This is a genomic window from Nocardiopsis terrae (genome assembly GCF_014651695.1).
GTDB classification, from domain to species: Bacteria; Actinomycetota; Actinomycetes; order Streptosporangiales; family Streptosporangiaceae; genus Nocardiopsis; species Nocardiopsis terrae.
This window is the reverse complement of record NZ_BMXJ01000001.1, coordinates 326024-382474: the sequence shown is the minus strand read 5'-3', so window position 1 is coordinate 382474 and position 56451 is coordinate 326024. Positions and strand designations below refer to the sequence as shown.

54 protein-coding genes (1 of these 54 running past the window's edge) are annotated in these 56451 nt (G+C 70.8%); 18 read left to right on the top strand and 36 right to left on the bottom strand.

The genetic code is table 11. The features are described from left to right. Window positions 1-103 precede the first annotated feature (103 nt). The 4 genes from IE195_RS01800 to IE195_RS01785 all read right to left on the bottom strand — a co-directional run bounded on the left by IE195_RS01800 (window position 104) and on the right by IE195_RS01785 (window position 3708). A complete protein-coding gene (locus tag IE195_RS01800; RefSeq protein ID WP_191267290.1) occupies window positions 104-409 on the bottom strand; it encodes a type II toxin-antitoxin system TacA family antitoxin in 306 nt (101 codons plus the stop codon). 261 nt (window positions 410-670) lie between these two features. Next, window positions 671-1684 carry a zinc-binding dehydrogenase gene (locus IE195_RS01795; RefSeq protein WP_191267287.1) on the bottom strand — a complete coding sequence of 338 codons (1014 nt, stop codon included), beginning with the start codon at window positions 1682-1684 and terminating at the stop codon, window positions 671-673. 153 nt (window positions 1685-1837) lie between these two features. After that, window positions 1838-2488 carry a response regulator gene (locus IE195_RS01790; RefSeq protein WP_191267284.1) on the bottom strand — a complete coding sequence of 217 codons (651 nt, stop codon included), beginning with the start codon at window positions 2486-2488 and terminating at the stop codon, window positions 1838-1840. Continuing rightward, window positions 2485-3708 (bottom strand): sensor histidine kinase, encoded by a 1224-nt coding sequence (locus IE195_RS01785; protein WP_191267282.1) that lies wholly within the window; start codon window positions 3706-3708, stop codon window positions 2485-2487. Before IE195_RS01785 ends, IE195_RS01790 begins: the two co-directional genes overlap by 4 nt. A gap of 243 nt (window positions 3709-3951) precedes the next feature. Between IE195_RS01785 and IE195_RS01780 the strand changes: the two genes are divergently transcribed. Continuing rightward, on the top strand, window positions 3952-5205 hold the full coding sequence (locus tag IE195_RS01780) for a DUF418 domain-containing protein (RefSeq protein ID WP_229826046.1): 1254 nt from the start codon (window positions 3952-3954) through the stop codon (window positions 5203-5205). 70 nt (window positions 5206-5275) lie between these two features. On the opposite strand, the gene IE195_RS01775 is transcribed toward IE195_RS01780, so the two are convergent. After that, on the bottom strand, window positions 5276-5560 hold the full coding sequence (locus IE195_RS01775) for a MoaD/ThiS family protein (RefSeq protein ID WP_191267279.1): 285 nt from the start codon (window positions 5558-5560) through the stop codon (window positions 5276-5278). 1 nt (window position 5561) lies between these two features. Continuing rightward, the gene (locus tag IE195_RS01770; protein ID WP_191267277.1) at window positions 5562-6665 is read right to left on the bottom strand and encodes a WD40/YVTN/BNR-like repeat-containing protein; all 1104 of its coding nucleotides are present in this window, start codon (window positions 6663-6665) and stop codon (window positions 5562-5564) included. Between the two features lie 478 nt (window positions 6666-7143). On the opposite strand from IE195_RS01770, the gene IE195_RS01765 reads away from it, so the two are divergent. After that, window positions 7144-7737 (top strand): TetR/AcrR family transcriptional regulator, encoded by a 594-nt coding sequence (locus tag IE195_RS01765; RefSeq protein WP_191267273.1) that lies wholly within the window; start codon window positions 7144-7146, stop codon window positions 7735-7737. A gap of 196 nt (window positions 7738-7933) precedes the next feature. Here the strand turns inward: IE195_RS01765 and IE195_RS01760 are convergent, their stop codons facing one another. Next, window positions 7934-8821 (bottom strand): hypothetical protein, encoded by an 888-nt coding sequence (locus IE195_RS01760; protein WP_191267270.1) that lies wholly within the window; start codon window positions 8819-8821, stop codon window positions 7934-7936. Between the two features lie 241 nt (window positions 8822-9062). Between IE195_RS01760 and IE195_RS01755 the strand changes: the two genes are divergently transcribed. The 3 genes from IE195_RS01755 to IE195_RS01745 all read left to right on the top strand — a co-directional run bounded on the left by IE195_RS01755 (window position 9063) and on the right by IE195_RS01745 (window position 11153). Next, a complete protein-coding gene (locus IE195_RS01755) occupies window positions 9063-10163 on the top strand; it encodes an enoyl-CoA hydratase/isomerase family protein (protein WP_191267266.1) in 1101 nt (366 codons plus the stop codon). Between the two features lie 118 nt (window positions 10164-10281). After that, window positions 10282-10719: a hypothetical protein gene (locus IE195_RS01750; protein ID WP_191267264.1), complete on the top strand. Its 438-nt coding sequence runs from the start codon at window positions 10282-10284 to the stop codon at window positions 10717-10719. Between the two features lie 194 nt (window positions 10720-10913). Then, on the top strand, window positions 10914-11153 hold the full coding sequence (locus tag IE195_RS01745) for a hypothetical protein (protein WP_191267260.1): 240 nt from the start codon (window positions 10914-10916) through the stop codon (window positions 11151-11153). A 122-nt stretch (window positions 11154-11275) separates the two neighbouring features. Here IE195_RS01745 and IE195_RS01740 read toward each other — a convergent pair whose 3' ends face one another. Further along, window positions 11276-12301, bottom strand: a complete 1026-nt coding sequence (locus IE195_RS01740) for a methyltransferase (protein WP_191267258.1) — start codon at window positions 12299-12301, stop codon at window positions 11276-11278. A gap of 200 nt (window positions 12302-12501) precedes the next feature. Here IE195_RS01740 and IE195_RS01735 point away from each other — a divergent pair, with 200 nt between their 5' ends. Then, window positions 12502-13242 (top strand): dienelactone hydrolase family protein, encoded by a 741-nt coding sequence (locus tag IE195_RS01735; protein ID WP_191267253.1) that lies wholly within the window; start codon window positions 12502-12504, stop codon window positions 13240-13242. Here IE195_RS01735 and IE195_RS01730 read toward each other — a convergent pair. The 9 genes from IE195_RS01730 to IE195_RS01690 all read right to left on the bottom strand — a co-directional run bounded on the left by IE195_RS01730 (window position 13239) and on the right by IE195_RS01690 (window position 22807). Next, window positions 13239-13889, bottom strand: a complete 651-nt coding sequence (locus IE195_RS01730; protein WP_191267249.1) for a hypothetical protein — start codon at window positions 13887-13889, stop codon at window positions 13239-13241. The two genes, IE195_RS01735 and IE195_RS01730, sit on opposite strands and share 4 nt — an antisense overlap. A gap of 123 nt (window positions 13890-14012) precedes the next feature. Beyond that, window positions 14013-14942, bottom strand: coding sequence for a hypothetical protein (locus tag IE195_RS01725; RefSeq protein WP_191267245.1), 930 nt, complete (start codon window positions 14940-14942; stop codon window positions 14013-14015). A gap of 247 nt (window positions 14943-15189) precedes the next feature. Further along, window positions 15190-15864, bottom strand: coding sequence for a hypothetical protein (locus IE195_RS01720; protein ID WP_191267243.1), 675 nt, complete (start codon window positions 15862-15864; stop codon window positions 15190-15192). A gap of 163 nt (window positions 15865-16027) precedes the next feature. Further along, entirely contained in the window at window positions 16028-16438 is a 411-nt protein-coding gene (gene mnhG, locus IE195_RS01715; RefSeq protein ID WP_191267240.1) for a monovalent cation/H(+) antiporter subunit G, read from the bottom strand. Beyond that, the gene (locus IE195_RS01710) at window positions 16431-16754 is read right to left on the bottom strand and encodes a monovalent cation/H+ antiporter complex subunit F (RefSeq protein WP_191267237.1); all 324 of its coding nucleotides are present in this window, start codon (window positions 16752-16754) and stop codon (window positions 16431-16433) included. The genes mnhG and IE195_RS01710 overlap by 8 nt, the downstream gene beginning before the upstream one ends. Continuing rightward, complete coding sequence (locus IE195_RS01705; protein ID WP_191267234.1) at window positions 16751-17362, bottom strand: Na+/H+ antiporter subunit E; 612 nt, start codon at window positions 17360-17362, stop codon at window positions 16751-16753. The genes IE195_RS01710 and IE195_RS01705 overlap by 4 nt, the downstream gene beginning before the upstream one ends. Continuing rightward, window positions 17359-19020, bottom strand: coding sequence for a Na+/H+ antiporter subunit D (locus IE195_RS01700; protein WP_191267232.1), 1662 nt, complete (start codon window positions 19018-19020; stop codon window positions 17359-17361). The genes IE195_RS01705 and IE195_RS01700 overlap by 4 nt, the downstream gene beginning before the upstream one ends. A gap of 2 nt (window positions 19021-19022) precedes the next feature. Further along, the gene (locus IE195_RS01695; protein WP_191267230.1) at window positions 19023-19853 is read right to left on the bottom strand and encodes a Na(+)/H(+) antiporter subunit C; all 831 of its coding nucleotides are present in this window, start codon (window positions 19851-19853) and stop codon (window positions 19023-19025) included. Then, complete coding sequence (locus tag IE195_RS01690; RefSeq protein WP_191268039.1) at window positions 19850-22807, bottom strand: Na+/H+ antiporter subunit A; 2958 nt, start codon at window positions 22805-22807, stop codon at window positions 19850-19852. The genes IE195_RS01695 and IE195_RS01690 overlap by 4 nt, the downstream gene beginning before the upstream one ends. A 249-nt stretch (window positions 22808-23056) precedes the next feature. Here IE195_RS01690 and IE195_RS01685 point away from each other — a divergent pair, with 249 nt between their 5' ends. From IE195_RS01685 to IE195_RS01675, 3 genes are all read left to right on the top strand, one after another. Next, the gene (locus IE195_RS01685) at window positions 23057-23551 is read left to right on the top strand and encodes a MarR family winged helix-turn-helix transcriptional regulator (RefSeq protein WP_191267228.1); all 495 of its coding nucleotides are present in this window, start codon (window positions 23057-23059) and stop codon (window positions 23549-23551) included. A gap of 159 nt (window positions 23552-23710) precedes the next feature. Beyond that, window positions 23711-24367 (top strand): ClpP family protease, encoded by a 657-nt coding sequence (locus IE195_RS01680; protein ID WP_191267226.1) that lies wholly within the window; start codon window positions 23711-23713, stop codon window positions 24365-24367. Beyond that, on the top strand, window positions 24364-24975 hold the full coding sequence (locus IE195_RS01675; RefSeq protein ID WP_191267224.1) for an ATP-dependent Clp protease proteolytic subunit: 612 nt from the start codon (window positions 24364-24366) through the stop codon (window positions 24973-24975). Before IE195_RS01680 ends, IE195_RS01675 begins: the two co-directional genes overlap by 4 nt. Before the next feature lie 37 nt (window positions 24976-25012). On the opposite strand, the gene IE195_RS01670 is transcribed toward IE195_RS01675, so the two are convergent. Beyond that, entirely contained in the window at window positions 25013-25414 is a 402-nt protein-coding gene (locus IE195_RS01670) for a helix-turn-helix domain-containing protein (RefSeq protein ID WP_191267220.1), read from the bottom strand. Between the two features lie 263 nt (window positions 25415-25677). Here IE195_RS01670 and IE195_RS01665 point away from each other — a divergent pair, with 263 nt between their 5' ends. Further along, window positions 25678-25938 (top strand): GlsB/YeaQ/YmgE family stress response membrane protein, encoded by a 261-nt coding sequence (locus IE195_RS01665; RefSeq protein WP_191267216.1) that lies wholly within the window; start codon window positions 25678-25680, stop codon window positions 25936-25938. Between the two features lie 57 nt (window positions 25939-25995). Here IE195_RS01665 and IE195_RS01660 read toward each other — a convergent pair whose 3' ends face one another. Beyond that, complete coding sequence (locus IE195_RS01660) at window positions 25996-26931, bottom strand: Gfo/Idh/MocA family protein (protein WP_191267212.1); 936 nt, start codon at window positions 26929-26931, stop codon at window positions 25996-25998. A gap of 379 nt (window positions 26932-27310) precedes the next feature. Here IE195_RS01660 and IE195_RS01655 point away from each other — a divergent pair, with 379 nt between their 5' ends. Then, entirely contained in the window at window positions 27311-28306 is a 996-nt protein-coding gene (locus tag IE195_RS01655; RefSeq protein WP_191267209.1) for a tetratricopeptide repeat protein, read from the top strand. Between the two features lie 30 nt (window positions 28307-28336). Here the strand turns inward: IE195_RS01655 and galK are convergent, their stop codons facing one another. The 4 genes from galK to IE195_RS01635 are packed head-to-tail and all read right to left on the bottom strand — an operon-like array spanning window position 28337 to window position 32251. Continuing rightward, window positions 28337-29479 carry a galactokinase gene (gene galK, locus IE195_RS01650; protein WP_191267205.1) on the bottom strand — a complete coding sequence of 381 codons (1143 nt, stop codon included), beginning with the start codon at window positions 29477-29479 and terminating at the stop codon, window positions 28337-28339. Next, complete coding sequence (galE, locus tag IE195_RS01645) at window positions 29476-30438, bottom strand: UDP-glucose 4-epimerase GalE (protein WP_191267201.1); 963 nt, start codon at window positions 30436-30438, stop codon at window positions 29476-29478. The genes galK and galE overlap by 4 nt, the downstream gene beginning before the upstream one ends. Before the next feature lie 2 nt (window positions 30439-30440). After that, a complete protein-coding gene (galT, locus tag IE195_RS01640) occupies window positions 30441-31466 on the bottom strand; it encodes a galactose-1-phosphate uridylyltransferase (protein WP_191267187.1) in 1026 nt (341 codons plus the stop codon). Next, a complete protein-coding gene (locus IE195_RS01635) occupies window positions 31463-32251 on the bottom strand; it encodes a DeoR/GlpR family DNA-binding transcription regulator (protein WP_191267183.1) in 789 nt (262 codons plus the stop codon). Before IE195_RS01635 ends, galT begins: the two co-directional genes overlap by 4 nt. A 258-nt stretch (window positions 32252-32509) precedes the next feature. On the opposite strand from IE195_RS01635, the gene IE195_RS01630 reads away from it, so the two are divergent. Further along, window positions 32510-35551, top strand: coding sequence for a glycoside hydrolase family 2 TIM barrel-domain containing protein (locus IE195_RS01630; protein ID WP_191267180.1), 3042 nt, complete (start codon window positions 32510-32512; stop codon window positions 35549-35551). 63 nt (window positions 35552-35614) lie between these two features. On the opposite strand, the gene IE195_RS01625 is transcribed toward IE195_RS01630, so the two are convergent. Together IE195_RS01625 and IE195_RS01620 are read right to left on the bottom strand one after the other, a co-directional pair. Beyond that, window positions 35615-36592, bottom strand: coding sequence for an EamA family transporter (locus tag IE195_RS01625; RefSeq protein ID WP_191267178.1), 978 nt, complete (start codon window positions 36590-36592; stop codon window positions 35615-35617). Further along, the gene (locus IE195_RS01620) at window positions 36589-37236 is read right to left on the bottom strand and encodes a nitroreductase family protein (RefSeq protein ID WP_191267174.1); all 648 of its coding nucleotides are present in this window, start codon (window positions 37234-37236) and stop codon (window positions 36589-36591) included. Before IE195_RS01620 ends, IE195_RS01625 begins: the two co-directional genes overlap by 4 nt. Before the next feature lie 89 nt (window positions 37237-37325). Between IE195_RS01620 and IE195_RS01615 the strand changes: the two genes are divergently transcribed. Then, complete coding sequence (locus tag IE195_RS01615) at window positions 37326-37838, top strand: MarR family winged helix-turn-helix transcriptional regulator (protein WP_191267172.1); 513 nt, start codon at window positions 37326-37328, stop codon at window positions 37836-37838. 130 nt (window positions 37839-37968) lie between these two features. Here the strand turns inward: IE195_RS01615 and IE195_RS01610 are convergent, their stop codons facing one another. The 3 genes from IE195_RS01610 to IE195_RS01600 form a co-directional block, all read right to left on the bottom strand. Continuing rightward, window positions 37969-38169 (bottom strand): CsbD family protein, encoded by a 201-nt coding sequence (locus IE195_RS01610; RefSeq protein ID WP_191267170.1) that lies wholly within the window; start codon window positions 38167-38169, stop codon window positions 37969-37971. Window positions 38170-38304: 135 nt separating this feature from the next. Next, a complete protein-coding gene (thiD, locus tag IE195_RS01605; RefSeq protein WP_191267168.1) occupies window positions 38305-39108 on the bottom strand; it encodes a bifunctional hydroxymethylpyrimidine kinase/phosphomethylpyrimidine kinase in 804 nt (267 codons plus the stop codon). Window positions 39109-39282: 174 nt separating this feature from the next. Next, window positions 39283-40590: a flavin monoamine oxidase family protein gene (locus IE195_RS01600; protein WP_191267159.1), complete on the bottom strand. Its 1308-nt coding sequence runs from the start codon at window positions 40588-40590 to the stop codon at window positions 39283-39285. Between the two features lie 174 nt (window positions 40591-40764). Between IE195_RS01600 and IE195_RS01595 the strand changes: the two genes are divergently transcribed. Both IE195_RS01595 and IE195_RS01590 read left to right on the top strand, forming a co-directional pair. After that, window positions 40765-40956 carry a hypothetical protein gene (locus IE195_RS01595; protein WP_225942559.1) on the top strand — a complete coding sequence of 64 codons (192 nt, stop codon included), beginning with the start codon at window positions 40765-40767 and terminating at the stop codon, window positions 40954-40956. Window positions 40957-41074: 118 nt separating this feature from the next. Next, the gene (locus IE195_RS01590; protein WP_191267154.1) at window positions 41075-42217 is read left to right on the top strand and encodes a hypothetical protein; all 1143 of its coding nucleotides are present in this window, start codon (window positions 41075-41077) and stop codon (window positions 42215-42217) included. Between the two features lie 160 nt (window positions 42218-42377). Here the strand turns inward: IE195_RS01590 and IE195_RS01585 are convergent, their stop codons facing one another. Further along, complete coding sequence (locus IE195_RS01585; protein ID WP_191267152.1) at window positions 42378-43193, bottom strand: TIGR03084 family metal-binding protein; 816 nt, start codon at window positions 43191-43193, stop codon at window positions 42378-42380. Window positions 43194-43372: 179 nt separating this feature from the next. Here IE195_RS01585 and IE195_RS01580 point away from each other — a divergent pair, with 179 nt between their 5' ends. Together IE195_RS01580 and IE195_RS01575 are read left to right on the top strand one after the other, a co-directional pair. Beyond that, on the top strand, window positions 43373-44536 hold the full coding sequence (locus IE195_RS01580; RefSeq protein ID WP_191267150.1) for an acyl-CoA dehydrogenase family protein: 1164 nt from the start codon (window positions 43373-43375) through the stop codon (window positions 44534-44536). Between the two features lie 18 nt (window positions 44537-44554). Further along, window positions 44555-45217: a TetR/AcrR family transcriptional regulator gene (locus IE195_RS01575; RefSeq protein WP_191267140.1), complete on the top strand. Its 663-nt coding sequence runs from the start codon at window positions 44555-44557 to the stop codon at window positions 45215-45217. An 18-nt stretch (window positions 45218-45235) separates the two neighbouring features. On the opposite strand, the gene IE195_RS01570 is transcribed toward IE195_RS01575, so the two are convergent. The 5 genes from IE195_RS01570 to IE195_RS01550 form a co-directional block, all read right to left on the bottom strand. Continuing rightward, a complete protein-coding gene (locus IE195_RS01570; RefSeq protein WP_191267134.1) occupies window positions 45236-45616 on the bottom strand; it encodes an immunity protein YezG family protein in 381 nt (126 codons plus the stop codon). Between the two features lie 582 nt (window positions 45617-46198). Next, entirely contained in the window at window positions 46199-46639 is a 441-nt protein-coding gene (locus IE195_RS01565) for a hypothetical protein (RefSeq protein WP_225942558.1), read from the bottom strand. A 15-nt stretch (window positions 46640-46654) separates the two neighbouring features. Continuing rightward, entirely contained in the window at window positions 46655-49660 is a 3006-nt protein-coding gene (locus tag IE195_RS01560; RefSeq protein ID WP_191267128.1) for a DNA/RNA non-specific endonuclease, read from the bottom strand. 105 nt (window positions 49661-49765) lie between these two features. Next, complete coding sequence (locus IE195_RS01555; protein ID WP_191267123.1) at window positions 49766-50140, bottom strand: DUF6507 family protein; 375 nt, start codon at window positions 50138-50140, stop codon at window positions 49766-49768. Next, window positions 50133-50423 (bottom strand): hypothetical protein, encoded by a 291-nt coding sequence (locus IE195_RS01550; protein WP_191267120.1) that lies wholly within the window; start codon window positions 50421-50423, stop codon window positions 50133-50135. The genes IE195_RS01555 and IE195_RS01550 overlap by 8 nt, the downstream gene beginning before the upstream one ends. Before the next feature lie 310 nt (window positions 50424-50733). Here IE195_RS01550 and IE195_RS01545 point away from each other — a divergent pair, with 310 nt between their 5' ends. Continuing rightward, the gene (locus IE195_RS01545; RefSeq protein WP_225942557.1) at window positions 50734-51180 is read left to right on the top strand and encodes a DUF2000 domain-containing protein; all 447 of its coding nucleotides are present in this window, start codon (window positions 50734-50736) and stop codon (window positions 51178-51180) included. Here the strand turns inward: IE195_RS01545 and IE195_RS01540 are convergent. Both IE195_RS01540 and IE195_RS01535 read right to left on the bottom strand, forming a co-directional pair. Continuing rightward, the gene (locus IE195_RS01540; RefSeq protein ID WP_191267113.1) at window positions 51155-51973 is read right to left on the bottom strand and encodes a helix-turn-helix domain-containing protein; all 819 of its coding nucleotides are present in this window, start codon (window positions 51971-51973) and stop codon (window positions 51155-51157) included. The two genes, IE195_RS01545 and IE195_RS01540, sit on opposite strands and share 26 nt — an antisense overlap. A gap of 152 nt (window positions 51974-52125) precedes the next feature. Next, window positions 52126-56451: the 3' portion of a hypothetical protein gene (locus tag IE195_RS01535; RefSeq protein WP_191267110.1), read on the bottom strand. It continues 414 nt past the right edge of the window; only the last 4326 of its 4740 coding nucleotides appear in the window; the start codon falls outside the window, past its right edge; it ends in the stop codon at window positions 52126-52128.

Here is a 56451-nt window from a genome sequence, read left to right as displayed (position 1 = left end):
AGCGCATGTTCGGTCAACCAGTCGGATTGAGCACGTGATCCGCAGTCGAAGCCAGCTGCACGGTGTTGTGCGGTAAGCGGCTCGACCGGTCCGAACCTCGGTTTCACGTGTCGCCCTCATCAGTCTGCGGGCTGTTCGCGTCGAGCACCGTGGGACCGGCCAGCAGCTCCCGCAGTCCGGGGACGTCCCGTGCGGGGCGCTCCAATGCCGAGTCGAAGGCAGCCCAATCCTGCTCGTCCAACGTGAAGGTACGCCGGTCCGCCAGTACGTTCGCCGCTGCTTCGGTCGCTGCACTGAGGACGAAGGCTGAGACCGTGTCTCCCGAGACGGTGCTCGCGGCCTCAAGCAGAGCCTTCTGCTGGTCATCGACTCTCAGGTGGATTCTCTCGGCCTTCATGACGGTAGTCATACCCCAAATCGTACGCACAATGTGTGTACGCGCGGGTGTGTTTTCGTCGAACAGCGGTGCACCCCTGGCAACTACGGGGCGTGAGGGCCTGCCTGGGAGGCGGCTCCGAGCGGGCGGGTGCGGCTGGTCCGATAGCGGGAATCGGGCCGAGCGCGGGGAACTCGGCGAGGACCTGCACGGCTGCTTCCTCAAGGACTACCGGCCCGCGAACTGGTGACCACCGCCCCGCCCCGGCCCCGCGACCCGCCCGGGCCGGGCAGGTCAGGGCAGCAGGACCAGGCGGACCGGGGAACCGATCCGCTTCTCCAACTGCTCCACGGCCTCGGGGGCCTCCTCCAGGGTGAACGTGCCGCTGATGGAGCGGCTGAACTCCAGGCGGCCCGCCCGGACCAGGTCCACCAGCTGGGTCACGTGCTCGGGCTCCGAACCGTAGTGGCCGAGGATCTGCTGGCGCAGGTAGCTGAACCGGGTGCCGTCCTCGACCTCCAGCGGTTTGGCGGTCAGGCCGACCAGCACCAGGCGGCCGTGCTCGCCGAGCACCTGGATCGCCTGCTCGCGCACGACCGGCACCCCCGCGAAGTCGAAGGCGGCGTCGAGGCCGCGGCCGTGGGTGAGTTGCCCGACCCGGGTGAGGAAGTCCGGTGCCGTGGAGTCCAGGGCGACGTCCGCCCCGTAGTCCAGGGCGCGGTCCCGGGCCTGTTCGTCGGGGTCGGCGGCGATGATCGGCGCGGCACCCACCATCCTCAGGAGCTGGACGGCGTGCGCGCCGAGGCCGCCCACACCCCACACGCACACGGCCTCGGCCGGGCGCACGTCACCGGTGGCGGTCACCGCGGCCCAGGGTGTGGAGACGGCGTCCGGGATGATCGCGGCCTGCTCGAAGGGGAGGTCGTCCGGGATCGGGACGAGTGTCTCCTCGGCGGCCAGCGCGTACTCGGCCCACCCGCCGTCGTAGTCCACACCCCGGGTGAGCAGGCGCCCGCGCCGGTCGTACTCGCCTGCCTGGAGCGCCACCCGGTCGCCGGCTCCGACGTCAAACACCTCCGGGCCCAGCTCCTCGACGACCCCGGCCACCTCGTGCCCCAGGGTGACAGTGTCGCCTTCGAGGTGGAGCGGGCTCAGCGAGCCGTCGATGAGGTGGATGTCGGACAGGCACACACCGGCGGCCCGGACCCGGACGAGGACCTGGCCCCGGCCCGGAACGGGCCTGGGGACGTCGGTGACCCCGAAGGACCGGTCGGTGGTGTTCAGTCGGGCCGCGCGCATGGTGGCCATAGGTCATTCCTCGCAGTCGTGTCGTTGACACTCATTCCCCCACCGATCATCACGCTTCGTGCAGGGGTGTCTACAAGGACGACACGGGCGAAAAGGGTCAGAAGCCGCTTACTTTTTCGTCAAGCGGACAGCGCCGCGGCCCTCCGCGGCTGCTCAGGACATGAGTCCGCCCCGGTACGCCCAAGCGGCGATCTCCACCCGGTTGCGGGCGCCCAGCTTTTCCTGGACCCGGGCCAGGTGCGTTTTGACCGTGCTCACGGTGACGTGCAGCTCCGCCGCCACCTCGGTGTTGGTCAGCCCGCGCGCCACGGTGCGCACGATGTCCAGTTCGCGCGCGGTCAGTCCGGCCCCGGCCGGGTCCCGCCGGGGGGCGGGGGCGCTCGCGAAGTGCCGGAGCAGACGCACCGTGATCCGGGGCGAGACCAGCGCGTCGCCCCGGGCCGCGGCCCGCACCGCCTCGATCAGCAGTGCGGGCCCCGCGTCCTTGAGCAGGAAGCCGACCGCGCCGCCGGTCAGCGCCGCGTGCACGTACTCGTCCAGGTCGAAGGTGGTCACCACGACCACCCGCAGGGGGTCGGCCACGTCCGGACCGGCCAACCGCCGGGTCGCCTCCAGACCGTCGATCCCGGGCATCCGGATGTCCATGAGGACCACGTCCGGCCGCAGCTCCCCGGCGAGCCGGACCGCCTCGATCCCGTCACCGGCCTCCCCGACCACCGAGATCCCGTCCTCGGCGTCGAGCATGTAGCGAAAACCCGTCCGGACCATCTGCTGGTCGTCGGCGAGCAGTACCCGAACCGTCACTCCCGGCCGTCCCCTCCGTTTCGGGCGGGGATGGTCCCCCGCACCGTCCAACCCTGCCCCACCCCGTCGGGGCCCGCCGTCAGCTCACCGTTGAGGAGGCGGGCGCGTTCGGCCATCCCCACCAGCCCGTGGCCGCCGCCCACCGGCCTCCCGGCGCCCCGGCCGTCGTCGTCGACCCGGATCAGGACCTCCCCGTCATCTGCTGTCACCACCACACTCACCCGGGTGGCGCCCCGGGCGTACCGCAGCGCGTTGGTCACTGACTCCTGGGCGATCCGCAGCACCGCCGTGCCCACCTCCGGGGGCAGCTCCCCGATCGGGCCGGACACGTGCACCGTCACCTCGGGCCGCCCGGGCGCGGCGGGGGCAGCGAGCGCGGTCAGCCCCTCGGCGGGGTTGGAAGCCAGCGGTGCCTCACCCGGCTCCCGCAGCCGGGAGACCATCCCCCGCATGGACTCCAGGGCCCGGGTGCCCGACGCCTCGATCTCGGGCAGTGCCGCCCGGATCGCCGCGGGGTTGCGGTCCGCGATGTGCCGCAGCGCCTGTGCCTGCACCACGATCCCGGTGACCTCGTGGGCCACCACGTCGTGCAGGTCGCGGGCGATGGCCAGCCGCTCCGCCGACCGGACCCGTTCCACGTGCCCTCGGCGTTCGGCCGCGTGCCAGCGCAGGTACAGGCCCGGGGCCAGCCCCGTCGCGACCATCAGCAGCGTGCTGGAGAGGTAGAGGCCGGTGGGTTCGCGCAGGTAGTCGGAGAAGAAGGCGGCCAAAGCCAGTACCGACACCACGGCGATCTGCCAGGCTCGGCAGCGCAGTCCGGCCAGGGCCAGGACCACGATCACTCCGGCGGTCTCGGCCATGGTGATCGGGAAGCCGAACATCCCCTTGGGCAGCGGCCACAGCAGTACCGACACGGTCAGGACGGACAGGGGTACCGCGATCCCGGCCGCCAGCGTCGCCCGGGGACCCGACCGGGGCACGGACACCAGGACCACGGCCAGGACACAGACCGCCCCGGAGACCGCACCGGCGAAGTCCATCGGGCCCGTGGGCGGGCCGGGCCAGTCCTCGACGGTCGGGATCTGCAGCGCGGCCCGCAGGTCCAGCACCCACAGCAGGATCATCATCGCGGACAGGCCGGGTGCCGCGAAGTGCCGCAGTGTCCGGGACCTCTGGTCGAACGCGGCGAAGAACCTGCTCAGGACGGTGGTGCGGCTCATGGTGTTCAGGTTAGGCCGATGCCCCGGAGCGGGCATCGGTCAAAGGGACGAACCGCGGAGCACGTTCACCGGCGGGGCGGGGAGTCCCGCCGGGCCCCTCCGGCGTGAGCGGTGCGCCGTCGGTCGCCGGGCGTCGTCGATCGGCCGAAAGGCTGACCCGGCGGGGAGGCGTTTCGGCTGTTCGGGTGATGTGCGGCGGGTACCGGGCGGGTGATGCTGGGGGCCGTCTCACAAGGAGGACCCGTGACCGCAGAGCCGACCCCGGCCGCAGCGCCGCCCGAAGCAGACCCGCGCACACCCGCGGACGGGGGAGCGCCCGCGCCCCGCAGGAGGGTCGCCTTCCTGGACGCGGCCCGCGCCCTGGCGATGATCGGTGTGGTGGCGATGAACGCGCCCACCGTCGTCTTCGCCGCGGAACGGCTCGGAGAGCGTGAACAGAGCACCCTGGCCTCGGTCGTGGACGGCGGGCTGAGCGTGCTGATGTCCGGCAAGGCCCGTGCGCTGCTCATGCTGCTGCTGGGCGTGGGCGCCGTCCTCGCCTGGCGGGCAGCGGCCCGGCGCGGGGGACGGCCGATGGTGCTCATGCTGCGCCGCTACGTGGTCCTGGGCCTGCTCTTCGGGGCGCCGCACCTGATGGTGTTCTCCGGGGACATCCTCACCCACTACTCGCTCACCGTACTGCTGCTCGCCCCGTTGATGCCGTTCCTGCTGTCCGGCTCGCGGGCCCGGCCGTTCTGGTCCGCGGTGGCCCTGTTCGCCGCGGCGCCGTTCCTCGCGTACGGGGCGGGCGAGCTGCTCCCGGGCGGCCCGGGCGGCCTGGTCATGCTGATCCCGCAGACCCTCGGGTTCTTCTGCGTGGGCGTGTGGCTCGCACGCAGGCCCGAACTCTCGCCGGAGCGCGTCGGCGGACCCGCTCGTCTCCCGCTGCGCCTGCTGTGGGCGGGACTGGTCGGGCAGGTGCTCGGCATGGTTACCATGTTCGGCTCCGACCTGTTCTTCCCCATGGAGTTCGACGCTCAGGGCATCCCGGCGCTGGGACCCGACGGCATGCCGGTGGTCCACCCCGGCGCGGACATGATGATGTCCCTCGGAGGCAGCCTCTCCGGCCTGGGCGGAGGCCTGTTCTTCCTTGGCCTGGTGTGGTGGCTGTTCACTCGTGACCGGACCGCTGCCAGGGCCCTGGGCGCCCTGGCCCCGCTGGGGAGGATGACGCTCACCGTCTACCTGGGCAGCACCGCGGTGTTCCTGTTGACCATGAAGCCGTTCGAAGGGGTGATCCCGATCCTGGCGCAGTACGGGATCGCCGCCGCCTACTTCATGGTGATGGCCCTCTTCGCCCGCTGGTGGCTGGGCAGCTTCAGGCTCGGCCCCCTGGAGTGGGTCTGGCGGAGCCTCACCTACCTGCGTCCCATGCCGATGCGCGGGGTGCGGGACGAGGGGGAGCCGCGGCGTCCGGAGAGCGCCGTGCTGCCCGGGCACGGCGGTCACGCCGGATAGCCGCACCTCCGGCACGTCGCACGAGGGGTCCGGGCCCGGAAACGTTCGTTTCGGTCCCGGGTCCCCCGGTTCAACCCCCGGCCACCGAGGGGAGCAGGCGTACGTCCGCCCCCTCGTGGACGGGGGCGTCCAGCCCGCCGACGGACCGGCACTCGTCCTGGTCCACGAACACGTTCACGTACCGGCGCAGTTCGCCCCGCTCGTCCCGGATCCGCCGGTCCAGGCCCGGATGGCGGGCGGCCAGTTCGTCCAGTACCCCGCCCAACGCGGCGCCGTCGACGACCTCCAGCGGGACGTGGGCGGCCCCCTCGGCGTCGGCCCGCAGCACGCTGGTCAGGTGCACGGTCACCCGCATCTCACACCTGCCCCGCCCGGACGCACAGCACATCGGGCAGGTGTGCGGCCACCTGGTGCCAGCGCTCGCCGTCGTCGGTGATGGCGTAGACGTCCCCGGAGCGGGTGCCGAAGTAGAAACCGGGTACGTCGGCGCCGTCGGTGCAGGCGGCGTCGCGCAGCACGATCCCGAAGTACGGGTCCTCGGGCAGGCCCCGGTTGACCGGCCGCCAGGAGTCGCCGCCGTCGTCGGTGCGGTAGGCACTCAGCCTGTGGTCCGGCGGGAAGTGCACCTCCTGGCTGACCACGGGGAAGTTCAGCGCGGTCCCTGGCCGGTGCGGGTGGGTGACCATCGCGAAGCCGAAGTCCGTGGGCAGGCCCTCCTCGATCCGGGTCCAGCCGTCGTCGGCGGGGGCCGCGCTCCGGTAGACCCCGTGGTGGTTCTGCGCGTAGAACGAACCGTCGGAGGCGGCGGCGACCTTGTGCACGCACTGGCCGTACTCGGGCTCCTCGTCCGGCAGGAACCCCGCGGAGATACCGCGGTTGGCCGGCGCCCAACTGGCTCCGCCGTCCTCGGTCTGGTAGACACCACCGGTGGACATCGCCACGGTGAGCGCCTCGGGGGAGCGGCGTCCCGCGCCGAGGACGCCGGGCAGGACGGTGTGGATCGCGGCGCCCCCGGCCCCGGGGAACCAGTTGCTCCGGTGCGGGTGGTCCCACAGGGCGCGGACGAGGTCGAAGCTGTCGCCGCCGTCGGAGGAACGGAACAGGGCGTGCGGCTCCACCCCGGCGTAGACGGTGTCCGGGTCCGGGCCGAAGGCGAACTGCCAGGCGCGGGTGAGTGAGGCCCCGGTGTCCTCGGGGAAGGCGATCGGCGGCGTCCCCGGTTCGCTCCAGGTGTCGCCGCGGTCGTCGCTGTGCCAGACGCTCGGTCCGAAGTGCCAGCTCTCCGTTCCGGCGAGCAGGCGCCCGGTGTACGGGTTGATCCCGACGGTGTAGACGGGGCTCATCCCGGCGTCGTTGGCCTCGTCGAGGCGGTGCGGTCCGTTCACCTCCCACGCACGCCGATCCTCGCTCCGGGCCGTGAACAGGCCCTTACGTGTACCGATGACCAGGAGATATGCCATGAAGAACCCCCGAGTGTGAGTCAGGTCTCCACTCTGGCACAGGGGTGTGACATTCGGGGGGACCGGCGGGGAGGGGTGCGGGGGGCGCCGAGGCGACCTTGCCCAAGGGGTTGCGGACGTCTCGGTAAGTTAATAGTTAGGAACCCGAACGATTTGCCGTGGTGACTAATTCGCCTTGAGTGAAAATGGTGACCCTCCCAGAGGGATAACTTCTGTGAGGAGGGAACCTTTTCCGGGCAAGGGTTCCGCGGCGAGGGGAAGGCGGTTGTCAGTACCAGATCTCTTTGCAATAAACTCCCGGGCCAACCGGTGTTCGCATCCGAGGCCCTCCCAGGCCTCGGACGGCCGGTGACAGCCCGTCATCCAGCCCGGAAGACTTCCCGCTCCCTCGGTCTCCCGGTCCGTTTCGGGACCACCGTCCCTATGGCCGGTCCCGCGTACCAAAGAGAACCGAGTTCCCACTCGATAGGGTCGCCCCATGCACCACCCCCCGGACACACTCCACGCTCGCAAACGTCGTAAGGCGAGGGCCACGATCGTGTCAGCAGCCTTCCAACTCTTCGCCGAGCACGGATTCGACAACGTCACGGTTGCCGCCATCGCGGAACGCGCCGAGGTCGGCCGCACCACCTTCTTCCGGTACTTCGGTGACAAACAACAGGTGCTGTTCGCCGACGACGGTGCCGAGGTGGACCGCATGTGCGCCTACGTGCTCGACAAGGCGGACCGGCCGCTGGGCGGCGACCTCGGGGCCGCGCTCACCCTGCTTCGCGAGGCCGCCGTCGCCACCAGGCCCTACGCCGCACTGTCCCCCGCCCACTCCGCGGTCCTGGTCCGCCTGCTCAGAGAGAGCGTCGACCTCAGATCCCGCTACCTGCTCACCCGACAGCAGCGGGCGTTCCGTCTCGCCGGGGCCCTGACCGAGGCGGGGGCGGACGAGAACACCGCCGTCCTGGCCGGCCACGCCGCGATGGCCTGCGAACTCACCGCGATGCGGCTGGCCGAGGGGCCGGAGCTCTTCCCCACGCACGTGGACGAGGCCTACGGGATGCTGCACACCCTCGGGAACTGACACCGTCCAGGCGACGGGGCCGAGACCGCCCGGAACCCCGACCGGCCCCGCCGGGAGCCGGAAGGGGGCACGGGCGGGGGCTCAGGCGTCGTGCCCGCGTACCAGGCCGCCGGAGCACGGCGCCAGGCTGGGTCGCGGTCGGGGGCACGCGGCGAGCGGGGCCGGACGCGGCGCGCCCGGCCCCGTGTCCGGCGGGTCAGTCGAAGAGCTCGTCGGTGTGTTTCACCCCGACGGCCCTGGTGATCCAGGTGTCGAGCCGGTCGGAGTCGGCGCACTCCTCGATCCGCCTGCGCGCGTCTGGTCCGACCGAAACGGGGAGTACGTCCAGAAGGCGGAGGAGCGCCTCTCGTTTGCCCTGGACCAGGCCCGCTTCTCGGCCTTCCTCAAGGCCCTCTTCGCGTCCCTGACCGACGTACTTGCGGGCGAAGTCGCTCTGCCACTCGTAGGTGCCGGTTGCCATGAGTTCCTCCCACATCAGTCGAGCCGCCGCGCTGAGCTTGGACTCGATGAAGTCATAATAAACGAGACGGGTGTGTTCGGGCAGGCCGTCCAGGGCCGATTCGGCGGCCTTGAGCACCGCCGGGTTGTCTCCATGGGCGGCAGCCGAGAGGACGGCGAGCTTGGGGAGGCGCTTCGCCCGGTCGATGTCGTCAACGACCGGGGTGTTGCTCGGTCCCAGGACCGCTGGCCTGAGGACCGCCCCTCCGGTCTCCAACTCGATGGGGGTGCGGGCCCACCGCTCCGTGCGGTTGTCCGGGCACACCACCATCAGCCGTACGGGGCAGCGGAGTTCCTCTCTGACGGTGGCGAGGTACAGGGGCCAGGTGTAGGGCTTGTCCTCGTCCACCTTCTGCTGGACCTCGGTGATGATGGCCAGCACCTTGGTGCAGTCGTGGTCGTACAACACGACCACCTTGTCCGATTTGAAGGACTGGGGCGTGAGCTTGGTGTGGTCGCCGCAGCCGAGCTCCGCGCGGGCGAAGTCGGGTACGGGGAAGCCGATCGTGTCACGCAGCATGAGCGGGGCCAGGGCGGGCTGTTTCTGGAACAGCCTTACCTGCAGTTCGTGGTCGAATCCGGGCATGGCATGAAACTACAGAGAGTAGTCGCGCGATGCTGGTGGAATCCGGAAATCAGTCGGTGCCGACCGTGAAGAGGACGGCGGAGGCCCGCCGACCGGGACCTCCGGCTCCCCGGGGGCACCGCTACCGAGCCGAGGACGGTCTTGAGAGGATCGTGTGCGGCCTTCGGGCGCCCCGAATCCTGGAAGGAACCACCGAGACCATGAGCCCCATCATCGCTCGCCGGACCACCGGAGCCGCCGGATGACCAGTGACGGGACCCCCGACGAAGCCACGGTGCTGCTGCGCGTCCACGGCTCGCTCGCCCGCGCCACGCTCAACCGGCCGCGCACCATCAACGCCCTCGACCACGGCATGGTCCGTGTGCTCGCGGACGCCCTCACCGCCTGGGAGAAGGACGAGAGGATCTCGGCGGTGCTGCTCGACGGTGCCGGTGAACGCGGTCTGTGCGCGGGCGGCGACATCCGCGCCATCCGCGCCAGCGCCGTGACCGGGGACCGGCGGGCAGCCGACTTCTGGCGGGACGAGTACCGCCTCAACGCCCAGATCGCTCGCTATCCCAAGCCGTATGTCGCTCTCATGGACGGTGTGGTCATGGGCGGCGGGGTCGGTGTCTCCGCGCACGGCGGGGTCCGTGTGGTCACCGAGCGTTCCAGGGTGGGCATGCCGGAGACCACCATCGGGTTCGTGCCTGACGTCGGCGGCACCTATCTGCTGTCACGGGCCCCGGGCGAAACCGGGACCCACCTGGCGCTCACCGGTGCCGCTGTCGGTGCCGCGGACGCCGTGTACACCGGCATGGCCGACCACTACGTGCCCTCCGAACACCTGCCCGAACTGGTCCGCGCGCTCGCGGAAACGGTCACGGAGGCCGACGTCGTCGAGGTTGTGGGCCGCTTCGCGCAGACCGCACCAGCCGGGGACCTGGCGTCCCGGCGGGCCTGGATCGACACCTGTTACGCGGCCGACACCGCCGAGGAGATCGTGGCGCGGCTGCGCGCCCACGGCGACCCGGAGGCGGCGAAGGCGGCCGAGACCGTCGGGGGCAAGTCGCCGACCTCGGTGAAGACCGCCCTGGCGGCGCTGCGCCGGGCCCGTGCGCTGGCCACCCTGGAGGAGGTCCTGGAACAGGAGTACCGGGTCTCCACGGCCGCGCTGGCCTGGCCGGACCTGGCGGAGGGCATCCGGGCCCAGGTGGTCGACAAGGACCGTCGGCCCAGGTGGTCCCCGGCCGCGCTGGCGGAGGTCGCCGACACCGACGTCGCCCGGGCCTTCGACCCCGCACCGGACGGGCCGCTCGGTCTCGCCGAGCCCGGGGCGGGCACCACGCGGACGGGGCCGTAGCCGCCTGTCGGCAGGACGAGCCGACAGGACGAACCGAACGGAACCGGGTGTTGCGTGAGGTGCCCGGGTGGTACATCTGTTGGACACACCACCCCCCACGACTGTGCCAGGAGCCCCCGTGTCGTATCACCACCCGCTGCCCCAGACCCTGTCCGTCGCGCGGATCCTGCTTTTTGTCAGGTTCGCGCTCGGAGTCCTGTCCTACGTCCTCACCCTGGCGCTCCTGGACGGCATGAGCCGGTCCGAGGCCGATCTCGACTACGGGATGACCAAGGGCGTGCTGGCGTTCCTGCTGCTGCTCGGGACCGCGATGGCCGTCTTCGACTACTACGTCGCGGCCACCGTGAAACGGGGCGGGCGGCGGGCGCAGACGTTCGCCCGGACGGCCGCCGGTCTCGGCTTCGCCGGTGTGCTGCTCAACCTGGTGCTGGGGCGGTGGCTCAACGCCGTCGTCGCACTGGCACTGGCCGTCGCGGTCGTCCTGCTCGTGGAGAGGGCTCCCTCCCGCGAGTGGTTCGAGGTGACGCAGCGGGGCGCGAAGTACACCGGCGGCTGACGGTCCGGGGCCGTCGGGCCCGCTGGAGAAAGGGGCCGGAGGAGCAGAACCCGATACCTCGACCGTGTGTCTCACAGAGACCGTGCCCGAGGCGGAAAGCGCCGGGCGTGTCAGTGAGAACGAGGAGTCCCCATGTCCCCCAGACCCGGAGCGGTCACAGCGATCCAGGCTTCCTCCTGGTGATCGGTGTCGGTATGACCCTCTTCGAGTGCTACGTCGCCGCGGCCATCGGGCGGGGCGGCGAGCGCACCCGGACACTCGTCCGCACGGTGGTGGGTATCGGCGTCGCGAGTCTGGCGCTCAATCTGTTGATGGGTGACTTCAACGTCATCGGGCTGGTCATCGTTGTCGTCGTCCTCGTCCTCAACGAGGGCGCCACCGCCAGGCACTGGTACGAGGAGACCGAGGCCCCGGCCGCCCACCGGAGCCGCTGATCCCGCCACGGAGCGGCTTCCGTCCCGCCCGGCGGTGAGATCCGGGCGGCGTGCGCGTCGACGGGGGAGCGGATGCGGAGGGGCGCGTCACCCGTGGTGACGGGCGCGAGCGGCGCCCCGGGTCACTCGGGGCGGCCGACGGTGAACTCCTGGAGCCTGATCCCGTGTGATTCGTGGTCCCCGGCCAGGCTCAGCCCCGCCTCCGCCGCCAGCGCCGCCAACTCCTCGCCGTCCCGCTCCCGTCCGTTGAAGTACGCCAGCATCCGCACGTCGAGTTCGCTCATCGCCTCCCCGCCGCCGTACTCGGCGACCAGCACGGTCCCGCTCGGTCCGGCCGCCTCGGCGCAGCGGCGCAGGATCGCGCGGGCCGAGGCGTCGTCCCAGTCGTGCAGGATCCAGCACAGCAGGTAGGCGTCGCCGCCTTCGGGCAACGGGTCGAAGAAGCTGCCCTCGACCGCCGTGGCACGGTCCGCCAGCCCGGCGTGCCGGAAGGCCTCCCGGGCGGCCGCCGCCGGTCCGGGCAGGTCCACGACGGTTCCGCGCGGCCGGGGGAAGCGCTCCAGCAGCACCTGCAGCAGGGAACCGTCCCCGCCGCCCACGTCCACGAGGTGCTCCAGCGCCTCCCACTCGTACATCCCGGCCAGGGTCCGGGCCTGGGCGGCCATGCGCGCCCCCATGATGTTGTCGAAGGACGCGGACAGCTCCGGGTCGGCGGACAGGTCCTCCCAGAACGAGGAACCTCCGAAGTGCAGCCCGTAAGCGGGTTGCCCGGTGCGCAGCGCCTCGGTCAGCTCCGCCAGGCACAGGTCCGCCCGCCCGTGCGCGCTGTCGGCGGCGAACCAGTCCAGCCGCGAGTACGGGTGGTCCGAGCACAGCGAGGCGCCGGTCCCGGTGAGGGCGTACCGCTCGCCCTCCCGGGTGAACAGGCCCTCGCCCGCCAGGTGCCGCAACACCCGGGCCAGGGCCTCGGGCCGTGCCCCGACCGCCTCGCCCAGTTCCCGGGCGGTTCGCGGACCGTCGGCCAGGTGGTCGGCCACCCGCAGGGTCGCCACCGCCCGGATCGCCATCGGGGTGACCAGGCTGGCCTTGGCCCAGAGCCGTGCGGCCGCGTCCCTGGCCGCCCGGGTGCTCTCGGATTCCACGCCCATCGAACGCCCCCTCAGTCTCGCCTCTCTTCGGGAGGTTATCCGCGGGCCCGGGCGTCCGGGGGGCAGCGTGCCGTAACGGCCGCTTCCGGTCACACCGTGCGCGGCGGGGCCGGGCCCGGCGAGCCCTCCGGCGGGCCCCTGCCCTAGGGTCGGCGGGGCGGGGAGCGGCCCGGGGGGCCACCGACACACGGGAGAGAGCCATGCCGGAGATCGATCTCAGCGACCTGGCCCGGGACGGCGGCGGTTCGCCGAACCTGCGCGCCTACCTGGCCCGGCCCGAGGGCGAGGGGCCCTGGCCAGGGGTGGTGGTGGCGCACGAGGTCTTCGGGGCCGACGAACAGATGCGCCGGCACGCCGACCGGATGGCCCGGGCCGGTTACCTCACGGTCCTTCCGGACCTCTACAGCGACGGCGGCGGGCTGCGCTGTGTCCGGGGGGTCGTCAGCGCGCTCGGTGCCGGACACGGGCGGGCCTTCACCGACCTGCTCGCCGGGCGGGACTGGCTCCGCGCCCGGAACGACTGCACCGGGAGGGTGGGGGTGCTCGGTTTCTGCCTGGGCGGCGGTTTCGCGATCGCCTCGGCTCCCGACTTCGACGCCTCCGCACCCAACTACGGGTACCTGCCCGGGGACCTCCAGGCGGTCGCGGCCCGTTCCTGCCCGGTGGTCGCCAGCTACGCCGGCAGGGACCGCACCCTGGTCGGGGCCGCCGACCGGTTGCGGGGCGCTCTTCGGGAGGCGGGCGTGCCCAACGACGTCAAGGAGTACCCCGACGCCGGGCACTCCTTCCTCAACGAGGCCCCCAACGGCCCGAAGCCGCTGCGTGTGGTGCTGCGCGCGATGGGCACCGGACCGCACCCGGAGTCCGCGGCCGACGCCTGGGAGCGGATCGGGTCCTTCTTCGCCGAGCACCTGGGCGGGGAACGGGAAGCGGAGTCCTAGCCGGTCGCCGGCCCGTGGAAGCCCTGACGGCGTTCGACGAGCAGACGCCGCCTGTGCCGGTTGCGCCGGACCGCCGTGGTGATGAGGACCGGCAGCCCGAGCAGCAGGCCCAGGAACGACGGGACGAAGGCCCACAGCAACGTGCCCGCCACACCCCGGACGAACTCGGCGCCGCCGTCACCGACGTCGGCCACCGCGAACTCCGCGCCGCCGGAGGTGCCGGGGCAGGAGAGCGTGTACTCCCCGGTCCCCGGCGCCTCCTGGGCCCCGACCAACGACCAGCTCTCCGAACCGGTGTCCACGTCGTGGCTGTACCCCGGTAGGCCGAACCCGGATTCGGTGCCGTCGGGCCGCACCAGGACGCACGTGTCCGCGTCCCCGCCGGAGGAGTACAGGCCCAGGAGGGTGTCGGTCTCCGTCACGGTGAAGACGGTCTCCTGACCGGAGGACACCCTGGCCTCGAACTCCGGCAGGGCCACCGTGGAGAGAACGGAGACGAGGAATCCGACGAGGGCCGTAACGAGCCCGCCGACCAGGACCAGGGCGCCCACGGCGTACCAGGACCGGCCGGGACGCAGTTCACGCGGGTCGACGCGGATCGGTGCCGGGCCGGGGCGGCCGTGCGGTGGCGGGTGGGGGAAACTCATGGCTGCACCTTCGTGCCGGGTACGGGCGGGGTCCACCGGCGGGCGCCCGCCGGTGTCCGGTGTGACGCACGGAGGACGCGCTCCGGTTCCGTGCTCCTCCCTGACGGTTTCCTGCCGGGGACGTCAGCCGTGCCGCCGGCCCTGCCCGTTGGCCCAGGCGTGGTACGCGCGGGCCTGGTACTCGCGGACCAGCCGCTGGCGGTGGTTGCCGCGCCTGATCGCGACCGCGACCGGCAGGGCCACGGACAGGAGCGCGCCCAGGGCGACCGACAGCATCAGTGTCCCGAACCCGGTGAGCATGGCCTGGTCGTACTCGACCGCGATGTCGGTGTCGGCGATCACGTACTCGGTGTCGGAGGAGCCGGAGCATTCCAGCGTGTACTGGCCCGGGGAGCTGACCGAGACCGAGTGGGCCAGCCGCCACTCGCCGTGGCTGTAGCTGACGACCCTCTCCACGAGCCGGGGGCCGCCCCAGCCGGACAGGCGGCAGGAGTCGGGGTCCCCGTCGCGGGGCGCCACGTACAGGCCCAGTGAGCCCGTCTGCCCCTCCTCCACCTGGAACACGGTGCTGCCGCCGCCCGGCACGACCTCGGAGGCGAACTCGGGCGGGTCCTGGGGGGCGTTGCTGCCGAACAGCCAGAAGGCGGACGCGCCCAGCGCGACGCAGAGCACCAGACCGACGGGCCCGAGCAGCATCCAGCGGAGTCTGGGCCGGACGTCCTGCGCGGGGACGTGCACCGGGGGAGGGACCACGACGTATCCGGGGGACGTGGCGTAACCGGGGGGAGGGGCGTACCCCGGGGGAGGGGCGTGGGCGGCCACGGCCGAGTACCGGCGCTGTGCGCGCCGGCTGGACAGCCTGCTGGTGCGCATGACCAGTACGGTCACGCACACGACCAGCGACACCAGGAAGGTGAGCATCGGGGACAGGATGCCGCCGACGATCAGGGCCGGGGAGGCTTCGGGGTTGTCACTGAGCAGCAGGACGCTGATCAGCAGGTTCACCGGGAAGATCGCTCCGCCCACCCAGTACCAGAACCGAGCGGGCTTCACGTCGGGGAGCGGTTCCCCGGTGCCCGGTCGTGCGGGTGCGACGGGCGGATCGGGGGGACCGGCGTGCTGCGGGGGCCCGGCGGGTGGGTGCTGCGGTCGCAGGTACTGCGTGGGCGGCGGGGCGCCCTGCGGCGCCTTCGGCAGCCGTAGGTCCTGCGGAGGTGGAGGAGAAGCGGAGGGCGGCTGGTGCCCGCCGGGCGGCGGGCCTTCCTCGGGGATCGGCATAGGGGGTCTGCTGCTTTCGGTGTCAGCTCTGCTGGGGGGTTCGTTGGTGATGTGGGGCGTCTGGTGCGGGCTCCCGGATGGCAAGGGCCAGCTTGCGCGCTGAACTCCGGCGGAGCGCCGTGAACACCCCGACCACGATCGCCGCGAGTAGCAGGGGCGGAGCCACGAAGACGGTGATGGCGGCGGTGACGAAGATCTGGCTGTCCACAGCCTGGAGGGGGCTCGCGGAGGCGAGAGCGTACTTGCTCGCCGAGTCCGTACAGGCAATCCTGTAGAGGCCTGGTTCCGAGGTGTCCAGGGGCCCCAGAGCGTCCCATTCCCCGTAGCCTTCCGCGTGCTGGTAGCGCGTCTCAGGGGAACGGAAGGAGCCCTCCGGCGGGTAGTAGACACAGCTTCCCCTTTCGGGACCGGAGCTGAAGAGCGCCCAGGCGTCGGCCTCGCCTTCACCGACGTCGAATTCGACCGTCTCGTCTGGGGTGAACTGCTCGATGGCGTTCGGAGAACCCTTGATCGGGTTGCCGTTCAACAGGAGAGACAGCCCGAACAGCAGCACCGCTGTGAGAGCGAGCCCGCCTGACCACCGGTAGCCGCGCTTGCCCGGTGTCTTCTGTGCTGTGGGAGCTTGGGGCGCCCGGGCCGTCGGAGCGGCCGTGGGGGGAACCGGGTACGGTTTCGGATGCTCAGGGAGATGGGTCATGCGCACAGTGTTGCAGAATCAGGTGACACTGGAGAAAAGGGCCTTAGTGGACTTTGTGGTGTGTTCCACGCTCTTTGCGTCCAGCCACTCACCGCGGGGCACCGACCTGCCCGAGCCACCGGTTGAGGACCGGTGCGGACCCCTCAGAGAGGTCCGCACCCCGCTAGGAGGTGCCTTCGCCGGGCGGCCGGTCCCGTACCGCTCGGCGCTTGGCCTCCAGCCGCTCCTCCAGTTCGTCGGTGACCACCAGGTCGTGGCGGATCCGGCCGGTCCGGTATCCCACCCGGGCCGCGATATGGCCCGCGACCGGGACGGTGACGATCTGGAAGAGGCCGACCAGGACCAGGGTGCCGAAGTCGAACACCCCGGTCTCCTCCACCGGCATGATGCGCAGCCCGATACCGAGCAGTACCAGCAGCATGCCCAGCACCTGCGGCTTGGCCGCGGTGTGCATCCGGGAGAGCAGGTCGGGAAAGCGGATCAGGCCCACCGCGGCGACGAAGGACAGCAGGGCCCCGGCCAGGATGCACAGGATCGCGACCCAGTCCAGGACGCTGACGAACTGTTCACTCACGGCTTTCCCCCTGTTCGGTGGTCGCCGGGTACACGGTGTCCTCCGGACGGGCGTGCTCCTCGGGACGCCTGGCGACGAACTTGGAGATACTGATCGATCCGACGAAACCCAGCAGTGACAGCACCAGCAGGGTGGGCAGGATCGTGGGATCACGGTTGAAGGCCGCGTAGGCGCCGAGCCCCGTCAGCGCGGAGGCCAACAGCACGTCCACGGACAGCGCCCGGTCCAGGATGCTCGGCCCCAGCAGGAGCCGGGCGGTACCGAGCAGCGAGGCAACACCGAGCAGGACGGCGATGACGACCCACAGCGCGTTCACGCGTTCTCCTTCCCGGCCGCCGTCGCGGCCTCCAGATCGGTGATGTCCTTCCGGGTGCCGAGCGCCCGGACGATCCGCTCCTCCAGGGTGAGGATGATCTGTTTGGACTCCTGAGCCTCGGCATCGCTCTCCGCGCCCAGCATGTGCACGTACAGGATGTGCTCGGGCTGGGCGACCTCGACGATCACGCTGCCGGGGATCACCGAGGCGGCGATCGCGGTGCACACGAGCATCAGGTCGGAGTCGGTGCGCATCTGCACGGCCACCACCGAACTCCGCACCGGGGGGCCGGGGCGGAACACCTGAGCCGTCACCTGGAAGCTGGCGACGACCATCTTCCCCAGGACGTGGCAGAACAGGCGGACGCACTGCACCGGCCAGAAGCGGAAACCGGGCACGATGGGCGGCAGCGGGAAGACCATCATGATCGCCGCTGACACCAGGAACCCCAGGAGTGCGATCCCCAGGGACTCCGGGCGGGGTTCGAACCCCTTGAACAGCAGCATCCACACCAGGGTCATCCCGAGCGCGACCGGGATCTGCACCTTGCCGAGCCGGCGCCGGAGCGCGTTCAGGCCCCTGCCCCTCCTGGTCTTCAGGTCGTTCATCGGGAACCTCCCAGGACCGCTTCGATGTAGGGCCGTTGGGCCTGGAGGTCGACCGCCGCGTCGGAGGCGTAGCCGATGAGCGGTCCGGCGAACACGGTCATGGCCAGGCCGAACGCGACCAGTGCGACCGTGGCGCCCACCATGCTCTTCGGCAGGACCACCGAGGTCACCACCGGGGTGGCCGCGGTGGTGGTGTCGCTCAGCCGCGATGACGGGCCGACCGCCTCCTCCGAGGGGCCGAGCGCCGCGGTCGAGGTGTCGTCGGCTTCGGAGTCCTCCAGGACGGTGCCGGGTTCGGCCACCATGCCCTCGGCCGGAGTGCGCCAGAACGCGTAGTTCCACACCCGTGCGATGACGTACAGGGTCAGCAGACTGGTCATCACCGAGGTGCCGACCAGTGTGTAGGAGAGCGGCGTGCCCGCGTCCACCCCGGCCTGCAGCAGCCCGACCTTGCCCAGGAAACCGGACAGCGGCGGGATGCCTCCCAGGTTCATCGCGGGGATGAAGAACAGGACCGCGAGCACCGGGGCGATCTTGGCCAGACCGCCCAGGCGGTCCAGGGAGGTGGACCCGCCCCTGCGTTCGATCAGACCCGTGACCAGGAACAGTGTGGTCTGCACGGTGATGTGGTGCGCGATGTAGAACACCGCCCCCGCCATGCCCTGCTCGGTGCCCAGCGCCACCCCGAAGACCATGTAGCCGATGTGGCTGACCAGGGTGAACGACAGCAGACGTTTGATGTCGGTCTGCGCCACGGCGCCCAGGATGCCCATGAGCATGGTCGCCAGGGCCACCCACATCAGTGCGTCGTTGAGCTGGGTCCCCGGAAAGAGGAGGGTCTGCGTGCGGATGATCGCGTACACGCCGACCTTGGTCAGCAGACCCGCGAACACCGCGGTGACCGGGGCGGGCGCGGTCGGATAGGAGTCCGGCAGCCAGGCGGCCAGCGGGAACACCGCGGCCTTGATACCGAACGCGATCAGCAGGATCACCTGCAGGACCAGGGCCAGGTCGGAGGAGAGTTCGGGGATGCGCTCGCCCAGCTGGGCCATGTTCACCGTGCCGGTCGCGCCGAACACCAGCGCGATGGCGATGAGGAACAGCACCGAGGAGACCAGCGAGACCACCACGTAGATGGCGCCCGCCCGCATCCGCGACTGCGTGCCGCCCAGGGTCAGCAGCACGTAGCTGGCGGTCAGCAGGATCTCGAACCCGACGTACAGGTTGAAGAGGTCACCGGCGAGGAAGGCGTTGGAGACGCCGGCGACCAGGATCAGGTAGGTCGGCTGGTACACCGACAGCGGCGCCACCTCGGCCTTGCCCGCCATCCCCTGGCCGATGGAGTACACCAGCACGGCCAGCGTGATCGCCGCCGACACCGTCACCATCAGCGCGGACAGCCGGTCGGCCACCAGGTTGATGCCGACCGGGGCCTCCCAGCCGCCCACGTGGACCACCTGGGGGCCGAACACGTCGGCGCCCACCATCAGCGCGGCCCCGATCACCAGCACCAGCGCCAGCGAGATGACGCTCAGCCACTGCTGGACCCGCGGCCAGCGGATGCCCATGGCCAGTTTGACCCCGGCCGCGAAGAGCGGCAGCACCACCGGCAGGGGGATGAGGTAGTGGAGGATACCGGCGAAGTAGTCCCATCCCATGGTCAGTCGTTCCCTTGCAGTTCGCTGTCCTCGGCGCGTGCCAGGCGTTCCCGCTCCGCCCTCATGGTCTGGCGCGCCTGGCGCCGCTGCGAGCGGATGCGGCGGCGCAGTTCACGCCACAGCTCGCGCTCGGCGGCGCGGTCGGCGCGCCGGTGCTCACGCAGTCGTTTGCGGCCCAGCCGGATGCGGCCGCGCAGCTCCGTCACCTGGTTGACCATGTTCTGCTGGCGGTCGGTCAGGCGGCGGACGGTCTCCTCGGAGTGCTCGTCGGAGCGGCCGTCCTCGGCCTCGACCTCGAATCTGGCCAGCTCGGCCTGGGCTGCCGCGATCTCCGCCTTGATACGGGCCTGTTCGGCCAGTTCCTGGGCGTCGGCCGCCGCGATGGTGGCCTGGAGTTCGGCGCGCTGGCGGCGGATGTCCGCCCGCAGCCTGCGGCGTTCCTTGAGGAAGCGCTGCCGCACGGCGCGGCGCCCCTCGCCCTGCAGGATGCGCAGGTCCTCCGCGTCGTCCTGGACCTCGTCGTTGCCTTCGAGCTGCCAGCTCCGGTAGGCGAGGGCCAACAGGAACGCCGTGATGCCGAGGGTGATGACGATGGCCGTCAGGATCATCGCCTGCGGCAGGGGGTCGGTCATCTCGTCCGCGTCGTTGAACCACAGGAGCGGCGGCCCGCCCCCCTGACCGGCCATGGCCATGATCATCAGGTTGACGCCGTTGCTCATCACGATGAAGCCCAGCAGCACCCGGGTCAGGCTGCGCTCCAGCAGGAGCACGACACCGACCGCCACCAGGACGCCGATGACGAGGACGAGGGTCAGGCTTGGTGACTCGTTCACGAGGTGACCTCCTCGGCGCGTGCCCGGCCCTCGGCCCCGGCGGTCTCCCCCACGTGTACGGCGTCCCGTTCGATCTGTTCGTCGATGCGCGCGCCCAGGCTCCGCAGGATGTCCAGGATCAGTCCGATCACCAGCAGGTACACGCCGATGTCGAAGATCAGGGAGACCGTTAGGTGGGCCTCGCCGAGGAAGCCGAAGCTGATGTGGGCGTCGCCGCCGGCGAGGACGTCCCCGCCGAAGACCGCCCCGCCCAGGGCGGTGCCGGTGGCCAGGGCCAGGCCGGCGCCGATCAGCGCGCCCGGCTGTACCCACGCGGTGGCGTACAGCTCGAACCTGCCGCCCGCCAGGTAGCGGACGATGAACGCCAGGCCCGCCACGATACCGCCGGCGAACCCGCCGCCGATGTCGGTGTGACCGGTGAGGAGCAGGTACACCGAGAGGACCATGACCACCGGGAAGAGGAAGCGGGACACCACCTCGAAGATGATCGACCGGCGTTCGGTGGGCAGGTTTCCGGCCCCGGGCAGCCAGGTGCGCTCCCACCGGGGTTTGACGTGCAGGTTCCGCGGTGCGATCCGGAGGTCTCCCAGGTCCGGGCGGGTGTGTCCGGCGGCGGGCTCCGGAGCCGGTGTGACGGACAGGGCCATCACCCCGCCGGGCGCCTTGCGGGGCTGGGCCCGGCGGCGGACGAACATCAGGCTGGCGACACCGGCGGCCGCGGCGGCGAGCACCGAGATCTCACCCATGGTGTCCCAGGCGCGGACGTCGACCAGCAGCACGGAGACGATGTTGTAGCCGCCAGCCTCGTCGGCCGCGGCCTCGTAGCCCTCGGAGATCGAGGGCTCCTGCCGTCCCGCCAGGGCGAACCAGGTCATCGACGCCATCACCAGGCCGGTGGCCAGGCCGATGGCCATGTTCCAGATGCGGCGGCCGCGCAGGGCGGGGACCGAGAAGTGGGTCGGGAAGCGGCGCAGCACCAGGACGAAGACCACCAGGCTGACGGTCTCCACGAGGAACTGGGTGAGGGCGATGTCCGGTGCGCCCTGGAGGTAGTACAGGGCCGCCACGCCGTACCCGCCGATGCCGACGAGGATCACCGCGAACAGGCGCCGTCGCACGAACAGGATCAGCAGGCAGGTGATCACGATGATCAGGGCCGGGATGACCTGGACCGGGGTGTCCCAGAGGCGGAGGTCGGGGCTGGGGCCCTCCCAGAGCCGGCCGGTGACCATCGGGACTCCGGCCGCCACCACCAGGGCGATCAGGATGGTGCCGAGGTAGACCGGCAGCGAACCGCGCTGGGTGCTGCCGGTGACCTGGAGGGCCAGGTTCTCCAGCCCGGCGAGCATCCGCCGGTAGTTGCGCTCCGGGTTGACGAAGGACAGGCGGTTGCCGAGCCACACCACCCGGTGCCGGAAGCGGAAGAGCACCAGGCCGCCGACCACGCAGGCTGCGGACAGCAGGAGCGGTGGTTCCCAGCCGTGCCACAGCGCGAGATGGGTCGTGTACTCCTCGTGCGGCCCCGGCGGGACCGTGTCGGCGTAGACCGCGAGGAACGGGTCGGCCCAGCCGGAGGCGGGGCCGCCGAACAGGCCCAGTCCGGCCAGGACGGCCGCGGGTGTCAGGAACAGGGCCCCGGGGGCGTGGACCGGGGTCGGCCGCACGCCCTCCTTGTCGAGGAAGGCGCCCCAGAGGAAGCGGAGGCTGTAGGCGACCGTGAGGGCTGAGCCCGCGACCAGACCTGCCAGGACCAGGGTGTCGAGTGTGCCGCCGTGGGTGTAGGCGCCGAAGGCGAGCTCCTTGGCCGCGAAACCCGCTGTGGGCGGCAGACCGGCCATGGAGGCCAGCGCCAGGACCGTGGTCCAGAAGGTGGCTGGCATGGATCTGCGCAGGCCGGAGAGCTCGCGCAGGTCCCTGGTGCCGGTGCTGTGGTCGATGATGCCGACCACGAGGAACAGGGGGGCCTTGAACAGCGAGTGCGCGATGAGCATCGCGATACCGGCGAGGGCGGCGGCCCGGGTGCCGGTGCCCAGCAGGGCGATGAGGAAACCGAGCTGGCTGATGGTGCCGTAGGCCAGGACGAGCTTGAGGTCGAACTGGCGCAGCGCCTTCCAACCGCCGAGGAGCATGGTGCCCACACCGAAGAGCAGGGCCATGCCCTGCCAGACGACGGTGTCGCCGAAGGCCGGGGTGAGGCGGGCGACCAGGTAGACGCCGGCCTTGACCATCGCCGCGGCGTGCAGGTACCCGGAGACCGGTGTGGGCGCCTGCATGGCGGCGGGCAGCCAGAGGCTGAACGGGAACAGCGCCGACTTGGACATCGCCCCGACCATGATCAGCACGAGGGCCGTGTTGACCGCGGCGCCGGCCGCGGGCGGGTCGGCGACGATGTCGGAGATCACGTAGGTTCCGGCGGCCTCGCCGAGCGTGATCATGCCGACCAGCATCGCCAGGCCGCCGAAGGTGGTGACGGTCAGGGCCGTCATCGCCGCGCGGCGGCTCTCCTTCGCCTCGGCCTTGTGTCCGATGAGGAGGTAGGAGAAGACCGTGGTCAGCTCCCAGTAGACGAAGAGCTGGATGAGGTCGTCGGCCAGGACCAGGCCGAGCATGGCGCCGGCGAAGGCGACGAACACGCCGGCGAAACGCCCGAGGCCGGGTTCGGAGTCCTCGAAGTAACGCGCGCAGTAGACCAGGATCAGGGTGCCCACGCCGGCGGCGATCAGTGTCATCACCAGGCCGAGGGCGTCCATGTGGAGGCCGAGTCGGAGCGAGAACTCGGGCGCCCACTCGGTGCTTTCGGACCGGGTGCCGCCGCGGAGCACGTCCGGGAGCTGGAGGAGGGCCCACACGGTGGCCAGGCCGGGGACGACCGCGAGCGCGTAGAAGCCGTTACGGCCCCACAGACGCACCAGTAACGGTGCGACCGCAGCGGTGATGAAATGCGCGACCAGCACTGTTGTCAATGCGCCCCTCCCGGACCGGTCCGGGCCCACCCGGGTGTTCGGGCGGACGTCCACCGCCCCCGCGGCGGATCGCTTCGCCCGCAACCGGATCAGTGGGCGGGGTGTCGCCAGCGTTTCGAGGGGGCATGGATCTACTTGAATTTGCGTACTTAAGCTATCTAATAGCTAGACTACACAAACGTCAAACCACCGCGCGGGTCGAGTACCCGCGTCACACGCCCAGCCTGCGAGGACTGTTTCGTGCCCGACGAGACCCCCGAGCCCTGTTCCGACCAGCAGGAACCCGCCGAGTCCGAGGCGGCGGAGCTCGAAGAGTTCCAACGTGTGTGGACCGAGCTGATCAACGCGGCGCTCCACGCCCGCTCCCGGGGCGGACACGGCCACCGCGGCACGGGGGACCTCACACTGACACAGTCGCTGCTGATGGAGGCGGTGCGCGGAATGGACGGCCCGAGTGTCGGTGCGGTCGCCCACATCGTCGGCGTGTCCTCACCCTCGGCCACCCGCATGATCCAGCAGCTCGAACGCAAGGGGATGGTGGTCCGGCGCCGCTCCGAACGTGACGAACGCAGCACCGTGGTCACCATCACGGCGGAGGGCGAGCGGGCCCTCGCCGAACGCCGCAGCTACATGGAGTGCAAACAGCGCCAGGTCTTCGACGCGATAAGGCCCTCGCTGCGCCCCGTCGTCCTCGACGTCCTGCGCGATCTGCGACAGGCCATAGAGGACACCTGATCCGCCCCCGGGCCTGAGCGGCCCCGGGCGGGTCTGCCGTGGGCAGATCTGCCCCGGGCCGAAAAGGTGGAGGTCGCAGACCTGCGCGGCACAGGCTGGGTGCACCGGCGGGAACGGACGAGTGGTCCGCTCCGCGAGGCGCCGGGACAGGGAGAGCTCATGCCGATCCACCACCGGCTCGCCGCGGAGTACGCGCCGAGCGGGACCTTCGACGACCAGCTCGCCGCGCGCCTGCTGCGCAGCCGCGTCGTGATGCTGGGCACACAGGTCGACGAGGACAGCGCCAACCGCGTCTGCGCCCAGATCCTCCTGCTCGCCGACGAGGACCCCCACAAGGACATCACCCTGGCGATCAACAGCCCCGGCGGGGTCGTCTCCGCGGGGCTGGCCATCTACGACACGATGAACTTCGTACCCAACGACGTCTCCACCCTGGTCATGGGGTTCGCCGCGAGCATGGGCCAGTTCCTGGCCTGCACGGGCACCCCGGGTAAGCGCTACAGCCTGCCGCACGCCCGCATCATGATGCACCAGCCCTCCGGCGGACTGGGCGGGACCGCCGCCGACATCGCCATCCAGGCCGAGAACCTGGCCCACACCAAGCGGACCATGGTCGGACTCATCGCCAGGCACACCGGCCAGAGCGAGGAGACCATCGCCGGGGACCAGCACAGGGACGCATGGTTCACCGCCGAGGAGGCCCGTGACTACGGGTTCGTCGACCACGTGGTCGACTCGGTCGGCCAGATGGCGGTCGGGATGCGCCTGGGCGGCACCTCGCCCGGGTTCGCGACGCGGACGGGAGGCGACAGGTGAGCGGGCGTTACACGGTACCGATGGTGGTCGAGCGGACCCCGCACGGAGAGCGTTCGTTCGACGTGTTCAGCCGTCTGCTGTCCGAGCGGATCGTCTTCCTGGGCACCCCGATCGACGACGACGTCGCCAACGTCGTCATGGCGCAGATGCTCCACCTGGACTACGAGAGCCCGGACATGGACATCCAGCTCTACATCAACTCGCCGGGCGGCTCGAACACCGCGCTGACCGCCGTCTACGACACGATGCGCTTCGTCCGCGCGGACGTGGCCACGGTCTGCATGGGACAGGCCGCCTCCGCCGCGGCAGTGCTGCTCGCCGCCGGGACCCCGGGCAAGCGGGCGGCCCTGGAACACGCCCGGGTGCTCCTCCACCAGCCCTCCGCCGAGGGCCGGGGAGAGGCCGCCGACCTGGAGATCCAGGCCGCCGAGATCCTGCGGGTCCGCTCCCAGGTGGAGGAGATCCTGTCCCGGCACACGGGTCAGAGCCAGGAACGGCTGCGGGCCGACACCGACCGGGACAAGATCTTCACCGCCCACCAGGCCAGGGAGTACGGCCTGGTGGACGGGATCATCACCACCCGCGAGCCCGGTCCGGCCGTCGGTTGAGGACTGTCCGGGCCCCGGGTTCCGGGGCCCGGACGGGTCAGGCCGCCAGGGACATGACCAGGGCCTGCCCGGAACGGGAGGGCGCGGTGGTACCGGCGCGCGACAGGTGCGCCCGGCGCTGCCCGACCCGCTCGAAGCGGGCGGGGGAGGTGCGCCGGTGGAGCTCGCCGAGGACGTCGGCGATGCCCAGCCCCAGGGACCGGTAGACCGCGGCGAGGACCTCGGAGGAGGCCTCCTTGCGGCCGCGTTCGATCTCCGACAGGTAGGGGAGGGACACCTGGGCTGCCTCGGCCACCTCGCGCAGGGTCCGGGCCTGTTCCGTGCGTGTGCGGCGCAGCAGGTCACCGATGAGGTCGCGCATCAGGGGTTCGGCCGCGCCCTCCCCGGCGCGGTCGCCCCCGCGGGCCCCGTCCAGGGAGCGTAGGACGCTTTCGGACATCGGTGCCTCCCGGTCGTTCTGGGTCCAGGCCTTCGAGCCTATGCCGGGGGCAGCCGTAGCGGTAGGGGATCCGGTGGCCTTCTGCGGGCGGCAGAACGCCGTGCCGGGCGGGGTTCGGCACGGCGCCTTCCGCCGCGCGGACGCACGCGGAGTACGTGAAGTCGCCAAGCACGGGCAAAACCTTCGGGTCGGGTGGTGCCAGGCGGTGTTCCGAGCGCCCCCAGTGGGAACGGGGTGAGGGCGTCTACCTTGGGGGAGGACCCGTGGAGATCTCCGGCATCATCAGCGCGCTCATCATCGGTTTGATCATCGGTGCGCTGGGGCGGCTCGTCGTTCCCGGCAAGCAGCACCTGCCCATCTGGCTGACCCTGCTCCTGGGCATCGTGGCCGCCTTCATCGGTGGGTGGATCGGCGGCATGATCTGGGACGCCTTCCTGTTCGTGCTGATCGTTCAGGTCCTCGTGGCGGCGGGGATCGTCTACCTCGCGGACGGCATGTACTCCAAGAACGCGAACACGGCCTGACCGCGGCCGAAGTACACGGAACCGCCTGACAGGCCGTCGCACCGACGACCCACCGCGTCAGCCCGAGGCCGTCGGACCGGATCCGGCGGCCTCGGGTACGCGCACCGTCCGGCCGGTTCCGGCGGAGGCCTCCGCCGCGGCCAGCACCGCGACGACCTCGCGGCCGAACCGCACGTCGCAGGGGTCGCCGGGGCCACCGCGAACCTGGTCCGACAGGCGGTCGACAGCCGTACCGAAGGCCTCGACCGCGCTTCGGTCCCCGGCCGGGACCGGCCGCCACCCGTGTTCCCCGTACAGGTCGACCGCGAAGGTGTTCGCCTCCGGCGCGGCGTCCAGCGTCACCGAGAGCGAACCCACCGCCCCGTCCCGGTGCCGGGTCAGTACGTGGGTGCTGTCCCGTGGCCCCCTGACCGCCGTGACCTCCTCGACCGGGCCCAGTACGGGCAGTACCACCGAGAGCACGTGCGGGCCCACGTCCCACAGCCCGCCCTTCGCACGGCGCCAGGGTGAGGCCCCGTACGGGTTGCCCGGTTGGAAGATGGACGCGAACAGGGTCGCCCGCACCCCGTGCCATCCGCCGTCGGCGGCGGCCCCGGCGAGGAAGTCGTTCACCGTGTCGGAGAAGCGGCTGGTGAAGAAGACCACCGAGGCCAGCCCGCGCGCCTCGGTCTCGGCGACGATCGCGTCGGCGGCTTCGGTGGCCAGGGCGACCGGTTTGTCCAGCAGCAGGTGCCTGCCGGCTCGGGCGGCGCGCAGGGCCAGCTCGCCCTGGACGTCGGGTGGCAGGGCGATCGCGACGGCGTCCACATCGGCGATGAGGGCGTCCACGTCCTCGTAGGGCCGGGTGCCGAGTCGGGCGGCCAGCGCCGCCGCCTTGGCGGGATCGCGCCCCCACACCCCGGTCAGGGCGGCCTCCGGGTGGGCGGCCAGTGCCGCACCCTGTGTCTCGCGGGCCCAGTGGCCGGTGCCCAGCAGGCCGAATCGCAGTCCCATGCGTCCCTCCAAGGTCAGAAATCCACCATGTGCACCCTGGCCTATGGGAACGCTCCCATCAAGGGGCGGGCAGAGGGGACGGGCAACGGACGCCCCCCCGACGGGCTTCGGACAGGGGTCGCCCGCCCCGGCTGACGTGGCCGGATGCGGACGCCGGCCCCGGGGCCGTTCCGGCAAAAGCACAGGTGGGCCGGGCTTTGCCCGAGGATTACGTGAACGGTGTCGCGCCCAGCCTCGGAAAACTCCTGGTGATCTCTTCGGGGTTCCCCCATCATGGTCACCTGCGGGCGCAGGTCAGAGCACTGACGGAAACCTCGGCGGATCCCGCCTGACCCCCCGCTCCACGGACGCCAGTACTCCGGACGAAGGGGCCGAACCGGTGAGTCCCGAACCGATGGACGACGAGCCGACCATCCACCACTTGGCCGAGACCGCTGTCCGGGCCGCGGCCCTCATCACCCGCAGCCGGCCCCTGGCCCGGCCGGATGGGAGCACCGGCCCGCGTCCGCCCTACGACGAGGCCGAGGTCGAGGCCAGGGAGTGGATGCGGACCAACGGCGAGGCCCTGGCCTCCTGCGTGCGCTGGGCCGGAACCGAGGAGCGCCACACCACCGTCCTGTGGGTCGTGGAGGCGGTCGAAAGCCACCTGCGGGACAGCGGACTCCCCACCGAACGCCTGGAGATGGTCGAGACCGGTGTGCGCGCCGCGCTGGCCCTCGGCGACACCTCGTGGGAGGCGCGCATGCGCAACTTCCTGGCGCTCGCCCTGCTCGACATCGGCGAACTCGAACGTGCCGGGCAGGAGTCCGCCGCCGCCCACGCACTGGCCGAGGCGGACCGGGACGACCGGGCTCGCGCGGCCGCCCTGGAGTGCATGGGGGCCGTCGCCCAGCACGACCGCAGGGACGAGGCCGCGCTGGCGCTGTTCGAGAGCGCCCGCCCCCTCAGGGAGGCCATGGGCGGACCACGGGAAATCGCGGTCCTGGACCTGCTCAGCGGGCGTTCGCTGGTCAGTCTGGGCCGGTTCGACCACGCCCTGGAACGGTTGGACGCGGCACTGGAGGTCTTCACCGCGCCGCGGGACGGCCGGGACGCGGACGGGATGAACGTCGCCAGAGTGCGCCTGGAACGCGGGCGCGCGCTCAACGGCAAACGCCGGACCGCGCAGGCCCGACGGGAGCTGGAACGGGCGCTGTCCGGTTTCGAGTCCGGGGGCCACACCTACCAGACGGCCAAGGTCCGCGAGGTGCTCGCCGGGGTGGACCAGCTCTCCGGGGCGCAGGACTGGCGCGAACACCTGGTCGTGGCGGTACGGCTGTACCGGGGTATCGGACACGGAGCCGAGGCCGAGCGGGTGGGCGCGCACCTGCGCTGAGGCCGTCCGCGGTCGGACGGCGGTCCCCGCTCAGCTCAGGCGGCGGGCCCCGGCGGACGGCAGGGCGGTGAACACCACGGGCTCACCGAACCCGCGTTCGGCGAAGGCGGCACGCACCGCCCTGCCGCACTCGGCCACGAGACCGGATTCCACCAGCGCGATCACACAGCCGCCGAACCCGCCCCCGGTGATCCGCGCGCCCAGGGCCCCCGCCGACAGGGCGGCCTCCACCGCCGTGTCCACCTCGGGCACGCTCACCTCGAAGTCGTCGCGCAGGGAGGCGTGCGAGGCGGTGAACAGCGGCCCCGCCGCACGCGGCCGCCCCTCCCGGAACAGGTCGACGGTCTCCAGCACCCGCGCGTTCTCGGTGACCACGTGCCGCACCCGGCGGCGGACGAGGTCGTCCGGGAGCGCGGCCAGCGCGCCGGGCAACTCCTCGGGGGAGACGTCCCGTAGCGCCCGCACCCCCAGGATCCGGGCGGCCTCCTCGCAGGAGCGCCGCCGCTGCGCGTAGGCGCCCTCCACCAGGCGCCGCGGTGCCCGGGTGTCCACCACCAGAAGCGACATCCCGTGCGCGGCCGGGTCGAACGGCACCTGCTCGGCCGCCAGCGAACGGCAGTCCAGGAACAGTGCCCGCCCCCGGTCGGACAGCATCACCGCGGACTGGTCCATGATCCCGCAGGGCATCCCCACGAAGTCGTTCTCCGAGCGCTGCGCCAGCCGCGCCACCTCGGCCGGAGCCGGTGCGCAGCCGTGCAGGCCGGTCGCGGCGAGCACCGTCGCGCAGCACACGGCCGCCGACGTCGAGAGCCCGGTACCCGTCGGGATCGCACTGTCCACCAGCAGGTCCATCCCGCTGACCGGGTACCCCTCGTCGAGCAGGGCCCACAGCGTCCCGGCCTGGTAGGCGGCCCAGCCGGGCACCGAAGCCGGGACCAGGTCGGCCAGGGGCGCCTCGAAGACGTCCGGGAACTGCCGCGAGCTCAGCCGGACCACCCCGTCCGGGCGGCGTGCGGCAGCGACGTCCAGTGAGTGGGGCAGGGCGATCGGAAGCGCGAAACCGTCGTTGTAGTCCGTGTGCTCGCCGATGAGGTTGATCCGTCCCGGTGCGGTCCACACCCCTTCGGGCTCCCGGCCGAACAGCCTCCGGAACTCCGCCGCGACGCCGCTCACGCGTCGGCCTCCCGACCGCGGGCGAAGGCCCACGCGTCCGCCACGGTCTGGTCCAGCGTGCGCACGGGCTTCCAGCCCAGCTCCCGGCGGGCGAGGGCGTTGGCGGCCACCAGTACCGCGGGGTCGCCCGCGCGCCGCGGCCCGTCGACCGCCGGAACGGGGTGCCCGGTGACGCGCCGGACGGCGGCCAGGACCTCCCGGACGCTGTACCCGCCGCCGCTGCCGAGGTTGTACACCCGGTGGCTCCCCGGTTCCGCGCGCTCCAGCGCCCGGAGGTGGGCCTCGGCGAGGTCGGCCACGTGCAGGTAGTCGCGGACCGCGGTGCCGTCCCCGGTGGGGTAGTCGGTACCGAGGACCGAGGCGTGCGGGGCCCGCCCGGCGGCCACCCGGAGCAGGTTGGGGACGAGGTGGGTCTCCGGGTCGTGCCGCTCGCCGAACCCCAGGTGCGCCCCGGCGACGTTGAAGTAGCGCAGGCTCACCGCGCCCAGCCCGTGCGCCTGCGCCCAGCCGGACAGCAGGTGGTCCACGGCGAGTTTGCTCGCGCCGTAGGGGTTGGCGGGAACGGCCGGGTCGGACTCGCGCAGCGGCGCCTCGGAGAGCGGGTCGCCGTAGGTGGCGGCGGTGGAGGAGAACACCAGGCGGTTCACCCCGTGGCTGCGCATCGCCTCCAGCAGCGCCAGCGTGCCGCCGACGTTGTTGGCCCAGTACGGGCCCGGGTCCTGGACGGACTCGCCGACCAGGGACTTCGCGGCGAAGTGCAGGACCGCGTCGAAGGACGGGTCGAGCACGTCGGCGGCCCCGTGGACGTCCCCCTCGACCAGGGCGGCGCCCGGGGGTACGGCGTCGCGGTGCCCGGTGGAGAGGGAGTCGAGCACGGTGACCCCGTGCCCGGCCTCCAGCAGGAGCGCGGTGACGACGCTGCCGATGTAGCCGGCACCGCCGGTGACGAGGAGCTTCACGGTCAGGCCTCCCTGAGTCGTCGGGCCGTGGTCTCGGGGGCCACGTCGTTGCTGAACACACCCGCGCCGGACTCGGTCCCGGCCAGGTACTTGAGCTTGCCCGGGGCGCGCCGCACGGAGAACAGTTCGAGGCGCAGCCGGGCGAGCCCGCGCAGCCCGGGGTCGTCGACGGGCGCCTGGTGCCAGGCGGAGACGTAGGGCAGCGGACCGTCGAACAGCCGGTCCGCCCGTCCGAGGAGGTCGCCGTAGAGCTCGGCCAGCGCGGTGCGCTCGGCCCCGTCCAGGGCGGGCAGGTCGGGCACGGCCCGGTGCGGGTACACGTGCACCTCCACCGGCCAGCGGGCCGCCTCGGGCACGAAGGCCGTCCAGTGCTCGTTGGCCAGTACCACCCGGGGCCCCGCGGCCTCGGTCGCCAGGATGTCGGCGAACAGGTCGCGCCCGGTCTCCGCCCGGTGCAGGCGGGCCGAGTCCAGGTCGCGCTCGGTCCGGGGGGTGACGAACGGGAGCGCGTAGATCTGCCCGTGCGGGTGGTGCAGGGTCACCCCGATCTCCGGGCCCCGGTTCTCGAAGACGTACACCTGCTTCACTCCGGGCCGGGCGGACAACTCCTCGGTACGGTCGGCCCAGGCGTCCACGATGGTGCGCAGGCGCCGGGGGCCGAGCCCGGCGAGGGAGGTGTCGTGGTCGGAGGAGAAGCAGAGCACCTCGCACCGGCCCTCGGTGCCGCTGAGGGCGGGGAAGCGGTTCTCGAAGGCCACCACGTCGTAGGAGGACGAGGGCACCTCGGTGAGCCGGTCGCCTCCGGAGGGGCACAGCGGGCACTCGTCGCTGGGCGGCAGGTGGGTGCGGCCCTGGCGGTGGGCGGCGAGGATCACCTGTTCGCGTCTGAGCGGGTCCCAGCGCAGTTCGGAGCCCGGGGCGGCGGGCGGCAGCTCCCGCAGGTCCGGGGCCTGCACCCGGGTGCCGCCGTCCTCGTCGTAGTAGATGATCTCCCGGCCGTCGGCCAGGTGCGCGGAGGTCTTCCTCATCGGTCCTCCCGGGGGACTTCGGCGACCACGAGGCGGCCCACGCGGTCCTGGAGGGTGTCGCGTGCGGCGGGGGAGAGCCCCTCGTCGGTGACGAGTACGTCGCAGCGGTCCAGCGGGGCGATGGTGCTGATGCCGACCGTGCCCCACTTGGTGTGGTCGGCGGCGACCACCAGGCTGTCGGCCGACTCGACCAGGGCCCGGTTGGTCTCGGACTCCATCAGGTTGGGTGTGGTGAACCCGGCCCGTTCGTGCATGCCGTGTACGCCCAGGACGAGGGCGTCCAGGTTGAGCCCTCGCACGGAGGCCAGGGCGATCGGCCCCACGAGGGCGTCCGAGGGGGTGCGGAAACCGCCGGTGAGGGCCACGGTCTGGTCGGTGCGCTCGGAGCGGTAGAACACCTCGGCCACGTGGACCGAGTTGGTGATGACGGTCAGCCCGGGGGTCTGGTGCAGGTACTCGGCGACCAGGGCGGTGGTGGTTCCGGCGGACAGCCCCACGGCGCTGTGCGGTCGGATCAGACCGGCGACGGCGCGGGCGATCGCGTGCTTCTCCCCGGACTGCCGCGTCGACTTCGCCTCGAACCCGGGCTCCTCGGTGCGCGCCCCCTCGGGGGCTACGGCGCCGCCGTGGACCTTGCGCAGCTCACCGCGGCCCTCCAGGGTGTCGAGGTCGCGCCGGATGGTCATGTCCGACACGGCGAAGGCCTCGACGAGCTCGGTGACGCGCACGCCCCCGTCCCGCCGGACCTGTTCGAGGATCAGCTCCTGCCGTTGTGCGGCCAGCATCCGTCTCCCAAGGCGGTTGGCTCTGTTGGTTCTTGTTCGAAAGTAGTGTCCTGATGTTTGTTTGTGTTGTCAATGCTGGATCTTGACTGGTTGCTTGTTGGTTATTGTTTGTAAGTGTTGACAGGTGCCGGGTGAAGTGTTGACTATGTGGGTGTTTCCCTGTGGCGGTGCTCACGGGCGCGTGACGTTCCGAACCGGTCCGGCCGCCGGACGCCGAACCCCGACCCGGCGCAGGCCGTACCCCCAAGGGAGAGCTGAGTGTCCTTCGCGCACACCGGTCCCAGGCCCGGGACCAGAGCCGCCTACCTGGACGGTTTCACCCCCTCCGCCGGAGCCCGCGCCCCGCGCGCCCGGCTGTCCTCGAACGCCCCGGAACTCGCACTGAACGGCACGTGGCGGTTCCGGCTGCTGCCGGAGGCCACCGACGGAACGGAGAGCGGGACCGGCGGATTCGAGCAGCCGGGCTTCGACGACTCCGCCTGGGACGCGCTGCCGGTCCCCTCCCACTGGCAGATGCACGGTTACGGCGCCCCCGCGTACACCAACATCCACTACCCCTTCCCGCTCGATCCGCCGCACGTGCCGGACGAGAACCCCACCGGCGACCACCGGAGGGAGTTCGACCTGCCCGGGGACTGGCCGACGGAGACCGGGGCGGGGGCCCGCGCGGGCGGGTCCGTGCTGCGCTTCGACGGGGTGGACTCCTGTTTCCGGGTGTGGCTCAACGGGGCCGAGGTGGGCTTCGCGACCGGAAGCCGACTGGTCAGCGAGTTCGAGGTGGGGCACCTGCTGCGGCCGGGGCGCAACGTCCTGGCGGTACGGGTGCACCAGTGGTCCGCCGGAAGCTACCTGGAGGACCAGGACATGTGGTGGCTGTCCGGGATCTTCCGCGACGTCACCCTGCTGTCCCGGCCGGACGAGGGGGTCGAGGACGTCACGGTGCGCGCCGACTACGACCACCGGACCGGCACGGGCACCCTGCGGGTGGACGTCGTGGGCTCCGCGGAGACCGTGGTCGACCTGCCCGAACTGGGTCTCCTCGGAGCCGGGACCGGGACCGTGCACGAGGTCGGCCCGGTGGAACCGTGGTCGGCCGAGGCCCCGCGCCGGTACGAGGCCGAGGTCGTCGCACCGGGGGAACGGGTTCGGCTGAGCGTGGGCTTCAGGACGGTGGACACCGAGGGCGGGCGACTGCGCGTGAACGGGGTCCCCCTGCTGCTGCGAGGGGTCAACCGCCATGAGTGGCACCCCGACCACGGCCGGGCGGTGCCCCGGGAGACCATGCGCGAGGACGTGCTGCTGATGAAGCGGCACCACGTCAACGCCGTGCGCACCAGCCACTACCCGCCGCACCCGGACTTCCTCGAGCTCTGCGACGAGCTGGGGCTGTGGGTGGTGGACGAGTGCGACCTGGAGACGCACGGGTTCGAGGTGGTGGACTGGCGGGGCAACCCCTCCGACGACCCGCGCTGGCGGGACGCCTACCTGGACCGGATACGGCGCACGGTGGCGCGGGACCGCAACCACCCGAGCGTCATCCTGTGGTCGATGGGCAACGAGGCGGGCACCGGGGAGAACCTGCGCGCGATGGCGGAGTGGACGCGCGAGCACGACCCCACCCGGCCTGTGCACTACGAGGGCGACCGGGACAGCTCCTACGCGGACGTGTACTCACTGATGTACGCCCCGCACGACGAGGTCGAGGCGATCGGTCAGGGCCGCGAACCCCGCACTGAGGACCCGGAGGCCGACGCACACCGGCGCGGCCTGCCGTTCGTGCTGTGCGAGTACGCGCACGCGATGGGCCCGGGCCCGGGCGGTCTTGAGGAGTACCAGCGGTTGTTCGAGCGGTATCCGCGCTGCCAGGGCGGGTTCGTCTGGGAGTGGATCGACCACGGGGTGCGGCGGCGGGAGGCGGACGGCACGGAGTGGTTCGCCTACGGCGGCGACTTCGGCGAGGTACTGCACGACGGCAACTTCGTGGCGGACGGTCTGCTGTTCCCCGACCGCACTCCGAGCCCGGGGCTGACCGCCCTGGCCCGGACCTTCGCCCCGGTACGGATCACCGTCGAGCCCGGGGCCGGAACGGCAACGGCGCCGGGTGCGGGAACGGACGCGGCGGCGGAGGCCGGCGGCGGCACGGTCCGGGTGGTCAACGGCCAGGAGGTACTGGACACCTCCGGGCTGGAGTTCCGCTGGCGGACGGAGGCGGAAGGGGTCCTGACCGCGGAGGGCCTCCTACCGGTACCGGCGCTGGGGCCGGGGGAGGAGGCCGTGGTCGCGCTGCCGACCGCGGCCGGGGGCGCGACCGGGCAGGAGAGCTGGCTGACGGTCTCCGCGCACCTGACCGAGGGGTGCGCCTGGGCCGAAACGGGTCACGAGGTCGCCTGGGCCCAGGCCCGCGCCGTTCCCCCCGCCACCGCTCCGGTCACGGAGGGCTCCGTGGCCGGAGGCCTGACCGAACCGCTCTCGGCGCCGGTCGTGGACGGCGGGACGCTCGGAGTCGGGCCGGGGGTGTTCGACCCGCGGACGGGGCTGTTGCGGTCGGTGGGCGGTGTGGCGGTGGGTGCTCCCGGACTGAACCTGTGGCGGGCGCCGACCGACAACGACGACGGTCTGCACGGCGTGGCGGTCTCCTCCCTCTGGCGGGCGGTCGGCCTGGACAGGCTCACCGAACGGCGGGTGGCCGTGGAGACGGAACCCGACGCCCTGATGGTGCGTACCCGGGTCGCCCCGGCCGCCCGCGACCTGGGCATGGAGGTGGTCTACCGGTGGACCGGTGACGGTGACCGGTTGTGGTTGGACCTGACGGCGGAGGCGACGGGGGAGTGGATCTGCCCGCTGCCGCGGTTGGGCCTCGCCCTGACGGTCCCCGCCGAACTGGGCGAGGTGGAGTGGTTCGGGTACGGGCCGGGGGAGGCGTACCGGGACATGGCGCAGGGCGTGCGGGTCGGTCGGTTCCTCGACACCGTGGACGGGCTGCAGACCCCTTACCTGCGCCCGCAGGAGAACGGGAACCGGATGGGGGTCCGCTGGGCCGAGCTCCGCGGACCGGACGGGGCGGGCCTGCGGATCGAGGGCGGGCCGGATTTCGCCCTGACGGCCCGGCGCTGGGACGACCGCGCCCTGGACGCCGCCGAGCACCCGCACGAGCTGTCCCCGCAGGACCGGATCCACCTGGGACTGGACCTCGCCCACCACGGCCTGGGCTCGGCCTCCTGCGGTCCGGGCGTCCTTCCCGAGCACCGGTTGCCCGCCGGGCGCCACCACCTGCGCCTGGGCTTCCTCCCGATCGGCTGACCGAGGGGGGACGGTACCGCTGCCGCGCGGGCCGGACGCCCCCCGGAGCCCGGGGGAGGGCCCCTATCGGGCTGCGACCTCCGGGGCCCCGGGCCTCCGGGCGGTCGGGGCTCCGGACCCTCCTGTTCCGCGGGCACCGGACCCGGGGGCGCCGTCGGGTTCCGCCGCGGGGCGGGGCCGGTGCGCGGTGAACTGGACCAGCAGCACCGCCCCGACGGCGGCGAGCGCGCCGATCCCCTGGACGGGGGTGAGTGTCTCGTCGAGCACGAGGAAGCCGAGGACGGTGGCGGTGAGCGGGCTGGCGAAGGACAGGAAGGAGACCGCCAGGGCGGGTAGCCGTTCCAGGCCGCGGAACCACAGCGCGTAGGAGAGCAGCGCGCCGATCAGCCCAAGGTAGGCGAACCCGGCCAGGTTGACCGCGGTGACCGAGGCCGGCAGCCCCTCCAGCACGAGGGTGGCGGGCAGCAGGACTAGCCCGCCCGCGGTGAGCTGCCAGCCGGTGAAGCCCAGCAGGCCCACCCCCGCGGGACGGCCCCAGCGCTTGGTGAGCACGATGCCGGTGCCCATGGAGACCGCGGCGGCCAGTCCGGCCAGGACGCCGACCGGGTCCAGGGCGGCTTCGGGACCCACCACGAGCAGGCCGACCCCGGCGGCGCCGAGCAGGCAGGCCAGGAGGTGCGCGGGCCGGACCGCCTGGCGCAGCAGCAGGGCCCCCAGCAGCAGCACGATGACCGGCTGGACCGACATCACCAGGGCGGCGATCCCGCCCGGGAGCAGGTAGGCGGCGACGAAGAGCAGGTAGAGGAAGGCGCCGATGTTGAGGGTGCCGAGGACCAGCGAACGCCACCACCACACGCCGGAGGGCAGGGACCGGGTGAACAGCAGTAGGAGGAGCCCGGCGGGCAGGGCACGGACCATCGCGGCCAGGAACGGGCGGTCGGGTGGGAGGAACTCCGTGGTGACCAGGTAGGTGCTCCCCCAGATCGCCGGGGCGAGCACGGTGAGCAGGGAGTCCGCGGCGACACGGCCGCGGCCGGTCACAGCCCCTCCCCGTAACGCTCGCCGAAGGCGAGGCGGGCGAGGGGGCGCCTGCCGGGGTGGCGGCGTTCCTCGGCGGGGAAGCCGACGGAGAGCAGGAGGGCGACGGCGAGGTCGTCCCGGTGGCCGGCGCCGACCGCCCTGAGCACCTCGGCCTCGTCCCAGCCGTTCATCGGCGAGGTGGCCAGCCCGAACGCGGTGGCGGCGAGCATGGCGTGGGTCGCGGCGATCATCGCGTCCTTGACCGCGTACTCGCGGGCCAGGCCGCGTGCGGCCAGGTCGCGTTGGAACTCGATCCCGTGGGTGGCGGTGCTGCGCACGAAGTCCTCGTCCCAGGCCCGGTTCTCCCGGGCTCTCGCGTAGACGTCGCTGAGGTCCGCGCGCCACCCCTCGGCCTCGGCGAGGAAGACCAGGGTCAGGGGTGCTTCGCGGGGCTGGCGCTGACCGTTGGCGGCTCGGGAGAGCGCCTCCCGGTTGGCGGGGTTTCGGACGGCCACCACGGACCGGGCCTGGAAGTTCCAGCTGGAGGGCGCCTCCAGGGTGAGTTCGAGGAGTTCGCGCAGGAGGTGCTCGGGGACCGGGTCCGGGCGGAAACGGCGGATGCTGCGCCGGGTCCGGATGACCTGGGTGACGGTGGGAGGCGCCACGGGATTACCTTTCGACGTCTAATTGTTCGATGTCGAAAGATTATGTGCGGGGGTCCGGCCCGTCAAGGGCGCGGCGCTATGATCGCCGGATGAACGACGCCGTCGACCTCTTCCTCGCCCAATGGGCCCGTGAGCGACCCGACCTCGACACCTCACCCATGGGGGTCGTCGGGCGGACGAACCGCCTGCAGCAGATCCTGGGCCGGGGGGTCAGCGAACTCCTCACGGAGTACGACCTGGAGCGCTGGGAGTTCGACGTGCTGGCCACACTGCGGAGGTCCGGCGCCCCCTACCAGCTGACCGCCAAGGAGCTGGTGCGGATGATGATGGTGGGCTCGGCTGCCATGACCAACCGGGTCGACCGCCTCGTCCGCAGGGAACTGGTCCAGCGCCAGGCGGACCCCGCCAGCCGCCGCCGCGTCCTGGTCAGCCTCACCGGTGGGGGGCTGGACCTGGTGAACCGGGTCGTGGAGGGGCACGTGGCCAACGAGGCAAGACTGCTGGAAGGGCTGGACACGGCCGAACGGGACCAGCTCGCCGCCCTGATGCGCAAGCTGCTGCTCTCCCTGGGCGACACCGCGCCGGAGGAGCCGCGGGCCTGAGAACCCGGTTCCGGGTGTCGCGTGGCCGGGGTGGCCCGGAAGCGGGGCGGTACCCCCGTGAACCCGACCTCCCGCGACACGAGGGGGAGGCCCCGCGCACGGGACCTCCCCCTCGGAGTCCTGTTCCGGACTAGCCTTGGCCCTTCTTGGGGCCGTTGTCCGGGGTGAGGGCGTCCTTGACCTTCTCACCTGCCTGCTTGAGCTTGGACTTGGTCTGTTCGGCCTTGCCCTCGGCCTGCCACTGTTCGTTGTCCGTGGCCTTGCCGAGGCCCTCCTTGGCCTTGCCCCTGAACTCGTCGAACTTGTTCTCAGCCTTGTCCTCTTCGGACATGGGAGCCTCCTTCGATCGGTTCTACCGGGATCCCTGTCCGTTCCGCGGGCGGTTGAATCATCTCCGGGGCCACGGATGTCGCGGGAGTGAGGTGTCCCTCCCGACGGCCGGGGACGATACCCCGGGCGGCGGAGCCTAGGCCTCGGACGGCGCGATCGGGACGACGGAGGCGAAGGGTGCGCGTGTGGTCAGGCGTTCGGCGATGCCCTCGCGAACCATGGCCTTGGCGGTGCGTACCGCCTCGCCCACCTCGGCGCCCTTGGCCAGCTCGGCGGTGATCGCCGCGGCGAAGGTGCAGCCCGCGCCGCTCACGCGCTCCTCCCCGATCTTGGGTGCGCTCAGGACGGTGACCTCCTCGCCGTCGAAGTAGACGTCGACGGCGTCAGGTCCGGGCAGTTCGGTGCCGCCCTTGACGACCACGTGCGCGGGGCCGAGTTCACGGATGCGGCGGGCGGCCTCGACGAGGTCGTCGACGGTGTCGAGGGACTCCATTCCGGCGAGGGTGCGGGCCTCGAAGTGGTTCGGGGTGATGACGGTGGCCAGCGGCAGGATCTGCGCGGTGAGGGCCTTGTCGGTGTCCAGCGCGGCGCCGGGCTCCTGGCCCTTGCAGATCAGGACCGGGTCGAGGACCACGTGCCGCCACGGCTGCCGCTGGAGCGCCTCGGAGACCACGTCGATCGTGTCCGGGGTGCCGAGCATGCCGATCTTGACGACGTCGAGGTCGTGGCAGGCGGTGGCCGCCTCGATCTGGTCGGCGATGACGCCCGGCTCGACCGGGACGAAGCGGTGGCTCCAGTCGTTCCCGGGGTCGAAGGAGACGATGCAGGTGATCGTCCCCATCCCGTAGACGCCCAGTTCCTGGAAGGCCTTGAGGTCGGCCTGGATTCCGGCGCCGCCGGTGGCCTCCGACCCTGCGATCACGTACGCGCGGTTGGTCATCGCCAACCTCCCTCTGCTTGTTGTGCTGTTGCGCGGTGCCGGGGCCCTCACGGGTCACGAACCCACTGGATATTGCATCACAACTGGTTATTTCAGGCATATCGGACTGAATCTGGCCCGGGAGGGTGCCGCGCCGGTGCCCGCACAAGTCTAGGCGGCCGGCGGCGGAAGGCCTCACACCTCCGCGACCAGGGCGTCGGTGGCGTCGTACCCGCTGGCGTAGGCGCCGTCCACGGTGTTCTCCCCGGTGGTCGGCTCACCCGCGAAGTACAGAACCCCCTCCAGGGGCTCCGCCAGCGCGTCCGGCGCGTCATGGGCCCCCGGCGGCACGAACAGGTACGCGCCCCGGCTGAACTCGTCGGCCGACCAGTCATGGGTGGTACGAGCGGCCGGTTCGGGGACCCCCTCGCCAAGCGTTTCGGCCAGTGCCGCCAGCCCGGCGGTGAACCTCCGGCCCGGCGGCATCGCCAGAAGTTCGCGGGCGCTTTCGCCCGCGGCCCAGGCCACGACCACCTCGGGGGCCTCCCTGGACAGGCACCAGAACACGAAGCCCGACCCCTCGCCCCACCCCAGGAGGTTCTCGTCGGCGGGAAAGACCGCGCGGTCGAACTCGTACACCAGCTTGAGGGCGTCCGTGCGGTCGAGGGCGCGGACAGCGTCACTGTGCCCGGTGGGGAGCACGGGGTCGAAGGTGACGCCACCGGACTTGAGGACCCCGATCGGCAGGGTGAGCACGCACCGGTCGGCACGCACCTCGGTTCCGCCGCCTCCCCTTCCCGGGGCGGACACGTCCAGTGCCACACCCCGGCCGGACCAGCGCACTCGGCGCACCGCGTGCTCCAGACGGATGTCCAGGCCGTTGGAGAGCGGCGGCAGGAGGGTGTCGTAGCCGCCGACCACCCGGAAGTCCTCCCGTGGCGCGGACCACCAGTCGAAGATCCCGTACTCGCGCATCCAGACGGCGCTCCACCGCTCCAGGGGCTCGTTGTCGACGGCCACCGGCGGCCACCGGTCCTCGGGAACGCCCATCCTGCGCAGGTAGGAGGCGGCGTCCTCGTCGTCGCGGGCGGAACCCGGCGTCCGGAGGGGCGAGCCGGCCCCGGCCCCGGCGCGGACCCGGACGGTCTCGGCCCCGACCGCATCCACCAGTTCCCAGGTGTAGGCCTCCCTGCCGTGGATCAGTCCGGCTCCCAGTTCGACCGGGACCGAGCTGAAGGAGTGGTCGGTGTGGAGCTGGCCGCCGATCCGGTCGCGGGCCTCCAGCACGACCACGGACAGCCCGTGGTCGGCCAGGTTGCGCGCGGCCGACAGCCCCGCCACCCCGGCGCCGACCACCGCCACGTCCCACCGCTCCCGCGACATCCGGGCCGAGGCGCCGAGCGCCACCGAGCCGCCCAGGAGCACACCCCCGCCGGCCAGCAGGGACCTCCGGCTCACGAGGGGCCGGGGGGCACGCTCCGAACCCCGTCCGCCTCCGCTCACGCCGCCTCCCGAGACCTCCGTGCCCTCCGGTTCGGGGCACGTCACCCCCGCATTATCGGGGCATGTCCGACCGGTACGGCTCCGGGAGGAGGCTCCGGAGCCATGCCGGTCGCGGGGCGCGGCTGCAAGCGGCTACGGTTTGTGAAGATGACACATTCTCCTTCATGTTTTTGTATGCCTCGCACCGCTGACCACGACGAGAGAAGGCGCCAGGTCGCCGAGGCCCTCCTGTGCACGGGTCCGGCCATGACCACCTTCGTGGACGTCGCCGACGAACTCGGCGCCTCCGTGGGCCCGGTCCAGCGCCACTTCCGCCAGGGCCCGCTGGATGCCCTCCAGAAGAAGGTCCTCTCCGGGACCCGGTAGCTTGACGGGGCCGGTTTCCCGGAGGCCCGGAACGACGTTCCTGTGGCCCCCGCCGCTCACCCCGACCACCAACCACCAGGCATCCGCACCGCGCGGGTAGTCGGAGGACCACCTCGGTATGTCACACACGAACACCTTCCTCGCCCTCCTCGTCGATGCCTACACCAGGGCGCGGGTCGAGGTCGAGATCGTTCCCCCGGCCGGTCTGGGCGTCGAACTCCCGGGCTACGGGACCACGGTCATCGACTACACCGAACCCATCGCCCAGCTCGCCGACCACCCGGAGGAGAGGCATCCCGAGCTGGCCGAACAGGTGGTCCTCGCGATGATGCGCAACATGCGGGAGCGCGGCATCCCGCTGGGCACGCACTACCCGCCCCGGTCCGACGACCACACCAGGCGGGCCCTGCTCGCCGCACTGTCCGAACGGGGGCACGACGCCCACTTCACCGATCCCGACACCGTGGCCCTCCTCGGGGACGCCGAAAAGAGGACGCTCCACGCCCACCGGTACCTCGCGGCCGCCGAGGGCCTCGACGGGGACGCCGTCTCCCGGTACGCGGTCGAGTACGTGGAGGGTTTCGAGCGCGACTACGCCCGGGGAGTCCAGACCTCGGTCTCCGAGGACCGGTTGCGGGTCCGCGTCCGCCCCGAGTCGTCGTTTCCCGAGGAGGCGCTCCCGACGCTGGTCTCACGTCCGCTCACCTCGGACCTGCGGCTGGTGGTCGTCGTCGACTACCCGGAGAGCATGCTGGTGCTCAGGCGCGAACAGCTGGGCGGCATGACCGAGGAGCGGGCCCTGGAGGCGGCCGTCGCCAACTCCCTGGAGGAACCGTTCGAGGTCTCCGAGACGGACCTCCTCAACACCCCGATCGTGCACATCGGCGGTGGGAACCAGGAGTACACCCTCGCCCACCTGAACGTCCTCGACCGCTACCTGGGCGAGGCCCCGCACGGTGCCCTCGTGGTGCTCCCCTCCCCGTCGGTGGTCGTGGCGCACGTCCTGGGCCGGAGCAACCCCGTCACGGCCATGGAGCACCTCCAGGAGTTGGCCGAGCGGTACGCAGCCGACACGAACAAGCCGGTCAGCGACAAGCTGTACTGGTGGCACCCCGACTCGCGCGGCAGCGACCTCCCCGACCTGCGAGAGGTGGCGATCACCGTCGACGACGAGAAGAGGGAGATCTCGCTCTTCACCTCCGACGAGGAGTTCCGGCCCCTCCTGGAATCCCTGATGCAGTCGATGCGGTCCGAGTCCTGAGCCCGCCGGGGCCAACGGGGCCGGAACGGGCGGGAACCGGGATGCTCCCCCGATCGCCGGTTTCTTCGGCGGGCAGCCCCCTCCACGGAGCGGAGTAGGGACCTGACAGGGTGGTCAACATCGGAAGGACCTGGTGCCTGCCGTCCGGCAGGCCGTCCGGTCAGTCTCGCCCGGACCCGGTCCGGCCGGAGAACTGGCCCGGTTCGCGGCCCTCGCCGGGGCCGCCCGCGTAGGTCTGGCCGACCCGGAGCCACTCCTGGGCAGCCGGGCCATGGGCGGTCAGGGAAGTGTCGGCCACGTGGCGGCGGCGGGTGAGGACCAGGCAGAACTGTTCCGCGTCGCCGCGGACCACCTCACGGGCCTCCTCGGGGCCCATCCTCCAGAGTCCGCCGTCGGGCGAGGTCAGCTCCACGCGGACCGCCGCCTCGGGCATCGGGAGGCCGCGGGCGAAGTAACTGTAGGGGCGGGCGCGCAGGGCGATGTGGACGATGTGCCGCAGGCGTTCGGTGGGCTCTCGGGTGGTGCCCAGGGCGTCCACCACGTCCTGGCCGTGGGCCCAGGTCTCCATCAGCCGCGCGGTCGCCTTCGAGGGCACGCTCATCGGCGGGCCGAACCAGGGCACGCGGGTCCCGGCGGGCGCCGCGGCCAGGGCGGAGCGGAGGGCGGCCGAGGCAGCGCGCCACTCGGCGAGCAGGGTGTCCGGGGGCAGCGCGGCCAGGGGTGCGGCGGCTGTGTCCACGTACCCCTCGGGGTCGGCCACGGCCGCCTCAACGATCTTCGCGAACCCGTCCGCGTCGGTCAGGGCGGTCAGCGCCGACTGGTCGAAGAAGGCCAGGTGGGCGACCTGGTCGGCGATGGTCCAGCCGGGTGCCGGGGTCGGCCGGGCCCAGTCGGCGGCGTCGAGTCCGTCGAGCAGCGCGGCGAAGTCCTCCTGTTCCGCGCGCAGGTCCGCTACCAGGGCTTGTGCGTCGACCACGGGGACTCCTCACGGGGGGCAGCCGCCGGTCCTCCGGCCCCGCCCGACAAATGTTGACTGACTTGTCATGTTCGGCGCACCATAGCAAAGTGTGACCTGACTCTCCCAGGGGTCGGGTCGCCAGAACCCGGAGCGCCGCCCGGGCCGCCCCCCCCCGAAACGGATGCGAGTGTGCGTACATGACCGCGACCGATACCCCCGGCACGGACCGCTGGAACACCCCGGAACGCGCCGCGCTCCGGGAGACGGTGCGGGCCTTCGCGGCCAAGGAGGTCCTTCCCCATGTGGAACGGTGGGAGGACGAGGGCGAACTGCCCCGTGACCTGCACCGGGCGGCGGCCCGACTGGGCCTGCTCGGGCTCGGGTACCCGGAGTCCGCGGGCGGGGAGGGCGAGATGCTCGACCAGTTGGTCGTCTCCGAGGAAGCCGTCCTCGCCGGTGTGCCCACCGGGGTCCTGGCCTCGCTGTTCACGCACACCATCGCGCTTCCCGCTCTGGTCGCCGACGGGCGCGAACACCTGATGCGCGACTACGTCCGCCCGGCCCTGGCCGGTGAGCTCGTCTGCTCACTCGGAATCACCGAACCCGACGCGGGTTCGGACGTGGCCCACCTGCGCACCCGCGCGGTCCGTGACGGCGACGAGTGGGTGCTGAACGGGGCGAAGACCTTCATCACCTCCGGCTACCGGGCCGACTTCGTGACGGTCGCCGCCCGCACCTCGGACACCGGGCACGAGGGGATCTCGCTCTTCGTCGTGGAGCGCGGCTCCCCCGGGTTCACGGCCACCCGCAAGCTGGACAAGATGGGGTGGCGCTCCTCGGACACCGCCGAACTCTCCCTGGCCGACGTCCGGGTCCCCGCCGACCGGCTGGTGGGCGGGGTGGACCAGGGCTTCCTCCAGATCATGCACCAGTTCGCCGGCGAACGGATCGGCCTTTCGGTACAGGCCTGCGCGATGGCACGGCGCTGCGTCGACCTGTCCCTGGAATGGGTCCGCGAACGCGAGGCCTTCGGCGGGCCGCTGTCGCGCCGCCAGGTCCTGCGGCACCGGCTGGTGGAGATGCACCGGCGCACCGAGGTCGCCACCGCGTACGTGCGGGGGGTCGCGGAGCGGTTGCAGGACGGCGAGCCCCTGATCGCGGAGGTGGCGATGGCCAAGAACACCGCGACCGAGGCCATGGACTACGTGGTCGACAACGCCGTCCAGCTGCACGGCGGCACGGGGTTCATGCGCGGCACCGAGGTGGAGCGCCACTACCGTGACGCCAGGGTGTTCAGCATCGGAGGCGGCACCTACGAGATCATGAACGAGGTCATCGCTAAGTTCCTTCCCCTGCGCTGACCACGAGGAGGGGTACGAGTGGGAAAGCAGACGCTGGCCGGGCGGCCGCCCACGGAGCGCGGACGGCGCAAACGGGGCACCCTCGTCCAGGCGGCCCGCGAGGAGTTCGAGGAGCGCGGGTTCGAGGAGACGAGGATCGCGCAGATCACCGGCCGGGCCGGGATCGCCTACGGGAGCTTCTACACCTACTTCGACTCCAAGGACGAGGTCTTCCACGAGGTCGCCAAGGGTGTGGCCGGGGAGATGTTCGACGCCGCCCGGTCTGCCGCGCCTCCGGGCACCGCGCCGGTGGACCGGATCCGGTACGCCACGGAGCGCTTCCTGGCCGCCTACCGGGACAACGCGCGGATCATGCAGGTCATCGAACAGGTCTCCCCGCGCCACCCGCACTTCCGCACCCTCTTCCTGGAGATCCGCGGGCTCTTCGTCGACCGGATCACCTCGGGGACCCGCCGCCTCCAGGAGGAGGGGCTGGCCTCGGCCGACATCGACGTGGAGACCACCGCGAGCATGCTCGGCGGGATGGTGGAGCACACCGCACGGATGCTGTTCCTGTACGGCGAGGAGCACGACCCCGAGGTGGTCGTGGAAACCGCGACCCGCCTGTGGGCGCGCGGTATCGGTCTGGAGTACGGGCCGCCAGGCACAGGGTCGCAGGGAGCAGCGGGTCAGGTGGATTGACGCTCCTGAGAGGCTGCCTTACCAGAGGTCACTTCTCCTGAAGCCGACGTATGCCCTCTTTGAACCAGTCGGTTTTTTCTCCTCGGAGCGTGGATAGTACCTCTGCTCGTTCAGGAACTCCAGATCACTTGGTTGCGGATTCGAGAATTCTGGCTTGTTGTCGTAGTCGTACTCAACTCGATAGTCACCGTTGTTTGAAATTCGGAAGGTCGCAGAGAACCAAGTTCTGACGTCATCCTTGTGCATTCCCTCCCGTAGGTCCATGAACGCGAGGGCGGCCTCCGAGGGCGCAGATCCTTCCCGGAAATCCTCACCCTCGACGCGAGTTCGAAAGAAGCATTCTCCGGCGACTCCGAGGCCAACATGCTTACATTCAGCCTCGATCCATCCAGGAGGCACTGCCTGGAAGATCGACTTGCCAATGGTGGTGATTTTTCCTGCTGTGCGGGATTCATGAAATCGCTTGGGAAGATATACGGGGAACCGGGCGCGGGCGCCATTATCTGCGACTGTTAGTGCTCATACTGGAAGGCGAGCATGAGGGCGCTAGAACAGGCCTACCAGCTCCGGAACTGGATGCATGGGGTCGTGTCGTCGGTCCCGTGAGGTTCTCGGTAAATCCGGAGGCACGTGCAGTTATCTGAATGGGTCCTGCTGCACTATTATTCCAGTTGTAGTTCCTTTTTGCTCTGGTCTAGAACGAATTTTCTGAGATGGAACCATGAGGAGCTCTCGATCTGGGAATCGCCGGACATATGAATGGCCACCGCTTGATTATCGATGGTTGTGAAGACATAGAAAGAGCCAGTCAATGGCCGCTGGAGTTAGCGTAGCGGTCCAATGCTGGCCCAGCTCAAACAAGGCGACGGCCATTCGGTGATGCTGTTGCCGGTGGCACCTATGCCGAACTTCCGAAACTACTGTTCATAGGATCCCACCCACTCCGACGAGAACAATCAAACCTCAGTCAGGGGCGACGATTCAATCCTCTCCCTGTTCTGCCAGGCGGAGCTTCTCCCGAAGCCAATCTGGAATATTACCCTCATTCCGAGGGAACTTCTCCAGGTCCCTGTAGTAGCTGTACGGATCGATGTCGAAACTGAAATTAGGTTCACTATCGTAATCGTAATTCACATAGAATTGGAGATCGCTGGAGATTTCATAACTCATGCTGAACCACGCACCGAGGCCTTCTCGATACATTCCCACCCGCAAATCCTTAAGAATTGCGATCGCATTGCTTGGGATTGTAGGGTGCGAGGCGGTGCCATTGGGAGCCAAAACCTTAATCTCATAAGTGCTCACGCGGTGGCAAATTGCAAAGCTCAGAGTGATTCTATTCCATTCTCCTGGGGTTATCCCTAGAAGTATTTGCCCGAATTCTTGAAGTGCGGCATTCTGTTCTTCTGGTTCCATGGTCATAAATTTTCCTATCGCCTACTGTGCCTGTAGAGGAAGATCTGAATGAGGATGTCCTGCATCTTGATCTTCTGAAGCTTCTCCAGAAATGCCAGCGCCGATGAGGGCCCCTCCAGCCAAAAGAGACCCCGCGGCAGAGGGAAATCGCTCTCCGTACTTTCGCCTGGATTGGCCTTCGATCTTGACATCTGGAGTGTTCTCGAAAATTGTCACCACCGGATCCCCGCCGTTCACGCTGTGCTTGACGGTTACACTGACTGGCACCTTGCTCGAGCCAGCATACTCAGCTTCGAAGGTGACCTTCACATTGTTGTTCTCGTTCTCAAGGAGTTCTCGCCAACTCTTTTCCAGGCGGTAGAAATTGTTCGACTCGTCTGTGTTCTTGCGGATCTGGTTCACTTCGCGCAGCTGAGCGTAAAGGTTTAGATGGTGTCCACTTCCACCGAATCCCGTGCCAAAGAAATGGCCGCCATCCCATTTCTCAAAGTGGTAGTAAGGATCATTCTCAGGATACTCCTCTTTCCCTTTGTGTCCGGCATCCGTCTGGTCGTCTATTCTGTAGAATTCATTCTTTTCCTTGAGGCTCATTCCGCCTTCATCTGCACTCGACCTCAGCCTTTGGAGCTCGCCATGGGCATGTGTGGTTCTCGCCTCGCTGTCCGTCTCGTAATGGTATTTTTTCCCCGGGTGTTCAATAACATCGACAGCGTATTTCGTGTCTTTCCTGGGTTTCTCCAGCTCCGGGTTGGTGTCAACTTTGTTTCCGGGGTGAGTGTCGATGTGGAAGATCTTCCCATCGCCATCGGTGTAGAACTTCCCTCTCCCCTCGACGTCCCATACCGAGTTCGGCTCCAGCCTCTCATCCACGGCGAAACGTTTGCCGTCCTCAGGGAAGGAAGGAGGGCCACTGTCACCAGGTTTGAGGGGATGTGTGCGCGCCTCTGGTACAACCGGAGCCCGATAGCGCTTGTCGAGTTTGTCGTTGTTCCACTCCTGGTCCCAGGGGTTGCCCTCATGGTCACCGTCTCGAGAGCCACCCGTGTTGGTGCCGTCGTCCTGGGATCCGTTCTGGTCCCCACCGTCATTGGAGCCCTGCCCTGCGTCAGGACCATGGCCCGACCCACCTGGCCCACCCGAGGAAGGGCCACCCCCTGTGAGTGCTCCACCGGCCGTGGTGGTACGGCCTTGTCCATCCTCCGTCATCCGGGAAGAACTGTCCTGGCCATCACGGCCACTGGGACCATCGCCCCCGGAACCGCCGCCTTCCCGTTCCAGTACCGCCACGGGGCCACGACTGTGCTCGGAAGCTGGGGCATGGGTCGAGTCACCACCGCTGCGCGGCCTCGACCCCGGTTCGTTCGTATCGCTCAGATCGACCCGCTGATCCTGATGGGGGTCAGAGTCAGCCTCCATGGACCTGTGCGCCCCACCGGGAGAACCATCCATCAGAGGGCGGCTCGCACCACTTCCTCCTGTCCAGCTGCCGTCACCGGAATCAAGCTCCCTGAAGGCAGGCTCGTGCTCCTCCAGTCGCTCTTTCAGCTGAGGATCGTTCTCCATCAACTCGTTGAACACCCGGAGTTCTTCGGCCGTCGCCTCGCCCTGCTCACCGTTACGCCTGTGTGAGGCGGGAACTCCAGAGGAATCCCCTTGCTGCTGCGAGTTCGAGACACCAACACGACCGGCTCCGGAACCTTCGGACCCGCTGTGGGAGGTCCCCCCGCCCAGATCCCCGCTATCTGCATAGACCGGGTTGACCAGTTGGTCCATGTAGGCCTTGATAATCTCCATCTGGCCGGAGTCGACCTGCGCGTTGATCGGTGTGTTCGTGGGCATGTCCGGGAGGTCGGGCAGATCCACATCCGGACCGCGGCCGGAACCGCCCATGCCGTCCACGATGGCCATCCCGCGCCAGGCCATCAGCGGCACACCCACCACCGCGCCCACGCCGGTCGCGGTCAGAGCCGCACCACCCACGGTCGCCCCGATGTTGAGCAGGGCGGTGCCGATCACATAACCGGGGCGGTCCCCCCATTCCTCCCAGGGCACCACCGAGTGCGCCAGATCCTTCCACGCGCCCTTGACGCTGTCCTTGCTGGCCAGTCCGAACTCGCCACTCTCGTTGTCGTACAACCCCACCAGAGAGGCCGCGGACTGGAGGTTGTCCATGTGGTATTCCTTGAGCGAATCACCCCAGGACTGGTTGAACCACCCCTCCGAGGAGTGGAAGCCCAGCATCGCGCCGGTGTCCTCGACCGCACCCACACCGAAGTCCCACACCGCGGCCCCGGCATCGACCCACCAGCCGTGGTCGGTGTCCGCCGGCGCGGACCCCCACTCGGTGGCCAGTTCTGACAGGTCCTGCTCGTAGCCGTGGTAGAACACGTTCGGGTCGAGCTCGACATCGCCTTCGGGCATCTTCGCGAAGCTGGTGCGCTCGGGAACGTCCTTGTTGATCGCGTCAGCGCAGGCGGTCTCGTACTCGGCGTAGTCCTCGATGATCTTCTCGCCCGTGGAGACCAGAGCCGCGTTCTCCGCGACCAGGCCGCTCTCGCCGCCGAAGAACCCCTTCACGCCGTCGGCCTTGTCCCAGTCCTCGCCCTCGGCCTCGATGCGTCCCAGGAGCTCGTAGGCCTCGGTGCGCAGGGAGGCCCAGCGTTCCTTGATGCTCTCGACGTTCTCAGCGAAGGTCTCCAAGGCGGTGGCCGCGCTGGCCAGGGCCTCGGAGACCTCCTCGCCGTCGGTGGCCACCGGGTCCAGGACCTCGTAGAGGGTCTCGCTCTCGGGGGCGGAGTAGTACTCACGCAGCCCCGACCAGGCTCCGGTGATGCTGTTGCCGGTCTCGCTGATCGAGCCACCCACCGTGCGCAGGCCCGAGGCCATCGCGTTCACGTACTCGGGTGAGACCGAGGGCTCGGGGAAGGTCAGCGGGCTGATCTTTTCCTCGGCGTCGGTCAGGGCGGCGTGTTGCTCCTGGATGCTCTTGGGTGCGGCGGGGGCGGTGCCGGGATCTCCGGGCAGCACGGGGGTCTCCAAAACTCAAGGGGACAACAAGGAGGGAAGCCGAAGGCAGAGGGGCGCGTACGGGGTCAGGTCAGGCAAGGCAGAGCCCGCCTGGGCCGGTGGGGGTCAGGTCAGGCTGACGCCGGGGGGCGGTGTCGGCGGCGGGGGCGGATCGGGGATCGTCCCCGCGGTTCCCTGGGCCTCGGAGGCCATCTCCCGGTCGCCCTCCACATAGAAGGTGGTGGCCTCGCTGGTGCCCTGCACCGCCGAGGCGGTCAGCGAGAGCATGTCGCCGACCATGCCGAAGTAGTGCTCGGCGAACTCGCCCAGCGCGATCCCGATCGGGGCGCTGTTGATGTGGTTGTTCAGCGCCGTGACCCGGGTCTCCAGCTGGTTCATGTGGCCCAGCAGGCCTTCGGTCCCGCCCTCCTCGCCGATGTGCCCGGCGGTCTCGGTGAGCACCGCGCCCACCTGTTGGGGGTTCACATCCCAGCTACCCACGGCTGCCTCCGAAGACCTCGGGGCGGAAGACGTCCACGCCCAGCTCCGGGCCGGTGTCGGCGAAGGACGGGCCGGGCTGGGGACGGGAGGCCTCGACCGTGTACAGCATGCGGTTCAACGAGGCGTGCAGCCGGTCGGAGTCGAAACGGGCCCGGGTGTGCAGCCATGCGGAGGCCATGGCGATCCGGAGCGCGGGGGGCCGGGCCTCGGAAACGCTCTCTGGGGCAGGGTCTGGTTCGGGGAGTGGGTCCCACTCCTCCTCCGGGGTGAATTCGAACTTCACGGGCCTGTCCCTCCACTCCGTTCAACGAGCTGGATGGCTTCGTGTTGTGTGAGTCGCGCTGTGCGTAGTCGTGGTTCTGATTCTGTCGGGTTCTGTCGTGTCCTGCCCGGCTCGGCATCACCCGCCAGAAGGGACTTGCGGCACGAAACCCGACATCGCAGGAGGTCACACGCGCGCCGGGGTGGACAGCGTCCCGCGGAGCGGGACTGGCCGGATTCGGTCATGTGGCGCACTTCACGGGCCCGGCGGGGTCGAGGCGGGTGAGGAACGTACAAGACCGCTGGACCGCAGCCCGGAGAGGATGCGGGGCATGGAAACCACAGACGCACCCGTGCCCCCCGGCAACAAGCGCTTCGACACCAAGATCGCCGTCCTGCTCCGTACGGACCTTGAGGTATGGCAGCGGCTCAACGTGACGGCCTTCCTGGTCAGTGGGTTCGGGGCCCGTGTCCCGGAGCTGGTCGGCGAACCCTACGAGGACGCCGACGGCACCGCCTACCTGCCGATGTTCCGTCAGCCCGTCCTGGTTTTCGAGGGCACCAAGGAGACCCTGACCAAGGCGCACACCCGGGCCCTGTCCCGGGACGTCGACCTCGCCGTGTTCACCTCCGACCTCTTCGCCACCGGCAACGACCGGGACAACCGGGCCGCCGTCCGGGCGGTCGGGCGGGACTCGCTCGACCTTGTGGGGTTGGCGGTGTACGGGCCGAGGAACGGGGTCGACAAGATCCTCAAGGGCGCCCGGATGCACGGCTGAGGGCGCGAGCGTACCGCCCGGGTGGGAGGCCGAGAATCCTTTTGAAGTGCCTGTTCAGGTGCGCCTGGTCGTGGAACCCGGCGTCCGCCGCCGCGTGCGCGGGAGCCTGCCCTTCGAGGATCAGCCGCCGCGCGAGGTCCACCCGCCGTCCCACGAGGTACTGGTGCGGGGGCATGCCGAACCGGCGGGTGAACACCCGGGTCAGGTAGGCGGGGTGGGTGAACAGCAGCCCGGACGCCTCGGTCAGGGAGACTCCCTCGACGGTTCGGCTGTCCAGCAGGTCCCGCAACCGTTCGGCGAGGCCGGGGTCGTCGGCGGCGGCCGGGGGCGGGCCCAGCGTGCCGCGCAGGTGTTGGCGGAGGCGCTCGGAGACGAGTTCGAGCCGGCTCTCCGCCTCCAGCCCTTCCCCCGGCTGGAACAGGGCACCGTGCAGCTGGTGGATGCGGTGACGCAACAGGGAGTCGTCGAACATCGGGTGGTCCACGGCCCGGCCGACCAGGTCCGTGTCGATCTGTTCGGGCTCCAGGTACAGGACCCGTTTGCGCAGCCCCTGCGCGGTGGTGGGGGTGCCGTTGTGCGGGACGTGCGGTGGCAGCAGGGTGACGGTCCGGTCGAGCGCCCCGTGCTCGTGCCGCCCCAGGTCGTAGCGGACGGTCCCGGAGTCGATGATGAGCAGGGTCCAGGACCGGTGCGTGTGCATCGGGTAGGCGTGTTGGCGCAGATGGGTGTGGAACACCTCGGCGATGCCGTCGATCCCCGGTCTGAGGACCACGGTGTCCGCGTGGCCGTCCATGGCCCGACCCTATGCCGCACCGCAGCCGAGGCGCTCTCCGGTGACCGAGGGACCGGGCCCGGCCCGCCCGCCCAGACCTCCCTCACCAGTACCGAAGCCCAGCGCAGAACCCTCGCGCTGGGCTTCGAGGCTGCTCTGCCGAGCTGCCGGGATCAGCCGGTGCTGTGTGACTGCCAAGCCGCGGAGAACATCTCGTGCGGGGGAGCGACCGGCAGCGGACGGCTGAAGGTACCCCGGACCCGCCCCAGGTAGTCCACGGCGAGCAGGTGGGTGCCGAGCTTGACCGTCTCCATGGACGGGAACGGCGCCTTGAGTTCGGTCCAACCCCCGGGCAGGAAGAGCGTGCGCCCGGCCTTGGTTCGCTTCCCCTTCGTGACCAGCCCGTTCTCCAGCAGTTGCACGGCGGCCTTCTGGTGCTGGCCCGCCGACCAGCCGTTCCACCGGCGTACCCGGCGGTCGGTGGGGTGGGCCAGGGTGAGCAGCTGCAGGTAGAGGGCGGACGCGGCCGCGTCCACACCGAACTTCCCGGACACCTCCGCCACCAGTTCAGGGGCGCTCAGCCTGGGGTCGACCTCGAACCCGCCCACGGGCACCGGGGCGTCGGCGGCCCGTTCGACCATGCGGGCGAGACCGCCGCCGCAGACCACCCTGGCCTGGAGGACCGTCAGGGCGAGCTCGTACATGTCGAACTCGTCCAGCGCGCGTGTGCAGCGTTGGAAACCCTCCTCCTCGAACAGCCCTGAGGTCAGCATCAGGGCGTTGGGGAACCGGTAGACCCCGCTTCGGGGGAGGGCGAGGATAGCGTCGCCGTGGAGGGAGTGGCCGGTTCCGGGTTCGAGCTGGCCCTCGGCTCCGACCCGGACCTCGGCGGCTCCGACCCGCTCCGACCACCCGTCGAGCTGTCCGTCCTGAAGATGCGGAACCACGGGCACGTACACATCGGGGGAGCGCAGCCGCTCGGTCATCCGTTCGTGCAGCCCTGCGACTCGGGCCTGGGCGGGGTGGCCCACCGGGAGTTCGGTCAGCGCCCAGGCCAACAGTGAGGCCGTACGCAGGTAGGGTCGGGTCCCCTCGTCCTCGGGGAAGTCATGGAGCCGTTCGCTGTTGCCCGGCTCGTGGACGAGCGGCCCGAACGCCTTGGACAGGGTGAGGGAACGGGACCAATCGGTGCTCCCTTCGATGGCCGCCGTCGTCGCCACCGCCGGTTCGGTGAGCTGCGCGGCCCACTCCGGGCCCAAGTCCATCTCCTTCTGGAGCAGGGCCGGCAGGTCTGCCAGGATCGCTGCGGGATCGGACTTCGAAGGACGGACCCCGAGGAGTTCCACCCACATCAGGGCCATGCGTTCGGCGGCCGCGACCGTGCCACCGGGTTTCCACAGTTCGGCGGGGTCGTCGGGCACGGCTGCACCCAGGAACCGGGTCGTGTCGGCCTCGGACAGCGTGGCCCCGGTCTTGCGGTATTCGGTCTGGGCTCCCTTGCTCGTGGGCGGGACCGATCTCGGCCAGCCCGCCTGACCGGACAGGACGAACTCGGCCACCGGCTTCATCACCCCGGTGTGCTTGCGGAAGACCTTGACCGCCTCGGGCTCGGCGCTGACGGGGCCGTTCCGGTCAAGCAGGTCCAGGAAGCGGCGCAGCCGTCCGACCTCGTCGCGTTCGATACGGAGGGGCTCGCTCTCCTCAGCGCCCTCGGGCGTCGGAGCGCTCTCCCAGCGCACGTAGGAGTATCGCCGCTGCGGAAGGTAGCGATCCGACCAGTGCGGTGCGGGCGCCTTCCCGTTCGTGTGTGCGTAGCGCTGTCCGTCCAAGGGCGGCTCGGTGATCACGGCCTCTCCCTGAGCCAGCAGCGGGGCCAGCGCGGTACCGCTGGCCGTTCCGAGTACCCAGCCCGTGCCCTGTTCGGCGAAGGGCTGGCCGGCCCATGTGCGCAGCAGCGCGATCAGGGCGTCCGCCTTCCTGCCGGTCAACGCCCCGGTCGCCAGTCGCCACATGGCCGCGTCCGGCACCCCGAAGAAGTGGGTCCAGGACGCCGCCGGGGTACCGGGCGGGCTCAGCCGCCGGTCCTCTTCGCTGGCCCGACCGCTCAGCCGGGCGCCGTCGGCGGCGATGGAGGAGATCATGCCGGGGAGGGTGGGGAAGCCGAGCTTGAACGCCTTCTTGGGGACCAGACCGGACACCGCCGCGGCCAGGTCCTGGTCCGGGGCCTCCCCTGCTGGCCGGGGCGGCGTTCCGGAGCGGATACGTGCGGTGCGGTCGGACATTCCCGCCACCTTGAGCCGCAGTTCGACGGTCCACAGCACCGCCCACACCACGCCGTCGGCGACGGCCGGTTCGGTGACCCCGGGCAGCAGGACGGGCAGCGCCTCGCGGACGGCCGCCGCGCGGGCCCGGGACACCTGTTCGGCGATCTCGGGCAGGGCCACCGCAGGCGCGGGGTCCCGGGGAACGGAGGTCGTGAGCGCGATCTCGACGAGCTGCCGCGCGGTGCCGGTGTCCAGTTCCCGGAGCGCCCGGGTGGACTCCGGGGCGCGCGGGGCCAGGAAGTGCCAGTAGGCGGGGGGTGGTGTGAGTGGGCGCCGTCCCACGAGGTCGAGGTTCTTCAACCCGCCCTTCGGGTAGGCCCAGGTCTCCCAGAGCAGGGTGTCGTCGGTGGTGTCCCGGCACTGGATCACGGTGTGCCCCGCCTGCCAGCGGTAGGCGAGCAGCCCTTCGGCGGGGTTGTCGGGCATGCGCAGGACACCCCAGTAGGTGAGGTCCCGGTGTTCCTGGAAAGCGGCCCGCCGACCGTCCGTCCCCTCCAGTGCCCGCTCGGCGTAGCGGTCGCCCTCCGCGCCGGGGCCGATCCACACGACGCGGGCGCCCGCGAGCCCGTCCCCGGCGCCCAGGGGTGAGTCCGACACACCTTCGGGCAGACGGACCAGGTGCAGGCGGGTGCTCAGCAGGTCCCCGTAGTCCAAGCGCGGGTCCGGGGTGAGGAACCCGGGGCTGGAACGCGCGAGCGCGGCACCGGTCGCCGGGTCCAGTTCGGTGGCCCCGGCCTCCCACCGGCCCCCGTCGGTCCACACCCGGGTGCCGTCGGTGGCGTGGTCGCGTCCGTAGGTGACGCCGGTCCGGTCTCCGGGGCGCAGGACGCGCTCCTTGTCGTATCGCCCCCTGTCCGGGCTCTCCAGGACCAGGCCGAGGTCGTAGCGATGCGCCGAACCGTAGTCGAACAGGCCGGGGTCGCTGTCCAGTTCGAACGTGTCGTCGGGGGCCGAACACCAGAAGGCCCTCGGCTGTCTCGGCCACTGGCTGCCGACGTCCTCGGAGTGGAGCCAGGTGACCAGGAAGTCGCCGCCCACGTAGTGCACGACGTGGGCGGCGGCCTCCTCCGGGAGGGAGAACGCGCAGGAACCGCGCCGCCCCTGATGGTCCACGGCGACGGCGGCGCCCCGGCCGTAGACCGTGAGCACCGGCCAGGTGGAGGTCATGCCGAGGATTCCGCCCGGGCGCCCCCCGACCTCCTCGACGGCCTCCTCGAAGGCGGGCCAGGTGTGCTCAGCGGGGATGCCGAACTGGAGGGTTCGTGCCAACGGCTCGGCCAGGTCGAGGCCGTCCAGGGATTCCTGGAGTCCGTCCATGCCGCCCATCACGAGGTGGGTGAGACGTAGGTCGAGTTCGGCCAGCACGTGTTCGGCCTCGCCCAGGGGTACGGAGCGCAGATCCTCGATCCACTGCTCCACCTCCTGGACCACTTCGGGGGAGGGGGAACGCCGGGGGTTCCGTGCCTGTTGGACGGACCTCCTGATCCGCCTGGTCTCCTCCTCGGGGGCGTCCACCGGGATGCGGTGGTCGTCGCAGGCGATGAGCAGACGGCTGTCCACACGGTTGTGCCGGTACCTGCCCTCGAACAGGCGGACCGGGAGGTTCTCCGCGCGCAGCCTCGGGGCGAGACGGGGGAGCAGGGCGAACAGTTCGTCGGGAAGGCTCTGTGTGCCCACGCATCCGCGCGTCCACATGTGGGTGTACATGTGGTGGAACCGGGAGAGCCAGGCGCTGTAGCCACCGTCGGGGCGGACCCGGCCGTCGGCCATGGCGTCAGCGATGCCGGCGCTCTCCAGCAGGCGCAGCCAGGCGGCGCCGTCGGTGACGGAGGTGGGGAAGAGGGCGGCGATCCCTCCCCGGTCCTCCGGGGCGGGTGGGGCCTTGGCGAAGACCTCCGCCGCCTGCTTCAGCAGTCCGTCCGGGACAGGGTTGCCCCGTGCGGCGGCCAGGTAGCGACCGAGGGTGCGAGAGGTCTCCTCGGCGCTCGCCTCCTTGCCCAGGCCCAGGGTCTTCACCGAGGCGCGGATCTGGGCCGCCAGGTTGGCCGGTGGTGCGACGCCTACCGAGGCCCGGGTGTGGGGGTACGAGACCTGGGCCGCTGCCACCCCGCCGCCAGTGGCCCAGGCATCCAGGAAGCGGACGAACTCCCGGTGCGCCTCCTCCGCGCTGCGGTG

Coding starts and splice junctions, on each gene's coding strand:
- IE195_RS01800 (WP_191267290.1), bottom strand. CDS start 409: ATGACTACCGTCATGAAGGCCGAGAGAATCCACCTGAGAGTCGATGAC.
- IE195_RS01795 (WP_191267287.1), bottom strand. CDS start 1,684: ATGGCCACCATGCGCGCGGCCCGACTGAACACCACCGACCGGTCCTTC.
- IE195_RS01785 (WP_191267282.1), bottom strand. CDS start 3,708: ATGAGCCGCACCACCGTCCTGAGCAGGTTCTTCGCCGCGTTCGACCAG.
- IE195_RS01775 (WP_191267279.1), bottom strand. CDS start 5,560: ATGCGGGTGACCGTGCACCTGACCAGCGTGCTGCGGGCCGACGCCGAG.
- IE195_RS01770 (WP_191267277.1), bottom strand. CDS start 6,665: ATGGCATATCTCCTGGTCATCGGTACACGTAAGGGCCTGTTCACGGCC.
- IE195_RS01765 (WP_191267273.1), top strand. CDS start 7,144: ATGCACCACCCCCCGGACACACTCCACGCTCGCAAACGTCGTAAGGCG.
- IE195_RS01760 (WP_191267270.1), bottom strand. CDS start 8,821: ATGCCCGGATTCGACCACGAACTGCAGGTAAGGCTGTTCCAGAAACAG.
- IE195_RS01755 (WP_191267266.1), top strand. CDS start 9,063: ATGACCAGTGACGGGACCCCCGACGAAGCCACGGTGCTGCTGCGCGTC.
- IE195_RS01745 (WP_191267260.1), top strand. CDS start 10,914: ATGACCCTCTTCGAGTGCTACGTCGCCGCGGCCATCGGGCGGGGCGGC.
- IE195_RS01740 (WP_191267258.1), bottom strand. CDS start 12,301: ATGGGCGTGGAATCCGAGAGCACCCGGGCGGCCAGGGACGCGGCCGCA.
- IE195_RS01735 (WP_191267253.1), top strand. CDS start 12,502: ATGCCGGAGATCGATCTCAGCGACCTGGCCCGGGACGGCGGCGGTTCG.
- IE195_RS01730 (WP_191267249.1), bottom strand. CDS start 13,889: ATGAGTTTCCCCCACCCGCCACCGCACGGCCGCCCCGGCCCGGCACCG.
- IE195_RS01720 (WP_191267243.1), bottom strand. CDS start 15,864: ATGACCCATCTCCCTGAGCATCCGAAACCGTACCCGGTTCCCCCCACG.
- IE195_RS01705 (WP_191267234.1), bottom strand. CDS start 17,362: ATGAACGACCTGAAGACCAGGAGGGGCAGGGGCCTGAACGCGCTCCGG.
- IE195_RS01700 (WP_191267232.1), bottom strand. CDS start 19,020: ATGGGATGGGACTACTTCGCCGGTATCCTCCACTACCTCATCCCCCTG.
- IE195_RS01680 (WP_191267226.1), top strand. CDS start 23,711: ATGCCGATCCACCACCGGCTCGCCGCGGAGTACGCGCCGAGCGGGACC.
- IE195_RS01670 (WP_191267220.1), bottom strand. CDS start 25,414: ATGTCCGAAAGCGTCCTACGCTCCCTGGACGGGGCCCGCGGGGGCGAC.
- IE195_RS01660 (WP_191267212.1), bottom strand. CDS start 26,931: ATGGGACTGCGATTCGGCCTGCTGGGCACCGGCCACTGGGCCCGCGAG.
- galT (WP_191267187.1), bottom strand. CDS start 31,466: ATGAGGAAGACCTCCGCGCACCTGGCCGACGGCCGGGAGATCATCTAC.
- IE195_RS01635 (WP_191267183.1), bottom strand. CDS start 32,251: ATGCTGGCCGCACAACGGCAGGAGCTGATCCTCGAACAGGTCCGGCGG.
- IE195_RS01615 (WP_191267172.1), top strand. CDS start 37,326: ATGAACGACGCCGTCGACCTCTTCCTCGCCCAATGGGCCCGTGAGCGA.
- IE195_RS01610 (WP_191267170.1), bottom strand. CDS start 38,169: ATGTCCGAAGAGGACAAGGCTGAGAACAAGTTCGACGAGTTCAGGGGC.
- thiD (WP_191267168.1), bottom strand. CDS start 39,108: ATGACCAACCGCGCGTACGTGATCGCAGGGTCGGAGGCCACCGGCGGC.
- IE195_RS01595 (WP_225942559.1), top strand. CDS start 40,765: ATGCCTCGCACCGCTGACCACGACGAGAGAAGGCGCCAGGTCGCCGAG.
- IE195_RS01590 (WP_191267154.1), top strand. CDS start 41,075: ATGTCACACACGAACACCTTCCTCGCCCTCCTCGTCGATGCCTACACC.
- IE195_RS01580 (WP_191267150.1), top strand. CDS start 43,373: ATGACCGCGACCGATACCCCCGGCACGGACCGCTGGAACACCCCGGAA.
- IE195_RS01565 (WP_225942558.1), bottom strand. CDS start 46,639: ATGACCATGGAACCAGAAGAACAGAATGCCGCACTTCAAGAATTCGGG.
- IE195_RS01545 (WP_225942557.1), top strand. CDS start 50,734: ATGGAAACCACAGACGCACCCGTGCCCCCCGGCAACAAGCGCTTCGAC.
- IE195_RS01540 (WP_191267113.1), bottom strand. CDS start 51,973: ATGGACGGCCACGCGGACACCGTGGTCCTCAGACCGGGGATCGACGGC.